The 43,339-nt window shown below is 64.1% G+C and carries 38 protein-coding genes and 5 pseudogenes; 20 read left to right on the forward strand and 23 right to left on the reverse strand.

Going from position 1 to position 43,339, the window contains the following annotated elements; genetic code table 11:
• Positions 1 to 19: 19 nt before the first annotated feature.
• On the reverse strand, positions 20 to 1,339 hold the full coding sequence (locus QM841_RS12710; RefSeq protein WP_502943255.1) for an MFS transporter: 1,320 nt from the start codon (positions 1,337 to 1,339) through the stop codon (positions 20 to 22).
• Positions 1,340 to 1,608: 269 nt separating this feature from the next.
• Here QM841_RS12710 and QM841_RS12715 point away from each other — a divergent pair, with 269 nt between their 5' ends.
• From QM841_RS12715 to QM841_RS12740, 6 genes are read left to right on the forward strand one after another with little or no spacing between them, the layout of a single operon-like run.
• A complete protein-coding gene (locus QM841_RS12715; RefSeq protein WP_283332267.1) occupies positions 1,609 to 2,796 on the forward strand; it encodes a lipid-transfer protein in 1,188 nt (395 codons plus the stop codon).
• Position 2,797: 1 nt separating this feature from the next.
• The gene (locus QM841_RS12720) at positions 2,798 to 3,253 is read left to right on the forward strand and encodes a MaoC family dehydratase N-terminal domain-containing protein (RefSeq protein WP_283332268.1); all 456 of its coding nucleotides are present in this window, start codon (positions 2,798 to 2,800) and stop codon (positions 3,251 to 3,253) included.
• The gene (locus QM841_RS12725) at positions 3,250 to 3,630 is read left to right on the forward strand and encodes a MaoC/PaaZ C-terminal domain-containing protein (protein ID WP_283332269.1); all 381 of its coding nucleotides are present in this window, start codon (positions 3,250 to 3,252) and stop codon (positions 3,628 to 3,630) included. The genes QM841_RS12720 and QM841_RS12725 overlap by 4 nt, the downstream gene beginning before the upstream one ends.
• 33 nt (positions 3,631 to 3,663) lie before the next feature.
• A complete protein-coding gene (locus QM841_RS12730) occupies positions 3,664 to 4,467 on the forward strand; it encodes an SDR family NAD(P)-dependent oxidoreductase (RefSeq protein WP_182624317.1) in 804 nt (267 codons plus the stop codon).
• Positions 4,468 to 4,491: 24 nt separating this feature from the next.
• Positions 4,492 to 6,039, forward strand: a complete 1,548-nt coding sequence (locus QM841_RS12735) for an acyl-CoA synthetase (RefSeq protein WP_283332270.1) — start codon at positions 4,492 to 4,494, stop codon at positions 6,037 to 6,039.
• 15 nt (positions 6,040 to 6,054) lie between these two features.
• Entirely contained in the window at positions 6,055 to 7,251 is a 1,197-nt protein-coding gene (locus tag QM841_RS12740; RefSeq protein WP_283332271.1) for a TetR/AcrR family transcriptional regulator, read from the forward strand.
• On the opposite strand, the gene QM841_RS12745 is transcribed toward QM841_RS12740, so the two are convergent.
• The 4 genes and pseudogenes from QM841_RS12745 to QM841_RS12760 form a co-directional block, all read right to left on the reverse strand.
• Positions 7,252 to 8,859 carry an SLC13 family permease gene (locus tag QM841_RS12745; RefSeq protein WP_283332272.1) on the reverse strand — a complete coding sequence of 536 codons (1,608 nt, stop codon included), beginning with the start codon at positions 8,857 to 8,859 and terminating at the stop codon, positions 7,252 to 7,254.
• Between the two features lie 102 nt (positions 8,860 to 8,961).
• Positions 8,962 to 9,852, reverse strand: coding sequence for a universal stress protein (locus tag QM841_RS12750; RefSeq protein ID WP_280779732.1), 891 nt, complete (start codon positions 9,850 to 9,852; stop codon positions 8,962 to 8,964).
• Positions 9,849 to 11,672, reverse strand: coding sequence for an amino acid permease (locus tag QM841_RS12755; protein ID WP_283332273.1), 1,824 nt, complete (start codon positions 11,670 to 11,672; stop codon positions 9,849 to 9,851). The genes QM841_RS12750 and QM841_RS12755 overlap by 4 nt, the downstream gene beginning before the upstream one ends.
• 438 nt (positions 11,673 to 12,110) lie before the next feature.
• Positions 12,111 to 12,289, reverse strand: a pseudogene (locus tag QM841_RS12760) (response regulator transcription factor); the annotation flags it as partial.
• Between QM841_RS12760 and QM841_RS12765 the strand changes: the two are divergent.
• Positions 12,288 to 12,596 (forward strand): annotated as a pseudogene (locus QM841_RS12765) (MFS transporter); the annotation flags it as partial. The pseudogenes QM841_RS12760 and QM841_RS12765 overlap by 2 nt on opposite strands.
• On the opposite strand, the gene QM841_RS12770 reads toward QM841_RS12765, so the two are convergent.
• From QM841_RS12770 to QM841_RS12785, 4 genes are read right to left on the reverse strand one after another with little or no spacing between them, the layout of a single operon-like run.
• Positions 12,593 to 13,789, reverse strand: a complete 1,197-nt coding sequence (locus QM841_RS12770) for an acetyl-CoA C-acetyltransferase (RefSeq protein WP_283332274.1) — start codon at positions 13,787 to 13,789, stop codon at positions 12,593 to 12,595. The pseudogene QM841_RS12765 and the gene QM841_RS12770 sit on opposite strands and share 4 nt — an antisense overlap.
• 13 nt (positions 13,790 to 13,802) lie before the next feature.
• Entirely contained in the window at positions 13,803 to 14,255 is a 453-nt protein-coding gene (locus tag QM841_RS12775; RefSeq protein ID WP_283332275.1) for a MaoC family dehydratase, read from the reverse strand.
• Between the two features lie 45 nt (positions 14,256 to 14,300).
• Positions 14,301 to 15,524: an acetyl-CoA C-acetyltransferase gene (locus QM841_RS12780; RefSeq protein ID WP_283332276.1), complete on the reverse strand. Its 1,224-nt coding sequence runs from the start codon at positions 15,522 to 15,524 to the stop codon at positions 14,301 to 14,303.
• 4 nt (positions 15,525 to 15,528) lie between these two features.
• The gene (locus QM841_RS12785) at positions 15,529 to 16,698 is read right to left on the reverse strand and encodes an acyl-CoA dehydrogenase family protein (protein WP_283332277.1); all 1,170 of its coding nucleotides are present in this window, start codon (positions 16,696 to 16,698) and stop codon (positions 15,529 to 15,531) included.
• 231 nt (positions 16,699 to 16,929) lie between these two features.
• On the opposite strand from QM841_RS12785, the gene QM841_RS12790 reads away from it, so the two are divergent.
• Genes QM841_RS12790 through QM841_RS12805 form a run of 4 tightly spaced genes read left to right on the forward strand, consistent with a single transcriptional unit; the run spans position 16,930 to position 20,162 of the window.
• Positions 16,930 to 17,280 (forward strand): AMP-binding enzyme, encoded by a 351-nt coding sequence (locus QM841_RS12790; protein WP_054245945.1) that lies wholly within the window; start codon positions 16,930 to 16,932, stop codon positions 17,278 to 17,280.
• A gap of 22 nt (positions 17,281 to 17,302) precedes the next feature.
• Positions 17,303 to 18,493, forward strand: coding sequence for an acyl-CoA dehydrogenase family protein (locus tag QM841_RS12795; protein ID WP_133985452.1), 1,191 nt, complete (start codon positions 17,303 to 17,305; stop codon positions 18,491 to 18,493).
• Between the two features lie 14 nt (positions 18,494 to 18,507).
• The gene (gene fabG, locus QM841_RS12800; protein ID WP_283332278.1) at positions 18,508 to 19,251 is read left to right on the forward strand and encodes a 3-oxoacyl-ACP reductase FabG; all 744 of its coding nucleotides are present in this window, start codon (positions 18,508 to 18,510) and stop codon (positions 19,249 to 19,251) included.
• Positions 19,252 to 19,292: 41 nt separating this feature from the next.
• The gene (locus tag QM841_RS12805) at positions 19,293 to 20,162 is read left to right on the forward strand and encodes a LysR family transcriptional regulator (RefSeq protein WP_005250384.1); all 870 of its coding nucleotides are present in this window, start codon (positions 19,293 to 19,295) and stop codon (positions 20,160 to 20,162) included.
• Here the strand turns inward: QM841_RS12805 and QM841_RS12810 are convergent.
• Complete coding sequence (locus QM841_RS12810; RefSeq protein ID WP_283332279.1) at positions 20,102 to 20,995, reverse strand: LysR family transcriptional regulator; 894 nt, start codon at positions 20,993 to 20,995, stop codon at positions 20,102 to 20,104. The two genes, QM841_RS12805 and QM841_RS12810, sit on opposite strands and share 61 nt — an antisense overlap.
• 161 nt (positions 20,996 to 21,156) lie before the next feature.
• Here QM841_RS12810 and QM841_RS12815 point away from each other — a divergent pair.
• A pseudogene (locus QM841_RS12815) lies at positions 21,157 to 21,379 on the forward strand (GntR family transcriptional regulator); the annotation flags it as partial.
• Between the two features lie 165 nt (positions 21,380 to 21,544).
• Here the strand turns inward: QM841_RS12815 and QM841_RS12820 are convergent.
• Positions 21,545 to 22,255 (reverse strand): TetR/AcrR family transcriptional regulator, encoded by a 711-nt coding sequence (locus QM841_RS12820; RefSeq protein ID WP_283332280.1) that lies wholly within the window; start codon positions 22,253 to 22,255, stop codon positions 21,545 to 21,547.
• Between the two features lie 146 nt (positions 22,256 to 22,401).
• On the opposite strand from QM841_RS12820, the gene QM841_RS12825 reads away from it, so the two are divergent.
• Together QM841_RS12825 and QM841_RS12830 are read left to right on the forward strand one after the other, a co-directional pair.
• Complete coding sequence (locus QM841_RS12825; RefSeq protein WP_283332281.1) at positions 22,402 to 23,793, forward strand: APC family permease; 1,392 nt, start codon at positions 22,402 to 22,404, stop codon at positions 23,791 to 23,793.
• Positions 23,790 to 24,935 carry a serine hydrolase domain-containing protein gene (locus QM841_RS12830; RefSeq protein ID WP_283332282.1) on the forward strand — a complete coding sequence of 382 codons (1,146 nt, stop codon included), beginning with the start codon at positions 23,790 to 23,792 and terminating at the stop codon, positions 24,933 to 24,935. The genes QM841_RS12825 and QM841_RS12830 overlap by 4 nt, the downstream gene beginning before the upstream one ends.
• A 140-nt stretch (positions 24,936 to 25,075) precedes the next feature.
• Here QM841_RS12830 and QM841_RS43395 read toward each other — a convergent pair.
• The 3 genes and pseudogenes from QM841_RS43395 to QM841_RS43175 all read right to left on the reverse strand — a co-directional run.
• Positions 25,076 to 25,531, reverse strand: a pseudogene (locus QM841_RS43395) (amidohydrolase family protein); the annotation flags it as partial.
• Positions 25,532 to 25,608: 77 nt separating this feature from the next.
• Complete coding sequence (locus QM841_RS12835; protein WP_283332283.1) at positions 25,609 to 26,007, reverse strand: hypothetical protein; 399 nt, start codon at positions 26,005 to 26,007, stop codon at positions 25,609 to 25,611.
• 32 nt (positions 26,008 to 26,039) lie between these two features.
• A pseudogene (locus QM841_RS43175) lies at positions 26,040 to 26,684 on the reverse strand (carboxymuconolactone decarboxylase family protein).
• Between QM841_RS43175 and QM841_RS12845 the strand changes: the two are divergent.
• Together QM841_RS12845 and QM841_RS12850 are read left to right on the forward strand one after the other, a co-directional pair.
• Positions 26,644 to 26,853: a hypothetical protein gene (locus tag QM841_RS12845; protein WP_283332284.1), complete on the forward strand. Its 210-nt coding sequence runs from the start codon at positions 26,644 to 26,646 to the stop codon at positions 26,851 to 26,853. The pseudogene QM841_RS43175 and the gene QM841_RS12845 sit on opposite strands and share 41 nt — an antisense overlap.
• A 159-nt stretch (positions 26,854 to 27,012) precedes the next feature.
• Positions 27,013 to 27,237, forward strand: coding sequence for a hypothetical protein (locus QM841_RS12850; protein ID WP_283332285.1), 225 nt, complete (start codon positions 27,013 to 27,015; stop codon positions 27,235 to 27,237).
• Positions 27,238 to 27,298: 61 nt separating this feature from the next.
• On the opposite strand, the gene QM841_RS12855 is transcribed toward QM841_RS12850, so the two are convergent.
• Both QM841_RS12855 and QM841_RS12860 read right to left on the reverse strand, forming a co-directional pair.
• On the reverse strand, positions 27,299 to 28,162 hold the full coding sequence (locus tag QM841_RS12855; protein WP_283332286.1) for a tyrosine-protein phosphatase: 864 nt from the start codon (positions 28,160 to 28,162) through the stop codon (positions 27,299 to 27,301).
• A gap of 450 nt (positions 28,163 to 28,612) precedes the next feature.
• On the reverse strand, positions 28,613 to 31,885 hold the full coding sequence (locus QM841_RS12860; protein WP_283332287.1) for a protein kinase domain-containing protein: 3,273 nt from the start codon (positions 31,883 to 31,885) through the stop codon (positions 28,613 to 28,615).
• 336 nt (positions 31,886 to 32,221) lie between these two features.
• Between QM841_RS12860 and QM841_RS12865 the strand changes: the two genes are divergently transcribed.
• On the forward strand, positions 32,222 to 33,082 hold the full coding sequence (locus QM841_RS12865; protein WP_283332288.1) for an SDR family NAD(P)-dependent oxidoreductase: 861 nt from the start codon (positions 32,222 to 32,224) through the stop codon (positions 33,080 to 33,082).
• Positions 33,079 to 33,951, forward strand: a complete 873-nt coding sequence (locus tag QM841_RS12870) for a sugar phosphate isomerase/epimerase family protein (protein WP_283332289.1) — start codon at positions 33,079 to 33,081, stop codon at positions 33,949 to 33,951. The genes QM841_RS12865 and QM841_RS12870 overlap by 4 nt, the downstream gene beginning before the upstream one ends.
• Before the next feature lie 433 nt (positions 33,952 to 34,384).
• Here the strand turns inward: QM841_RS12870 and QM841_RS12875 are convergent, their stop codons facing one another.
• The 6 genes from QM841_RS12875 to QM841_RS12900 form a co-directional block, all read right to left on the reverse strand.
• A complete protein-coding gene (locus QM841_RS12875) occupies positions 34,385 to 35,602 on the reverse strand; it encodes an acetyl-CoA C-acetyltransferase (RefSeq protein ID WP_283332290.1) in 1,218 nt (405 codons plus the stop codon).
• Between the two features lie 156 nt (positions 35,603 to 35,758).
• Complete coding sequence (locus QM841_RS12880; protein WP_283332291.1) at positions 35,759 to 36,955, reverse strand: ABC transporter substrate-binding protein; 1,197 nt, start codon at positions 36,953 to 36,955, stop codon at positions 35,759 to 35,761.
• A gap of 12 nt (positions 36,956 to 36,967) precedes the next feature.
• On the reverse strand, positions 36,968 to 37,720 hold the full coding sequence (locus QM841_RS12885; RefSeq protein WP_283332292.1) for an ABC transporter ATP-binding protein: 753 nt from the start codon (positions 37,718 to 37,720) through the stop codon (positions 36,968 to 36,970).
• Positions 37,713 to 38,489, reverse strand: a complete 777-nt coding sequence (locus tag QM841_RS12890) for an ABC transporter ATP-binding protein (RefSeq protein ID WP_105423992.1) — start codon at positions 38,487 to 38,489, stop codon at positions 37,713 to 37,715. Before QM841_RS12890 ends, QM841_RS12885 begins: the two co-directional genes overlap by 8 nt.
• A complete protein-coding gene (locus QM841_RS12895) occupies positions 38,486 to 39,415 on the reverse strand; it encodes a branched-chain amino acid ABC transporter permease (RefSeq protein WP_283332293.1) in 930 nt (309 codons plus the stop codon). The genes QM841_RS12890 and QM841_RS12895 overlap by 4 nt, the downstream gene beginning before the upstream one ends.
• A 65-nt stretch (positions 39,416 to 39,480) precedes the next feature.
• On the reverse strand, positions 39,481 to 40,353 hold the full coding sequence (locus tag QM841_RS12900; protein ID WP_283332294.1) for a branched-chain amino acid ABC transporter permease: 873 nt from the start codon (positions 40,351 to 40,353) through the stop codon (positions 39,481 to 39,483).
• A 140-nt stretch (positions 40,354 to 40,493) separates the two neighbouring features.
• Here QM841_RS12900 and QM841_RS12905 point away from each other — a divergent pair, with 140 nt between their 5' ends.
• Both QM841_RS12905 and QM841_RS12910 read left to right on the forward strand, forming a co-directional pair.
• Positions 40,494 to 41,120 (forward strand): TetR/AcrR family transcriptional regulator, encoded by a 627-nt coding sequence (locus tag QM841_RS12905; RefSeq protein WP_283332295.1) that lies wholly within the window; start codon positions 40,494 to 40,496, stop codon positions 41,118 to 41,120.
• A 104-nt stretch (positions 41,121 to 41,224) separates the two neighbouring features.
• A complete protein-coding gene (locus QM841_RS12910; RefSeq protein ID WP_283332296.1) occupies positions 41,225 to 42,736 on the forward strand; it encodes an MFS transporter in 1,512 nt (503 codons plus the stop codon).
• 260 nt (positions 42,737 to 42,996) lie between these two features.
• Here the strand turns inward: QM841_RS12910 and QM841_RS12915 are convergent, their stop codons facing one another.
• Entirely contained in the window at positions 42,997 to 43,230 is a 234-nt protein-coding gene (locus tag QM841_RS12915; protein WP_502943259.1) for a DUF3263 domain-containing protein, read from the reverse strand.
• Positions 43,231 to 43,339 lie beyond the last annotated feature (109 nt).

Raw genomic sequence — 43,339 nt, forward strand, 5'->3', positions numbered from 1 at the left:
TTTGGGGAATGCGGCCGCGTCAGCCGAGGATTCGGGCGCGGTCGCGGTCGGAGTTGACGGTGAGGAGGGCGATCACCGCGCCGATGACGGCGGCGATGCCGAAGATCTGGAAGGCCGAGGCGTAACCGCCGGCGGGGGTGGCGGCATTGTCGACGATGACGCCGGTGAGGTACGGGGCGATCAGGCCGCCGGTGGCCATCATCGCCATGAACACGCCCAGCACGCCTGCCATCTGCTGCGGCGGGCAGATCTCCGAGATCGCGGCATTGAACAGCGGGATGATGACGGTGCCGACACCGTAGCCGATCGAGACAACCATCACCGCGACGATGGGCGTCTGGATGTACGGCATGGTGATCAGTGCGACGCCGCACAGCAGCAGTGCGATTCCCGGCACGATGCCGCGCAGCACCCGGGAACTGGCGCCGCGCACCAACAGCCGGTCACTGACCGAGGTGCACAGGAACATGAAGAACAGTCCGGCGATGCTGGGGATCCCGAACATGGTGCCGGCCTGCACCCGCGAATAGCCCAGGCCGACCTCGAAGTAGGACGGCAACCACGTCAGCACGACAGTGACGAGAGCGTACATGGTGAAGACTGCGGCGAGCGCGCCGAGAAAAGTCGGTGTCCGGAGGATCCGGGACCATGGCACCTTGGGGTCGGCGGTCGGCGCAGCGGTGTCGAAGTTCGCGGCGGCCTTCTTGACGGGGCGCTTGCCGTAGGGCCCTCCTTGCCAGGTCACGAGCCACACGACGGACCAGACCACGCTGACCATGGCGAGGATGAGGAACGTGGATCGCCACCCCCAGTTCGCGACGGCCAGGGCCATCAGTGGGGCGATCAGAATCTTGGCGATCGACGCACCGGAAGCCAGGAAAGCGCCGGGCAGCCCACGCTTCTCTACGGGATGCCAGGAGTAGGCGCCGGTATGGATCAGCGCCCCCGACGGCCCCTCGAAGAATCCCAGCGCCATCCGGCTGATCAACAGCATCGTGAAGCCGGCAACGACCACCAGCGGCACCATCGACGCCGCCCAGGCCAGGCACAACAGCAGTAGCAGCCAGCGCAACGACATCCACTTGTGCAACACCCCGGCAAAGAAGCCGCCAACGGTGAATGCCAGGAAAAATGCACTGCCTACGAGCCCGATCTGGGCGGAGGTCAGACCGAACTCTGTGGCCAGCGGCTGGGCAACCAGCCCGAAGACGGCCTTGTCGGCCCAGTTGACGACGACCAACAGCACCAGAATTCCGGTGAGGCCCCAGGCCCGCACGCGGGACTCCCCTCCTACTTCGGGTGACACAACGGGGGGAACGTCCTGCTTGCTCGATGTCATTCTCATCGATCCTTTCGGGCAATGGCGACGGCTGCGCGGCGCGGAGACGCGGGGACTCGGAGCGAACTGTGACGCGAACCACCCCGGTTCGAAAAAGTAAATCATCATCCGGCATCAAAGGGCAATAGTTCACTGAAAGACGTCGAACACTTCTCGCGATCACGCCTTTGAGCTAGGAAATCAGCTGCAAGACGGCGGGGAGAGCGTGGTGGACAGAATCCGCCCGGTCGTGTTAAGTAAATATTGATTCGATCAGAGAGGGGTCAGATATGACTCGCAAGGTCCACGTCGCCGGAGTCGGGATGATCCCGTTCACCAAGCCCGGCAAGAGCGAGAACTACAACGTCATGGGCGAGACGGCTGCCCGCGCAGCATTGCGTGATGCCGGGATCGAGTACTCCCTCGTTCAGCAGGCCTACGCGGGGTACGTGTACGGCGACTCCACGGCCGGTCAGGCCGCTCTGTACGGACTCGGGCTGACCGGAATCCCCGTCTTCAACGTCAACAACAACTGCGCCACCGGCTCGTCGGCGCTGTACCTGGCCCGCCAGGCCGTCGCCAGTGGTGCCGTCGAGTGCGCTCTGGCCGTCGGGTTCGAGCAGATGAAACCCGGTGCGCTCAAGCGGGTCTGGGACGACCGCCCGGCGCCGATGTTCCGATTCGACGACCTGATGACGGAGATTCAGGGCGTCGACGAGACGTCCCCGCACGCGGCCCAGCTGTTCGGCGGCGCGGGCGTTTCCCACATGCAGAAGTACGGCACGAAGCCGGAGACGTTCGCGAAGATCTCGGTCAAGGCCCGCAAGCACGCGGCCAACAACCCCAATGCCGTCTTCCGCGACCTGCTCACGGAGGAGCAGGTGCTCGAGTCGCCGCACATCTTCGGCCCCTTGACCAGATACCAGTGCTGCCCACCGACCTGCGGCGCCGCAGCGGCAGTGGTGTGCAGCGAAGAGTTCGCCCGCAAGCACGGGCTGGCGGCGGACGTGGTGATCGAGGCGCAGGCCCTCACGACCGACACCGCCAGCACGTTCGAGGACCGGGACATGATGAAGGTGGTCGGCTACGACATGACCGCAGCGGCCGCCGCCCAGGTCTACGAGGCCGCGGGCATCGGCCCCGAGGACGTACAGGTCGTCGAACTGCACGACTGCTTCTCCGCCAACGAGCTCATCACCTACGAGGGACTGGGTCTGACCCCCGAGGGCACCGCCGAGAAGTTCATCCTCGACGGCGACAACACCTACGGCGGCCGGGTGGTCACCAACCCGTCGGGTGGTCTGCTCTCCAAGGGGCACCCGCTCGGCGCCACCGGACTGGCCCAGTGCGCCGAACTCGTGTGGCAACTTCGCGGTCAGGCGGGGGCGCGTCAGGTGGAGGGCGCGCGGATCGCCCTACAGCACAACTTGGGGCTCGGCGGCGCGTGTGTGGTCAGCATCTTCAAGAAGGTGGGCTGACGTGGCACTCGATCCGGCCGTCATCGGCAAGGTGATCCCCGGTCACGAAGTCGTCGTCGAGCGCGGACGTCTGCGCTTCTTCGCGCAGGCCATCGGCGAGACCAACTCGATCTACTTCGACACCGAGGCCGCCAAGGCGGCCGGGCACCGCGATGTACTCGTGCCGCCGACCTTCCTGTTCTGCCTGGACATGGAGAAGCCGGACCCGTTCGCCCTCATCCGCGAACTCGGGATCGACATGCGGTACGTGCTGCACGGCGAGCAGGCGTTCAAATACCACTCGCCGGCCTACGCCGGCGACACGCTGGCCTACAACGGCACCGTCACCGACGTGTACTCGAAGAAGAACGGAGCGTTGGACTTCCTCGTCCGAACGGTCGACGTCACCCGCGACGGTGAGCCGATCGCCCGCCTCACCAACACCCTCGTCGTCCGGAACCCGAAGGCGGAAAAATGAAAACAGGCGACTCCCTCCCGGAATTGCAGCTCGCCGGCATCAGACGCACCACGCTCGCGCTCTACGCCGGCGCCTCCGGTGACCACAATCCGATGCACATCGATCTCGACGTCGCGCGCTCCGGTGGCATGGACGACGTGTTCGCCCACGGCATGCTGTCGATGGCCTACCTCGGCCGACTGCTGACCAATTACGTTCCCCAGGAACGACTCTGCTCCTACGGTGTACGATTCGCCGCCATCACCCCGCTGCACGCGAAGCCGACGTGCACCGGAACCGTGACCAAGGTCGAGGACGGCCTGGCCCATCTGGACCTCACCGTCACCCTGGCCGACGGAACGGTCACCCTCCGCGGCGACGCCGTCGTCGCCGCCTGACCTTCGCCACACCACCGAAAGGAAGTCCCGCTCATGGGCAAGCTCGACAACAGGACAGCCATCGTCACCGGATCCGGCCGCGGCATCGGCCGTGCCATCGCCATGAAGTTTGCGGCCGAGGGCGCCAGCGTCGTCGTCAACGACCTCGACCCGGGCCCGGCCAAGGAGACGGTCGAGGAGATTGTCGCAGCCGGCGGTAAGGCCGTCGCCAGTATCGGTTCCGTCACCGAGGAAGGCTTCGCGGACCGCTTCGTCGCCACCGCCGTCGACACCTTCGGCGGCCTCGACATCATCGTCAACAATGCCGGCTTCACCTGGGACAACGTCATCCAGAAGATGACCGACGAGCAGTGGGACACCATCCTGGATCTGCACCTGAAGGCACCGTTCCAGATCCTGCGCGCGGCGCAGCCGTACATCAAGGCGAACCCGACCGACTACCACCGCAAGGTCGTCAACATCTCCTCCAACGCCGGTGTCGTCGGCAACGCCGGCCAGTCCAACTACGCCGCCGCCAAGGCCGGCATCATCGGACTGACCAAGACCCTCGCCCGCGAGTGGGGCCGCTACCGGGTGAATGTCAACGCGGTCGCCTACGGCCTGATCAACACCCGCCTGACGGAGGCGTCGGCGGACGGCAACGCCACCATCGACGTCGAAGGCCGGGAGATCAAGGTCGGCGTCAACCCGCAGCTGCTCGCTGCAGCCGAGCGGTCCATCCCGCTGGGCCGGGCCGGCCGTCCCGACGAGGCAGCGGGCGCAGTGTTCGCCCTGTGCCTGCCCGAGACCGACTACGTCAGCGGCCAGTGCCTGGTTTGCGACGGCGGCAGCCGCTAACCATCCCCGACAGGAGGGGTCCCCATGTACTTGACTCAGTCACTGCATCGCGCGGTGCAGCAACGCCCGAACCAGCCCATGACCGTGTGCGGGGACCGCATCCACACCAGCAGCGAGACCGGAGACAGGGTCGCCCGCCTCGCGGGCGCTCTGCTCGGTCTCGGTGTGGGGGTCGGCGACCGCGTCGGCATGCTGTCGCTCAATTCCGACCGGTACCACGAGTACTTCTTCGCCACCTGGTGGATAGGCGGCGTGGTCAACCCGCTCAACACTCGCTGGAGCGCCGCCGAGATCGCGTTCGCCCTCGAAGACTCACAGACGGCGGTACTGCTGGTCGACGACACCTTCGTACCGCTGCTGGACGAGATTCGCACATTCTTCCCGTCGCTGCGAGCAGTGGTGCACTGCGGCGACCAACAGACGCCGGACGGGCTTCTCCGTTACGAAGACCTGGTCGCCACCGCGGAACCCGTCGAAGACCTGCGCGTGGGCGGAGACACCCTGGCAGGGATTTTCTATACCGGTGGTACCAGCGGCCGCCCCAAAGGCGTCATGCTCACCCACCTCAACCTGATGACCGCGAGCCTCGGGTCGCTGGCCGCCAACCACACCGCCGTCGCAGGCGGCCGCGCCCTGCTGTCCGCACCCATGTTCCACCTCGCTGCACTGGCCAGCTGGAACGGCCAGAACATCGCCGGTGGCATCCTGGTGATGTTGCCGTCGTTCGAACCGGCCGCGGCGCTGCGACTGATCGAAGAGCAGCGGATCAACTCGATGCTGTTGGTACCGACCATGATCCAGATGTTGCTGCGCCACCCGGAGCGCGAGATCCGCGACCTGTCCAGCATCACCGCAATTCAGTACGGCGCGTCCCCGATCTCCGAGACCCTGCTACGCCAGGCCCAGCGCGCCTTCCCGAAAGCTGATTTCGTGCAGGGTTACGGGATGACCGAGGCCGGCCCCGGACTCACCTCGCTCAGCGCCGACGACCACCACGCGGCCACCCGGCTCAATTCGGCCGGTCGGCCGATGGGTCACGTCGAGGTGCGGGTTGTCGACGACCGTGGCAACGAACTCCCCCGCGGCGACGTCGGCGAGATCATTGCCCGCGGCGGCAACATCATGACCGGTTACTGGAATCGACCGGAAGAGACCGCGGCGGCGCTGCGCGACGGCTGGCTGTACACCGGCGACGGCGGCTACATGGACGAGGACGGCTACCTGTTCGTGGTGGACCGACTGAAGGACATGATCATTTCCGGGGGAGAGAACGTGTACTCGACCGAAGTCGAGAATGCTCTCGCCTCTCATCCCGATGTGGTGCAGTGTGCGGTGATCGGTGTTCCCGACGATCGGTTCGGCGAGCGGGTGCACGCGTTTCTGGTGATGAAACCTGGCACGTCACTGACCTGCGACGACGTGCGAGCCCACTCCAAGAAACTGATCGCCGGGTACAAGTCGCCACGGAGCATCACGATCGTGGAGCAGATGCCGGTCTCGCCGGCTGGCAAGATACTCAAGAGAGAACTCCGCCGGCGGTTCTCCGACCTGGCCGACCGCACCGCGCACTGACACCCCGAGGCTGCAATGACGATCGACACATCGGACGACACACCTGCTGTCGAGCCGTCCGCCAAGAAGACACCGCGGCCGCGCAACCGTAAAGCGCAGATCATCACGGTGGCCCGAGAGCAATTCGGGCGACGCGGCTACCACGGGGTGAACATGGAGGACATCGCCTCCGCGGTGGGAATCACCGCGGGGGCGCTGTACCGCCATTTCCCGAACAAGCAGGACCTTCTGGCACAGGCGATACTCAATGCCGTCTCGTCGATCACGGCCACCCTCGACGACGTCGACCCCGAGGACTCGGCCTCGAACTGTCTGGCCCTGTTCCGCTACTGCCTCGACAACGAATTCCGCGCGGTCCTCTTCGACCAGGAAGCCCGCCACCTCGCTCCCGAACGCCGGGCCGAGGTGCGGACGGCCGTTCAGTCGGTCCCGGCACGCATCGCCGACGCCCTCCGCTCCGAACGCCCCGACCTCACCACTGCGGACGCCGACTTGCTGGCCTGGGCCATGTCGAGCGTCGCCCTCAGTCCCGCCCGGCACCGAACGACCTTGCCGCGCAAACGCTTGGAGAGCCTGCTGCTGGAGCTGTGCGAACGGCTGCGGAGCGCTCCGATCCGGCACGCCGAGGAGATACCTGCCGAGGAGGCATACGTCTCCGGCTTCGCTCACGCTTCCCGTCGTGAAACCCTGTTGACCGCCGCCATCTCCCTGTTCAGGCGGCGCGGCTACCAGTCGGTGACGATGGACGACATCGGCGCCGCCGCGGGGATGGCGAGTTCGAGCATCTACACCTACTTCTCCGGCAAGGCCGAGGTGCTCCAGGCGATCCTCGTCCGAGGCACCGAGTCCCTGCGGATGGGGTTGGTCCAGGCGCTTGCCGGTGCGCGCTCCCGCGAGGACGCGCTCGCTCTGGTGGTGCACTCGTACGCCTCGGCCGTGTCGGCACCCGACAGTGCCATCGGCATCCTCATCGAGGAGTCGACGAATTTACCCGAAGAGGCACAGTCGCAGTCACGCACGGCTCAACGCGAGTACATCGACGAGTGGGTACATCTCCTCGGCACCGACACCCACGAAACCCGGACTACGGTGCTCGCCGCGATCGGGTTGGTCAACGACCTTTCGCGGTTGCGGCACCTGCACACCCGACCGCGGTACCGAGACGAAATCGAGGAACTGGCCCTTCGGGTACTGGGAGTCCGTACCGGCTGATCACCCACCGCCGAGGCCGACCACTCCGATCATCAAGGGCAGGAAGACGATGATCAGAATTGCACCGACGATGTCGAAGGTGATTCCGCTTCGGATCATCGTGGTGATCCGGACTGCTCCGGAGCCGTAGACCACGGCGTTCTGCGGCGTCGAGACCGGCAGCATGAAGCCGAACGATGCGGCGAACGTGGCCGCGAGCGCAGGCACGAAGGGGTTGACCCCGGCCGCCAACGCCACCGGGATCACGATCGGCACCACGACCGCCGCCGACGCCGTGTTACTCGTCGTCTCCGACACGGCGATGGCCAGCAGCACCGCGAAGACGGTGATGGCGACGACGCTCGTCAGGCCCAGCGAGTCCGCGACGGAGGTGCCGATCGTCTCGGCGAGTCCGGTGTCGGCGAGCAGTGCGCCGAAGATGATGCCGCTGCCGAACAGCACGATCGTGCCCCAGTCGATCTTCGCTGCGTCCCGCCAGGTCAGCGTGAACTCCCGATTCTCCCAATCGGTCGGCAGAAGGTAGAGCAACGCCGCCCCGAAGACCGCGACCATGCCCTCGTCGAGTCGGTCGCTGATCGTGCCGTAGAGGTCCGAGTCGTTGCCGGCGATCACCGCGACGACACCGGGCAGAATCCACAGCGTCACCGTGACTCCGAACGCGATGAGGGTGTTCTTCTCGGCACGCGACAGCGGACCCATTTCCGCGCGCTGTTCCGCCAGGTAATCGGCGACGCCCTCGATCCGCCGAATCTCCGGCTTGTTGAGGCGCAGCAGGATGATGGCGAGCGCGATGAACATCAGCAGGCAGATCGGGATGGCCATCACCATCCACTGCCCGAAGCTGATCCGCTCCCCCGTGGCCTCTTCGATGAGCCCGCGTCCGATGAGGTTGGGTGGGCTCCCGACCGGGGTCAGCAGGCCGCCCACGCTTGCGCTGTACGCGAGCATCAGCATGATCGCGGCACCCACCCGGAGACGCAACGGGTCGAAGTCCGCTGCGACGACGCCGCGGCGCTGCATGAGTTTCGCGATGACGCCGAGGATGCCCAGGGCGGTGGGCAGCAGCATGGCCACGGTCGCGGTGTTGGATACGAACGCCGAGAGCCCGCACGTGATCGCGCCGAACGCGACGATCACTCCGGTGGTGGACTGGCCGACACGCGGCAGGGTCAGGATCCGAAACGCGAACCGCCGTGCGACGCCGTGTTTGAGCATCGCCTGGGCGAGGATGAACGCTCCGATGAACGTGAAGATCGTCGACGACCCGAACGCGGCGAGGACCTCGTCGGCCGGCGCCACGCCAAGAAACACCACGATCGCCACCCCGAGCAGCCCGCCGATCGGGATCGGCACCGCCTCGGTCACCCACAGCACGATGACGCCGAGCAGCACGCCGGCCAACGTCTGCTGGTTGGGCGGTATGTCGATCGGCAGGGCGAGGAACGCGATCGTGATCAGTGGTGCGAGAAACAGCCCTATCGTGCGGCGGCCCTTCTCGAATCGCTCCTCGGCGGGTGAGAGATGCTGTTCGCCGAGGCTGCGATAGGTGGTGTGCCCGAGCAACGCCTTGTCGACGTCGGTGCGGTGACCCTCGTTCTCGGCTGTCATGGTCCCTCCCCTGCGACACGGATTGGTACGGAAGTAGTACCCATGAACGAGCGGGATAGTCGTTTCACGGCATGTTTTCTCCCGGATGGGCACGAACGACGCCTAGGCCGTCACCTTGTTTCTGGGAACGATCAGCACGGGCACCGGAGCGTGACGCAGGATCTTCGAGGCGGCCGAGCCGAGGAATACGTGGGCCGCGGGTCCGGCCGCGCCCGAACCCAGCGCCAGCATGTCGCCGGCTTCCCAGGAGACGGCCTCCACCGCTTCGCGCCAGTCGTGGCCGCTGCCGACCACGACGTCCACGTCGGGAACCGGAATTCGGGCGCGAACTGCGTTGAGCTGCTTGATGATATCGGCGCGCGTCCGGCGAGCCCATTGTTGGACGACGAGGTCCTCCGTCGATCGCTCGATCGCGCCGCCGAACATCGTCATCGGCCGCACCGTGAACGACACGATCCGCAATTGCACCGGCCACTGCCTGGCCAGCTCGGCGGTGGCAGCAACGAGGCCGTTGACATCGGCCTCGCCTCCATACGCGACGGTGATCCGGCGGATCGACTCCGGCGCCGGCGGGTAGCCGCGCGGAGCGATCGCGACGGGCACCGCCGCGGTATGGACCAGCCGTTCGGTGACGCTGCCCAGCGTCACCCTGCCCAGCAGCCCGGACGACGACGACCCGACAACCACGAGACGCGCGTCGTGGGCGGTGACGAGTTCGATCAACCCTGTTGGAATGGAATCGGATTGGTGGACGACGCGGGGAATGTCCGGGCCCCCGGGCAGCTGGCCGACCACCCTGTCCAGCGCGTGCGAAGCCTGCTCGGTGACGTAGCCCAGATATTCGCGTTCGATGGGGTCGTCCTTCGCCGGCCACGGCCGTTCCACGATCGCCGCGGCCACAACCTTGTCGCCGGTCCAGCGTGATATCTGCACCGCCAGGTTGAGGGGTGCGGTCCCCTGACGGCTCGAGCTGAAGCCGGCGATGATCGTCATCGGGGGGCTCTCCCTGCGGCGACCGGGGTGACGACGACGTGCGTCACCGGCACACTGTGCTCGGCGCGGGCGCGGTCCACGACGTCGAAGCGGTGCCACACCGACTCTTCGGGTGGCAGTGTCGAGATGACGATCTGATCCGGACGGAACGAGTCGACGGCGGCGGCCAGCGCCCGCAGCGGCCGGTAGTCGCCCAACTCGCCGTCGGCTTCGAGGTTCTCCGCGCGGAGTGTCGCCAGCGTGTCGTCCAACCGCCGCTGTGCGACCTCTCGGGTCGCTTCCGCGACGTCGAGTGGACCGTGGGTGGCGGCGGTTCCGGTCTCGATCGGGCTGGCAGGCACGACCACGAAGTAGGTGGCATCCCGATCCGCGTCGATGCGACGAAGCTCGTCGAGCATTTCCTTGGACTGGACGGTCTGGTTCGCGAGCACCAGGACGCGGTGCGGTCGTGTGGTCGCCGCGACCCCTTCCACGACGGGCCGCCGGCCCACGAACCACTTGTTGGCGAGGAACAACACGATGACGACGGCCCATGACAACAGGCTCAGCACCAGTTGCGACCGCACATCGTCTTGCAGATACATCTGCACCAGGATCGCCACGATCGCGCCCGCGGTGATGATCGACAACACCGGGAACAGCCACATCTTGACCCGAAGCTCCGAGTCCGGGGTGCGGTACCGCAGGACGATCTGGGAGACGGCAATGAGCAGGTAGACGAACAGGATGACCGCACCGCTGGAGTTCAGCAGGAAGACGAAGACGGTGTCCGGTGAGACTGCCGCGGCGATGACGCACAGAAAACCGACGACCGAGGACGCGAGTATCGCGGTAGCAGGAACCCCGCGCCGGGTCACCCTGACCAGCTGCGCGGGCGCCTCCCGGCGCGCAGCGAGCACGAACAACATGCGTGAGGCGGTGTACATGCCCGAGTTGAGACAGCTCAGCACCGCCGTCAACACCACGGCGTTCATGATGTGGTCGGCGTACGGGATCCCCATTTCGGTGAACGCGGCGACGAACGGGGACGCGGCCGCATCCTCGTCGTTCCACGGCAGGATCGTCGCCAGCAGGAACGTGGAGCCGACGAAGAACACGGCGATCCGCACGATCACCGAGTTCGCGGCCTTGGTCACCGCCCGCTCCGGGTCCGCCGATTCCGCAGCGGCGATCGTCGCGATTTCGGCGCCGACCATGGAGAAGATCACCGTGACCACACCGACGGTGATGGCCATGGCGCCGAACGGCAGGAACCCGTCATGGCTCCACAGGTTCGAGAAGTCGAGCGATTTGTTCGGCCACACCCCGAGAACGAACAGTGTGCCCAGCCCGATGAACACCACGATCGCGGCCACCTTGATCCCGGCGAACCAGAATTCGAACTCACCGAACGACGACACCGAGAACAGATTCGTCGCCGTCATCAGAATCATCAGAACCAATGCCGACAACCACAACGGGATGTCGATCCAGTACTGGATGATCGTCGCGCCGGCGATCGCCTCGAAGCCGACGACGATCACCCAGAAGTACCAGTACAACCAGCCGACGGAGAAGCCGGCCCAGTTGCCCAACGCGGCGCGGGCATAATCGGCGAACGATCCGGTCGACGGGTTGGCCACCGCCATCTCGGCCAGCATCCGCATGACCATGATGATCAGGACCCCGGCAAGCGCATAGGTAATGAACGCCCCCGGCCCGGTGTCGCCGATGACGACACCCGAGCCGACGAACAGGCCTGCGCCGATCACCCCGCCGATCGCAATCATCGTCAGCTGCCGCTGGCTCAGCGCCTTCTTCAAAGTGGGTGTTGCACTCATTGCATCCCTCCGATACTCGACGCACCGGCTACTCGCTCTCTTGGCGAGACCGGCTGTCGGATTCCGTGGGATGTACTCGGCTGGGCACGCGATCAGAGGGAATGAGCCGCAGGGCTTGAATCTCAATCGTAAGCCGCACCGTCCGTCCGGCGAGCGAGATTCGGACAGGTGGATCGTGTGCGCGCTGCGCGCAAGCGCACCGGGCCTTCCGCAGCGGACGGCAGGAACGCGGCCAGACCGTCACGGGCGAACGAGGACCTCCAGCGCCTTGCGGTCGTCCATCGCCCGCTTCCTTGGAGACTCCCTGCAGGACCTGGTGACACCACCAGACTTTCCGTAGCGGCATCGGCAAGGCGGCCGTCGTCGTTGCCGGAGCCCGCTCGAACCAATTTCGAGCGGTAATCGGATGGTGTAAATTGTTCCCGCTCTCCCGTGCGCCTAATCGTGCGCCCGCTCCACGACCCAGGCCGCGACCTGGGTCCGGGAGGTGAAGCCCAGTTTGGCCAGGATGTGCTCCACATGGCCATGCGCGGTGCGGGGTGAGATCACCAGGCGGTCGGCGATGCCTGATTGGTCAGGCCTTCGGCGATCAGATCGGCGACTTGACGTTCCCTCTTGGCCTACGAGGCAATGCCTGCCCTGATCGCCCGCAGCGTCGCCGACACCGAACTCGGCAGCGCCGTGAGCTTCAACCAGGTGCTGCGCACCGTCGGCGGTTCGTTCGGCAGCGCCCTCGCAGGTGCGGTGCTCGCCGCGAACCTGGCACCGGACCTACTTCCCACCGAAAACGGAATCCGGCTCGCTCTCGCAGTGGGTGCCATCGGGTGCGCGGTCGTCTTCGTCGCACTCCTCGTCAATCACGTGATGTCGCGTCCGCCGACCCCGATGTCGGAGCCGGCGGACGCGCGCATCAGTCGGAGTTAGGCACCTTCGACGATGGCGGCCATTCCCTGCCCTCCACCGATGCACATCGTGAGAAGCGCCTTGCCGCCGCCCCGTCGCCGCAATTCATGCAGCGCGGTGGTCGTCATTCGCGCTCCGGTCGCGCCGATCGGGTGTCCGAGCGAGATCCCGGACCCGTTGACGTTGAGGCGGTCCCGATCCTCGAAACCCCACTCCTTCAGGACGCCGAGCACCTGGCACGCGAAAGCCTCGTTCAGCTCGATCAGCGTGAAGTCGTCGAAGCTCGCGCCCGTCCTCTGGAACAGCTTCGACGCCGCCGCGACCGGTCCGAGGCCCATCAGTGCGGGTTCGCACCCGGCTGCGGCCCACCCGGTGAGGACGCCCAACGGCTCGAGCCCGAGTTCGTCGAGTTGATCCTCGGCGACGACGAGCATCGACGACGCCGCATCGTTCTGCTGACTCGCGTTGCCCGCGGTGACGACGCCGTCTTTGAGAGCACTCCGCAGGCGTGCCAGGGTCTCGGGCGTGGTTTCGGGGCGGATGCCCTCGTCCCGGGAGACGACGGAGACGTTGCCCTTCCGGTCGGTGATCTTCACCTCGATCACCTCGTCGTCGAACTTGCCTACCTCCCAGGCTGCGTGGGCCTTCGCGTGGCTCTCGGCTGCGAACGCGTCCGACTCCTCACGGCCGATTCCGCACCGTGCCGCGACGTTCTCGGCGGTCTCGATCATTCCGCTGATCTTCCCGAACCGCCATTCCGGCTGGGAGCGTTCCCGCCCGCGGTCGAGGCGGTCGTAGAGGTTCAGCGATCCGGCGCGGGTGCCCCAGCGGGCACCGGTGGTGTAGTGCTCGATGTTGCTCATCGACTCGACGCCGCCGGCGAGCACGACGTCGGCCGCGCCGGTCTGCACCATCATCGACGCGGTCACGAGGGCCTGCAGGCCCGTGCCGCAGCGGCGGTCGGTCTGCAGTCCGGCGACGCGGATCGGCAGTCCCGCCTCGAGGGCCGCCCACCGTCCGATGCACGGGGCCTCAGAGTTGGCGTACGACTGGCCCATCACGACGTCTTCGATGAGGATCGGGTCGATCCCAGACCGTGCCACGGTCTCTTTGATCACGTTGGCGGCCAACGTCTCTGCCGGGACGTCGCGCAGTGCTCCGCCGAAACGGCCGACCGCGGTGCGGACGGGGGCGACCAGTGCTGCTCTACGCATGTTGTTCCTCGTTTCAGGAGACCAGGACGCGGACGGTCTCGGCGACGCACGCCGGCTTGTCCTCACCCTGGATCTCGATGGTGTATTTGACGACCAGTTGCGCGCCCTGGTTGGTGCGCTCGAACGACACGATCTCACCGCCGGCCCGCACCTTCGCCCCGACCTTCACCGGCTGGGGGAAGCGAACCTTGTTGAGGCCGTAGTTGATCACCAGCTTCACGCCGTCGATGCGCATGAGTTCGGCGCCAAGTTTCGGCAGCAACGACAGCGTGAGGTAACCGTGGGCGATGGGGGCCCCGAACGGGCCCTGGGCGGCACGCTCGGGATCGACGTGGATCCACTGGTGGTCTTCGGTGGCATCGGCGAACCCGTTCACGCGTTCCTGCGTGATCTCGAGCCAGTCGCTGTGGCCGAGATGTTCGCCGACTGCGGTTTCGACGTCGTCGATTCCCTGGAATACGCGCATGACACTCTTTTCGGGTCGGCCCGGTACCGGGCGGAAGTGGAACGGCTAGATGTTGACGTTCTCGAACACGGCCGCGATGCCCTGCCCACCGCCGATGCACATCGTCTCGATGCCGTAGCGGGCCTGGCGGCGGTCCAGTTCACGAAGCAGATTGGCCAGGATACGACCACCGGTGGCGCCGACGGGGTGGCCGAGGGAGATGCCGGATCCGTTGACGTTGAACCGGTCTCGCATGTCGGACTCGTCGAACTTCCACTCCCGCGCGCACGCCAGCACCTGCGCTGCGAACGCCTCGTTGATCTCGAGGAGATCGATGTCGTTGAGGGTGAGCTTCGCCCGGGTGAGGGCCTTGTCGACGGCGGGGACCGGGCCGATGCCCATGCGGTTCGGCTCTACTCCGGCGACGCCCCAGCTGACGAGCCGGGCGAACGGGCGCAGGCCAAGACGTTCCGCGTTCTCGGGGGTGGTCACGATCGCGGCGGCGGCCGCGTCGTTCTGACCACAGGCGTTGCCGGCGGTCACGGTCGCCTCCGGGTCGACGCGTGACCGGATGGGCCGCAACGCCGACAACGACTCGGCCGTGACATCGCGGCGCGGGTGCTCGTCGGTGGTGACGACGACGTCGGGCTTACCGCGTTTGCCCGGCACCGTCACCGGGATCGTCTCGGGGTCGAACAGGCCACCGTCCTGGGCGCGGATCGCACGCGCGTGGGATTCGGCGGCGTACGCGTCCTGCTCCTCGCGGCTGATCGAGTACTCGCGGCGCAGGTTCTCCGCGGTTTCGATCATGCCGCCCTCGACGGGGAAGTTGACGCCGCCGGAGTTGGTGCGGGGCTTGGCCAAGCGATCGTGGAATTCCACCGACGCACCCTTGACGCCCCAGCGCATTCCGGTGCTGTAGAACTCGGTCTGGCTCATCGACTCGGCGCCGCCCGCGATCACCAGATCGCTCATTCCGGTCTGCACCTGCATGGCCGCGTAGATCACGGCCTGCAGCCCGGAGCCACAGCGGCGGTCGAGCTGGATGCCGGGCACGGTGACGTCGAGGCCGGCGTCGAGCGCAGCGATCCGGCCGATGGCCGCAGCCTCGCCGTTGGCGTAGCCCTGACCGAAGATGACGTCGTCGATGTCGTCGGACGTGATCGACGTCCGTTCGATCAGGCCCTTCAACACCGTCGATGCGAGGGTGGTGACGGGGATGTCGCGGTACATGCCGCCGAATCCCCCGACTGGGGTGCGGACGGGTTCACAGATCACTGCTTCGTACATGGGCTCAGAGCGCTTTCTTCGCTTCGCGGACGAGGCCGCCGCCGATGATCAGACGCTGGATCTCGCTGGTGCCCTCGTACAGGCGCAGCAGGCGGACCTCACGGTAGATCCGTTCCACCGGAACGTCTCTCATGTATCCGGTGCCGCCGTGGACCTGCACCGCGAGGTCGGCGACCTTGCCGGCCATCTCCGTGCAGTACAGCTTCGCCACGGACGGGGAGATACGACGATCCTCACCGCTGACGTACTTCTGCGCCGCGTCCCGCACCAGCGCGCGGCCCGCGGACACCCCCACCTGCTGGTCGGCGAGCATCGCCTGCACCAACTGGAAGTCACCGATCGGGGTGCCGCCCTGCTTCGTGACCGCCGCGAAGGCGACGGACTCGTCCAGCGCCCGCTGAGCGCTACCGACGGCGAGGGCGGCGATGTGCACGCGACCACGAGCGAGCGACGTCATGGCGGCACGGTAACCGGCCTCCTCACTGCCGCCGACCAGGGCCGATTCGGGGACGCTCACGTCGTCGAACGCGACCTCCGCGGTCCAGGCACCCTCCTGGCCCATCTTCTTGTCCTTCGGCCCGACCACGACGCCGGCGGTGTCGGCGGGGACGAGGAACACCGCGATGCCGGTGCCGGTCTCGTCGGCGGGACGGGTGCGGGCGAAGACCACGAACAGATCGGCCAACGGCGCGTTGGTGATGAACCGCTTGGTGCCGTTGATCGTCCACTTGCCGTCCTTCAGGACGGCGCGGGTGGTCAGGCCCGCCGGGTTCGACCCGGCCTCCGGCTCGGTCAGCGCGAACGACGCGACCACGTCACCGGACGCGATGCGCTCGAGCCATTCCGACTTCTGTTCGTCCGTACCGAAATTCACCAGCACCTGGCCCGCGATCCCGTTGTTGGTGCCGAACATCGACCGCAACGCCAGGCTCGTGTACCCGAACTCCATGGCCAGTTCCACGTCCTGCGTGAGGTCGAGTCCGAGCCCGCCCCACTGCTGCGGGATGGCGTACCCGAACAGACCCATCTCCGCCGCCTTGCGGCGAATGTCGTCCGGAATCAGGTCCTTTTCCGCGATTTCATTTTCCCTGGGAATTACTTCCTTCTGAATAAAGGTTCTCGTCTGCGCGAGAATGTCCTTGAAGTCTTCGTCACTCACTTCGCGTTCAGCCATGAAGGTGAATATCCAGCAACCCGGCCTCGCTGTCAAGCGAGTGCCACGAACGAGAACGCGCAGCGCAGACGGCATTTACGACCCATAGGAAGAGGGAAACTGTCGGTTTCCTACAGCGTCTTTGACCACGGCGGTCCGAGGCACTTCAATAGGTGTCAGTGTCCGGAGGAATTGTCCGGGCATATTCACGAACAATGAAATTTCCCGGCGAGATGGAACTCGATATTCGACATGGTTGGCAGACCCGAGGACGCACTCCTCTACAAGGGCTACACCGTCGATCCGCACGAATTGGAACAGCTGTTGCTGTCACGACGAGGCATTCTCGACGTCGTGGTGGTCGGCCGCTCCGTTCTCGGGGTCGGGGAGATGCCCGTCGCATTCGTGGTGGCAGAAACCACGGCGCGCATCACCGCCGAGGAACTGATCGAGTTCGTGGCGGCCACGGTGCCGCCGTACAAGAAGGTGCGTGAGGTGGTCTTCGTCGACGAGTTGCCCCTGTCCCCACGGGGTGCGGTCCTGCGGTCCGCATTGCGCGACCGCCTGAACGACGTGCACGCCGAGCAGAGTACGGAGAAATGATGAACACGGGACAGGTGGAACAATGACACGACTGGCGCAGACCGCCGGGCTCACGGACACCCAGGGCGAGATCGTCTCGGCAGTGCGAGAGTTCGTGGACAAGGCGATCATTCCGCAGGCGCAGGAGCTCGAACATTCCGACACGTACCCGACGGCCATCGTCGAGCAGATGAAGGAGATGGGCCTGTTCGGGCTCACGATCCCCGAGGAGTACGGCGGCATCGGGGAATCCCTCCTCACCTACGCACTGTGCGTCGAGGAGATCGCGCGGGGATGGATGAGCGTGTCCGGGGTGATCAACACCCATTTCATCGTCGCGCACATGATCGCGAGTCACGGCACACCCGAACAGAAGGCCCACTACCTGCCACGCATGGCGACGGGTGAACTGCGCGGCGCGTTCTCGATGTCCGAGCCCGAACTGGGTTCCGACGTCGCCGCCATCCGGACCAAGGCGGCCCGGGCAGCGGACGGCAACTACGTGATCGACGGCCAGAAGATGTGGCTGACCAACGGCGGGTCGTCGACGCTGGTGGCGGTGCTGGTCCGCACCGAGGAGGGTGCGGCGAAGCCCCACGACAACCTCACCGCGTTCCTCATCGAGAAGCCCGCCGGGTTCGGCGAGGTGCTACCCGGGCTCACGATCCCCGGGAAGATCGACAAGATGGGCTACAAGGGCATCGACACCACCGAGATGGTGTTCAGCGGCTACCAGGCCGCGGCAGACACGATCCTCGGCGGCGACCCGGGCCGCGGCTTCCGGCAGATGATGGACGGCGTCGAGGTCGGCCGCGTCAACGTCGCCGCCCGCGCGTGCGGGATCGCCCAGCGCGCATTCGAACTCGGCGTGAAATATGCGAAGACGCGGGAGACGTTCGGTTCGCCGATCGCCGAACACCAGGCGATCGCCTTCCGGATCGCGGAGATGGCGACCAAGGTCGAGGCAGCACACCTGATGATGGTGAATGCGGCGCGGCTCAAGGACTCCGGGGAACGCAACGACGTCGCGGCCGGGATGGCCAAGTACCTCGCGAGCGAGTTCTGCTCCGAGGTGACGCAGGACAGCTTCCGGATCCACGGCGGCTACGGCTATTCCAAGGAATACGAGATCGAACGCCTCATGCGGGAGGCACCGTTCCTCCTCATCGGCGAGGGCACCAGCGACATTCAGAAGCAGATCATCAGCCGCGGGCTGCTGCGTTCGTACAACTGAGGAAGGAAGAATCAATGGCACTTCTCGAGGGACGGGTCGCCGTCGTCACGGGCGCGGCCCAGGGCATCGGTTTCGAGATGGCCCGGAAGTTCGCGAGTGAGGGCGCGTCGGTCGTCCTCGGCGACATGCACGCCGAGAACGTCAAGGCCGCCGCCGGAAAGCTGGAGGCCGACGGCTTCCAGGCCGTCGCCGTCGCCTGCGACGTCACCGATCCGGATCAGATGCAGAACCTCGGAAAGACGGCGATCGACGCGTTCGGCGCGATGGACGTGTGGGTCAACAACGCCGGCATCACCCGCGACGCGACGCTGCGCAAGATGTCGCTCGCCGATTTCCGCTCCGTCATCGACGTGCACCTGCAGGGCGCGTGGCTGGGCACCCAGATCGCGTCGATCGCGATGCGGGAGGCCGGCAAGGGTTCGATCGTGAACATCTCGTCGATCTCGGGCAAGGTCGGCATGGTCGGGCAGACCAACTACAGCGCCGCGAAGGCCGGCATGGTGGGCCTGACCAAGGCGGCCGCGAAGGAGGTCGCCCACCTCGGGGTGCGGGTCAACGCGATCCAGCCCGGCGTGGTGAACACCGACATGATCCGCGCCCTGCGCGCCGACATCATCGAGGCGAAGCTCAAGGAGGTCCCGATGGGCCGCGGTGCCGAGCCCGAGGAGATCGCGAACGTCGCACTGTTCCTCGCGTCCGATCTGTCCAGCTACATGACGGGCACCGTTCTCGAAGTCACCGGCGGACGTCACATCTGACATCCGGCGGATCGACGGGTCGTACGCAGTAGTCTGCACTGGTGGAGTCGCGTCACGTCGAGTACTTTCTCGCCACCGTCGACAACGACGGCCTGGCGCTCGCGGCCGAGGCCCTGGGCGTCACCAAGCCGTCGTTGTCGAAGGGGCTGCGCAATCTCGAGCGTGACCTCGGTGTCGAACTGTTCCACCGCGTGGGCCGCGGCCTGGTGCTCAGTGCGGCGGGAAAGGCATTCGTCGGTCCGGCGCGGAAGATCGTGCGAGACCTGGTGGCCGCCGAGAGCTCGCTGGTCGACGTCTCGGGACTGCCGCGCGGCCGACTCGACATCTGCGCGTCCGCGCACGTCGCGGAAGGCCCCGTCACGGAACTGATCGGGTCCTTCCGCAAGCAGTATCCCGGCGTGGTCGTCCGGCTCGCCGACCTGCGGCCGGTCGACGTCATCGCCTCGCTGATCCGCGACGGACACTGCGAGATCGCCTTCAGTCATTTCCCCTTCGCTGCAGCTGGATTGACGACGCGCGTCCTCGGAATCCACGAGTACTGGCTGGTGGTTCCGCACGACGCCGAGATCGACTGGCGAGATCCGTTCCCCCTCGATGACCTTCCGAACATTCCCGTGGTGGGGTTGCCCAAGGAGTCGTCGTCGCGCACCGTCATCGAGAAGGCACTGCAGGCCGCTGGGAGCCGGACGATCATGTCGGCCGTCGTCGAGCAGCGGGAAGCCGTCGGCGCGTTCGTCGTCGAGGGCGTGGGAATGTCGTTCATGGAACGCACCCTCGCGGAACGGGCCGCGGTCGGCGGCGCCCGGATCTGTACCCTCGACCCGCCGATCACCGTCCCGTACGGGGTGATCTACGACGAAGCCCGGCTGTCTCCGGCCGGACGCGCGTTCCTCGATACGCTCGCGCCCTGAGCCTCGTCGAGCGCGGCGATGAACGCCGCCGCCGCGGGCGGAAGCGGATCCGGTCGATGGACGAGACCGATGGTGCGCACCTCCGGCGGTGCGAGCGAGCGCACCACGACCCCCGGCAGTTCCTGCTCGGCGACGCGCCGCGGCAGCAGGGTCGCCCCCGCACCCTGGACAACCAGTTCCCACATCGACTGACGATGCGCACACTCGACGGCGATGTTGTTCACCGGCAGTCGTGGCCGCGACCCGATCTCGACGATCATGGGAATGTCGGCAAGCAGGTCGACGGGCACCGGATCGGGTAGCTCGATCGCCAGATCCGCGTGGAGCGCGAGCACGATTTCCTGTTCCCCCACCATCCGGAACTCGAGCCCCTGGTGGTCGACGAGCAGTTCGGTGAGCCCGAGGTCGCACTCACCCGACCGGACCGCGCGGCCCACACCGTCGGGAACGTCCGCCGACACCGTGGCCAGGACCACGCGCGGGTACTGTCGATGAAACCGGCCGCCGATCCGCGGAAGCGGATCGGCGGCAAGAGAATTGAGAACTGCGATCGTCAGCGTGCCGGACCGCAGTTCGGCGACGTCGTGCACGACGGCCCGCGCCCGCTCCACATCGGCGAGGACCTGCCGCGCCGCATGCGCGAACGACGTGCCCGCCGGGGTGATCCGCAGCTTCCGCCCTCCACGATCGAACAGTTCGACACCCAGATCGCGTTCGAGAGTCCGGATCGCCTGCGACAGCGAAGGCTGCGCGATGAACAGTGCCCGCGCGGCCTCGGTGATGCTGCCGTGATCGGCCACGGCGACGAGGTACTCGGCGTCCCGGATGTCCACCAGTCGAGTCTAGCGACCACGAAGTGCGCCGAGGCCACGCCGGCCGACGAGATGCGCAACCAAATTCAAGGCCTGCGACCGCCTCATTTCACAAGCTCGCAACCACATTAGAGGCCGATGGTATATCAATCAGTCTCATATCCGGGAAGGTGCGACCGCCGATGCCGCTGCATGACAGATCAAGGCGACAGCAACTTCCGGAGGAAGTTGCCTCGTATGTGCGCGAGATGATCATTTCCGGCGACGTGCGTGGGCGATTTCCTCCGCATCGAGCGGATTGCCGAAGCCGTGGGAGTCAGCACGAGGCCTGTCCGCGAGGGGCTTCTTACACTCCGGAGCGAAGGCTTCGTCGAGTTGGTCCCCCGTCGAGGCCTCGTCGTGGCGCTGGCAGAGAAAGCCGTCCGATACGAACTGGTCTGCTCGGTAACTGCACCCACAGATGCCGTCGACGTTCTCGCGGTCGTACACGGCTTCCGCGTCCCCGTCGCTCACTACCCCGTCGGTGTTGTGGCGGAACGAACGGTGTCGTTCGAGCCCGCTCGCGATTCGCTAGGCCGACTCGGCGCTCTCGCGCTCGGCGGCCGCCAGCACGGCCTCGACGACCAGATCGTAGATCGTCCGACGATCGATGCCGGTCAGCTCCGCGATGTGGGCGCGGGCCGTCGGATACTCGCCGTCGGGTAGATGCGCGTAGATGCGCGTCCATGACGCGGCGTCCTTCGCCTGGATCTCGGGGTCCAGGGTGGCAAGTACGGCGACCTGCCCGGCGAGCCCGAGCGTGGCGTCGGCAAATGCCCGGTAGTACCGGACCGTGGCTTCGCGAGACAGGCCCGACCGCGCGAACGTCTCGAGGATCAGCTCGACCATTCGGCGCTCTGCCGGACCGCCCGTCGTACGGGCGAACGTCAGCGCCGCGATGGCAGGTGAACGGACCGCGGTCGCCCAGATCCGATCGGCGATGCGGCGCAACGTGTCCTGCCAGTGCTCGCCTTCGGGCACCTCCCCGATTTCCTCGAGCTCGACCGCGGTCGCATGGTCGTAGACGGCCAGCAGCAACTCGTCCTTGTCGCGGAACAGCCTGTACAGAGTCGTCGCATCGACCTTCAGTTCCTCGCCGAGGCGACGCATCGTCAGCCCTGCGGCGCCGTCACGCTGAGCGAGTTCGAACGCAGCCTTCACCGCGGCTTCCTGCTGCAGCCCCTTGCGTTCACGCCGCGTCGTCCGCGCCGGCGTTGTGGCGCGAGCGGTGTCCTTCGCCATCGTGCTCCCCTCGATCCCTCGATCGATCCACCGTAGCAATACAGCACCCGCGCATCCTGCTGCCCACAAAGTTGTCAACAGCGTTGACAACACCGTCGCAGCGGAGTTTAGTGGTCGTCGCCACAGCACTACTTCAAGGAGTTCGCATGACGGAATCGCGGGTCGCGACAGCGACTGACGAACCACAGTTGACGCCGCGACTGACACTGCCGTCAGTAGTGGCATTCGGGTTGTCCTACATGGCTCCGAGCCTGGTCATGATCATTTTCGGCGTCATCGCAGTCGTCAGTGCCGGCACCGCGCCCACGGCGTTCCTGGTCGCGACCGGGGCGATGCTGCTCACCGCACTGAGCTACGCACGGCTGGCGCGCATCTACCCGGTCTCGGGTTCGGCGTACTTCTACGCCCGCCGCAACCTCGGCTCGGCGGCCGGGTTCCTGGTCGGATGGGCGATCCTGTTGGACTACCTGTTCCTGCCGATGGTCGCGTGGCTGGCGCAGTCGATCCTGCTCAACGCACAGTTCCCGGCGGTTCCCATCTGGCTGTGGATGTTGATCAACGCCGGCTTGACGACGGCGATCAATGTCATCGGGATCGCGCTCGCCGATCGTCTCAACCGGCTGCTGCTCGCCGTCTCCACCTTCTTGGTACTGCTCTTCTTCGCGTACTGCATCAAGTTCCTCGCCGGCAATCCGGTCGCCTCCTACGGCGAACCGTTCTGGAACTCCGACAGCACGGTCGCCGGCATCTCCGCGGCAGCGGCGATCGCGGCGTACTCGTTTCTCGGTTTCGACGCGGTGACCACACTCGCCGAAGAGACCAAGGACGCCGCGCGAAACATCCCCCGGGCCATCATCTGGATCGTCTCGATCGGCGGCGTCATCTTCTTCGTCGTGGCATATGTCATGCAGCTCGTCCACCCCGGCGACATCTTCGACGACGCGCAGGCCGCGTCGTACGCGATGTCGGTGCAGGTCGGTGGTCAGTTCTTCGCCGATTGGACCAACCTCGCGGGAATCATCGCAGGATCGGCATCCTGCCTGGCCGTCCAGCTCAGCTCGAGCCGTCTACTGTTCATCATGGGCCGCGACGGCGTGCTTCCCCGCCGATTGTTCGGAAAGCTCAACGGCCGTACCCGGACTCCGGTGTTCTGTGTGCTCGTCACGGGCAGCATGTGCTTCCTCGGTATGAACATGCCGCTCGAAACCGCGACGGGATTCATCAACTTCGGCGCGTTCACGGCCTTCACCGCGGTCAACCTCTGCGTCATCGTGTACTACCTGCGGAACTACGCCACACGGCAGTTGAGTGCCGTCCACTTCGTGGTCATGCCGCTCGTCGGCGCCGCCGTGACGCTGTACATGATCACCCAGCTCAGCGAGCATGCACTGATCTCCGGAATCTCCTGGTTGGCAATCGGAATCGTCTACCTCGTCTGGCTCACACGCGGCTTCCGCCGGCCGACACCTGAAATGAGCTTCACCCACGAGCAGGCGGTCATCGTCGCCGCCGGACAGAGCAGCGAGGCCGTGAAATGATCGATACCAAGTCGTTTGTCAGCCTTGCGGATTGGCAGAGCCCACCGACCAACCGGTACACCTTCGGCCGAATGCGGCAAGTCGTGCCGACGGCACGGGTCGCTGCCGGATCGGCGCCACTGCCACTCACCGACGGCGACCCGCTCGATCTCGATCTCCCCGTCGGCACCGAAACGCTCCGTTCGATACTCGACCGCACCTACACCGACGGATTCATGGTCCTCCACAACGGCACCGTGCGCGCCGAGTTGTATCCCGGAGACCTCGAACCCGGCCGGACGCACATGCTGTTCTCGGTCAGCAAGTCAATCGTCGGAACCGTCGCGGCAAACTTGATCGCAGCCGGTCTGCTGGACCCCGAAGCCGCCCTCACAGAGTACATTCCGGAGCTTGCGAACTCCGGCTACGCGGGCGCCACTGTGCGCCATATCCTCGACATGCGTTCCGGCATCCGATTCTCCGAAGAATACGTGGAGCCCGGCGCCGAGGTGCGGTTCCTCGATCAGGCTGTGGGCTGGATTCCGCGCGTCGACGATTGGGTACCGCCGTCGCTCTACCAGTTCCTTCCGATGCTGAGGGCGGCTCGCCCCCACGGCGGCCCTTTCGAATACCGATCGTGCGAAACGGATGTACTCGGCTGGGTGTGCGAACGCGCCGCCGCCGACCGTATGCCGGCGCTGCTGTCGCGGCTCGTGTGGTCGAAGTTCGCCGCCGACGACATGGACGCCGGGGTGGACCGTGCCGGAGCCGTTTTCGCGGACGGCGGCCTCGCCGCGACACTCCGGGACGTTGCGCGATTCGGTGAGATGCTCCGCCGCGGCGGACGCATCGGCGCCGAACAGGTCGTGCCGCTGCACTGGATCGACGATTCCCTACGTGGCGCGCCCGATTCGTGTGAGGCATATTCCCAATCGCCGACCGGAACGCCGTTCCCGGGCGGAATGTACCGAAATCAGTTCTGGATTCCCCACCCCAATCGGCGTGTGCTGTTGTGTCTGGGCATCTACGGTCAGTCCATCTACATCGACGTCGACCGGGGCGTCGTCGTCGTGAAACTGTCGTCCTGCCCGACACCGGTGAACGACGAACTGGACAACGCCGGATTCGCCGCGGCCGAGGCCGTCGCCGCGGCGTTGGCCTGAACGGTCACAGCATCAGGGCGTGCGGAGGCCCCCGGTCCACGGCCGCGGGGGCCGCGCACGTCCGCCTGTCCAACGGACGGGATTCGGTAAACACGCCTCGCCGTACGACTGAACAGTGCCGTCCTCTCCGAGGCAGAGCAGGCTTCCGTAACGGACTTCAGCGCGTTCCACAGGGGAACGAATCCGCACGATCGAGCATCCGGCGGAAAATTACTCTCCATCATGCAGCGGTCAGCACCAAACGCCTCCACCGCGGTTTCGACGTATGGGCGCCAGATCTCTGCCAGTTCATCCGAACCGGCCTTGGTCTCCCGACTTTCGAGGCCGAAACCCCAGAAGGGCAGGCCTAGACCACCGATCTTGCAGACGACGTTGGGACGTCGAGCAAGATCATGCAGGGAGTCTCGCCAGCTTCGAAAGATTGCGTTGCTCTCCTCAGCGTTCGTTTCCATGGCTATCGCCAACCCCAGATGGTTCAGGATCATCGTCGTCTCTGGAACGGAGTCCGCCAATCTGCTCAACTCTGGGAGCTGATGGTGGAGGACGGCGGCGTCGAAAGTGAGTTCTCGTTTCCCGAGCTCGCGCAGTCCTGACACGAGTCCTGGGCGGCGGATGAGTCCACTCGGGGGACGGTGCGTGATGTACCGGTACGGCGCCTCCGACGGGTGGTCGATCAGTATCTGTCGTACCCCACGGAAGCGTTCGGGTGCGGTCGAGAGCGCGAGATCGAGAAACTCTCCCGCGGGCTCGCCGACGTGAGGTCTGCGTAGCCCACGATCGCGGCCGAGACCCGGCAGGGTCCGTAACCGCCGCTGTCACTCATCGCGGCCACGCCGTTGGCGAACTCGACCTCACCAATCGCGCGTAACTGGGCCGGACCGTAGGTGCGTGCCATCGCCTGGGTTTCGACGTACACCGAGGCGACTATGTTGTGCCCCGCCGAGGCGTCCGCCAGATAGTCCTCGAACATGAAGCGCCCGGCCGGGCGGTCGAAGAGGTGGTGGTGCGAGTCGACGATCTCGAGGTCGGGATCGAGAATTGGTTCACTCGTCCTGCCGTTGTGTTCGGTCATAGTGGTTCCCTTTCCTGCTGCGCAGACCTAGGTCAGCTCGTCGGGATCGCTCCATCGTTCTCTTGTTCGAGGACCGCCCCGAGCGTCGCTATCGCCGTCACAGCATTGGGCCAACCCGCGTAGATCGCGAGATGGGTGATGATTTCGACGAGTTCCTCTTGCTGTACGCCGTTGCCCTATGCCCGCGAAAAATGCCCCGGCAGTTGGTTTTCCCGGCAGAGCGCGACCAGCGCAGCCACGGTTATCAGACTGCGATCGCGTGGGGACAACGCAGGTCGCTCCCAGACGTCACCGAACAGCACATCGTCTGTCAACGATGCGAGCTTCGGCGCGAGAGTGCCGAACATCCTTTGCGCACGGCTGACAGTTGAATCTTCGGTATCCCCGGACATCGGTCTCCTTCGAGTATGGGACGGAACCGCACTTCGCGAGCACGCACTGCGTACATATCGTGCTTGGCCATGCTCCGCACTAGAGGTACGCGCAGTTCGGACGTCGCGGCGGTCGCCTTCGCACCGCACGTTCGACAAGTCGGCGCGTGCACCGACGTCGCCCGGCACGGAGAAACTCCATCTGCACCGTACCTTGTGTTGCGTTATATATTGAGTGCTCGCGCGGGCCAAGGGGTACGGCGCGATGATGGGCATCGGGCGTGCTGGAGCGATCCTGTCGCCCATCGTCGCGGGCTACGCGCTCAGCGTGATGACGCCGCGCGCGATGAACCTGGCGGTCATCGTGCCCCTCCTGCTCGCGGCCCTCGTGGCAGTCGCTCTCATGCGCGTCACCCGCGCCGTCGAAGCCGACGCATCGCACGCGGAGGCTCACCCTCTCGCAGTTGCGGAGTAGGAGGCCGCGCTGTTCTTCACCGATGAAGGCGGCCACGTCCACCACAATCTCCTGAAGCTGGAGGTCGAATTGGTTCCGAGCCAAGTCGTCACGTCGATCGAACGCGGGGTGGTGCGGGGGCACAACAGCTACCATTCGGGCAAGGTGAGCGAATGGCGCGTGGACAGCGTCGTCCTCGTGACCCAACGCCTCTCCCGCTCAACGCTTTATGACGAGCTGACCCGGAATCCCGAATCGCTCGAAGAGAACGGCATCACCCGTGTTCTCCGCATCGGCGACTGTCTCGAGCCCCGGGTGACCGCGGAATCCGTCTTCGACGGCCACCGGCTTGCACGCGAGATCGACACCAGCGACCCCGCGGTTCCTCTTTGGATACGAAGCTAGTCGAGAGCGGATTGACTGCTTCGTAGATCAGGTTCGCGGGTTCGCTTCCGTGGTTGTGGTGCTACGCGACCACGAGCTTGCTGCGCAAGGCCGCGAGAGTTCCATCCGACAGCCCAAGCCCGTCCGCAACATAGTTGTCGAACGAGCCGTAGATCTTCTCGATCTCGTCAAGACCGGCCTTGAGGTACTCCGGCCGGACACTCGACAGCGCGCGCATCGCATCACCCCTGGCAGGGCCGCCAGATTCAGTTGCGCGGGCTGCGTTCGAATCAGTCGTTCTTGCCAGGTACTCGTTCGACAGCAGGTAGTCGCGCATGACAGTGCCACGATCGACGCCAGCAATGGTCAGGATAGTGGCGGCGATCCACCCTGTCCGATCCTTACCCGAAGTGCAGTTGAAGATCACTGGCCCATCAGTGAGAGCTATGTCGGTGATAGCGGCACCGAGCTGCGCACGTACCTCCGGCACATTGACCAACTTTTGATAGGCGTCGACCATCAGGCGATTGACACTGGTGACCGACGAGATATCGAGTCCACCCCCTGCCGCGGCATTGCTGTCCGCGGCGTCGCCGTACACGTTGTACCGCAAATACTTCGCACCCTCAGGCACCCGGTCCGGCTTCGCCGAAACCTCACCACTGGACCGGAGGTCAAAGACCGCGCGCACACCCAAAGTATTCAGTACCGCCAAATCGCCGCCGTCAGCAACCAGCGCGTTTGAGCGGTAAATTAGCCCAGCGCGGATCGTGCCCCCATCCACAGTCCTGTAACCGCCCTCTCTGCCAGCGATGTCACGGAAGTTTTCGACTGAACTCAACCGAGGGGTAACCGGTGCAGCCGTGTTCACTGTCGCCGCCGTCGTTGTCACGGTGGAGTTCGCGGACGTATCCGCCTTGCTGCAGCCGGCAAGTAGTGCGGCCACGAGAGCAGCGGAAGAAACTGCGACACGGAAAAGTGGGTGCAAGACGGACTCCAATCCGTACGCGATCAGAAGTGACGTTAAGCACCGTACAGTGGATCATGTGATTTGTACAACCGATCGTGCCATATGATCCGCTTTTCTCTTACCACTCCCCCGCGAAAACCGAGCCTTCCCAACAGGATCGATTCAGGCAGACCATCTCGACTGGGAGATGATGACCTCATCTGCACGAACTGCTGACATATCGCCAGATCCGTTGTTGCCAGATTTATACACGCCCGCCCCTAGTCGCGGCGTTCACGTAGTTACCTATACCGCAGACCATGTCGCCTGCGGGAGCGATCGAGACACTTGCGAGTTTCCCACCGAACCATGATGGTCCGATCGCCCCAACCTTTGCGGCAAGGCTTTAGGTGCAGCACCCCAGGCCTACGCGGCTTGCCGTTGACCCTACTGAGCCTGTTCCACCACCCAGGCCGCAATTTGAGCGCGCGAGGTGAATCCAAGTTTGGCGAGTACGTGCTCAACATGCCCCTGGGCCGTCCGCTGTGAAATGACCAGCTTTTCGGCGATCGCCCTGTTCGTCATACCTTCGGCAACGAGTTCGGCAACTTGCTGTTCCCGCTTCGTAAGCGTGGCTACGGGAGTGGTCGAATCATGCCTAGGGGGGCGCTGCCCGAGCGCGTACGCGACAGAGGCGGCGAAGTCGAGGTTTCCGCCCTTACGCAATGCGGAGTTGAACGTTCGCTCACCCAGAGCTCGGCGGACCGCACGTTCACAGTGATCGTGATGGTGACTCAGGTTGGGAAAGATGACCGTGGAGCTTCCAACGGATTGCACTAGCGCTTCTGCGGCGGCCATGAGTGTTGCCGCTCGACTGGGGTCATGGTTACTACAGGCAATCCACGCAAGCGTTTCGAGGCATGTTGCCGCAGTGAGGGGGTCATCTACTCTATGGGCGATTTGCAAACTTTCTTCGAGAACCATAGTGGCTCTTGCATTCTCTCCCTGCCGCCACACCGCCACGCCTAGTGCCCATAGCGCGTAGGACCTGTAGACGGATTCACCATGCGATTTGGTGGTCGCGAGAACTCGTTCATAGCATTCGATCGCACGGTGAGTGTCACCGCGCATTTCGTGTGCCCATCCGAGGGTATAGGTAGCGCCGACCTGCAGCGCGAGCTCGACCTGGTCACCGAACACCGCTACTGCCTGCTCCAGAAACAAGCACGCACGGTCAAGGTCTTCGTTGAATAGCGCGAGCAGTCCTTCGGCATGTGCGATGAGTGCGCGTGCCATGGGATCTGTTAGCTCGTCTGCCATTGCCTGCCCCTCTTCGACAAGCGCGTGGCTTGCAGACAGGTCGCCTTGCACTTCAGCGAGCACGCTGTTTGCATAGAGTGCCTTGACTCGCTCCGCGGTCGGTTCTCCGGTCTGGTGTGCGAGTATCCGGCCCAGCCAGTATCGGCCTTCATTGAAGAGGCCGCCCGATGACCAGAACATGAAGAGGGCGGTGGCGATGCTGAGTCCTACGTCGGGGTCACCTGCGTCCGACAGGCTGAATTCCATTGCTGCGCGCAGATTGGGGCGTTCTCGGCCAAGTCTGGAGATCCAGCCGACTTGTCGTGGACTGATCCAGTCCGCTTCTGCGTCGATTGCCAACTGACGGTACCAAGCACAATGTTGGGCCGATAGTGCTTCGTATTCCTCTGCAGCGTACAGTTTCTCGCGTCCGTAGTCGCGTATCGTTTCGAGTAATCGAAATCTGACCACCGAGGCAAGGGTCTCAGATATAACAATCGACTTGTCGACCAGCGAGGCGATGGTATCGATGAACTCACCGGATTCGACGGTTTTTCCGCATATCTGTTCTGCTGCATCAAGTTCGAATGAGCCAGCGAAGATCGACAGTCGCGCCCATACCGCTTGTTCGCGGGGTGAGCAGAGTTCATAGCTCCAATCAACGCATAGTCGTAGCGTCTGCTGGCGCGTCGGCACGTCTCTGCCCGATCTCGACAGTATCTCGTACTTGTCTGTCAGGCGCTCCAGCACTTGGTCGACAGACATCGCACGCAGGCGCGCAGCGGCCAGCTCGAGGGGTAGGGGTAATCCGTCGAGGCGCTGACAGATTTTGGCGACCGATATCCGATTGTCTTCGGTCAATTCGAAAGTGGAGTCGGCTGCTGCTGCCCGCTCTGCGAACAAGGTCACCGCATCGTAGCTGGGCAGGCCACGCAGCGACGGGTCGCGCTGTGCGTCGGGAACCGTGAGAGGAGGGACACGGAGCACAGCTTCACCACTGATGTCGAGGATCTCCCGGCTGGTTGCGAGGACGTGAAGTCCCGGGCATGCGCGCAAAAGTGTCTCGACGAGGGCAGCTGCGGCATCCACGACTTGCTCACAGTTGTCGAGAATGAGTAGCAGTCTTCGTGCGGCGACGAACTCGACCAGTAGGTCTTCTATCGAGCGTGTGGGCTGGTCCCTCAGTCCGAGCGCGCTGGCCACCACGTCGGCGAGCAACGACTCATCTCGCAGTTCCCCGAGTTCGACCAGCCAGACGCCGTCTGCAAATGCGCGCCGCGCCTCCGCGGCCGCTCGCAGTGCCAGCCGGGTCTTGCCTACTCCCCCGATCCCAGTCAATGTGACCAGGCGCGCCGTCGAGAGCAGCTTCTTTACTTCGGCCAGTTCATTGCGCCGACCGACGAAGCTGGTTAGCTCCAGTGGCAAATTCCCGTTCGCGTTTCGTGACGGGGTCCGAGGGTGTGGCTTTCTGCTGTCGCCGGCGTCACGATCGGCGGGCATCTTGCTGTTCTTGACGGCCTGGGGATTCGCCTGCAGGGCCATGTCGTCGATCGGGTAGCCGAGTTGATGCTGTAGCTCTCGGATCTCTTCGCCGAGGGCCGCAGCTGACCGCGGGCGGTCCGTCGGGTCACTAGCCATTGCACGTTCGATGACTGCGCATATGGCGTCCGGAATGCCGTGCTCGCGAAGGTCTGGAACAGGCTGGGTTGTGATCCTGAGAAACTGCGCGACGACTTGTTCCCCGCTGTGGCGTTCGAACGCGGCGTGCCCGGTGATTGCGCAGAAGAGGGTCGCTCCGAGACTGTAGATGTCCGAGGCGAGGCTGGGCGGATCCCCGCGTAACACTTCCGGCGCAGTAAAGGCGGGCGACCCCGTGACTGTTCCGGTTCCCGTTTCGAAGCCCCCCGAGATACGAGCGATTCCGAAGTCCGTCAGCGCTGGCTCAGCGTAGTCGGTGAGCAGGATGTTGGCCGGTTTCACGTCGCGATGAAGGATCTCGAGGCGATGGGCAGTCTCCAGTGCGCCCGCCATCTTCACGCCGAGACGAAGTGCTTCCGCAAAGTCGAGAGGGCCGTGACTGCGGATTGCGGCTTCCAGTGACTCCTGCGGGTGGTAGGGCATGACGATATACGGACGGCCGCTGGCGGTGGTGCCGACTTGGAGGATGCTGACGATGTTGGGATGACCTGTCAGTCGACCCATAGCGCGCTGTTCCCGGAAGAATCGGGCACGGTTTTCGTCGTCGAGGTCGGCTGTCAGGACTTTTACGGCCACCGACCGGTCAAGAGCGGGCTGGCCACACCGGTACACAAGCCCGAAACCGCCGCGTCCGATCTCCTGTGCATTCTGAAATCCGACGGCCTCGAGCTCCGACGTGATGTTCAGGGTCACGTCGCGTTGTGTCTCGCGCGGATCATTCATACGCTTCACCTCTAACGCTGCAAACCTACGATATCGCGTCGTAGAGCGCCCCTCCCAAACTGTCGAGGTTATCTTTCGCACCAATGGCGATGTGCATCCGATTTGATCGATCCCCACGTTCGGCGCGGCCGCCGAACGGGACGGCCCGGGCGATGGCGTCTCTGCGACTGGCGACCTGCCGAATCCGGCTAGCTGGATTCGCGATTCTCCGCCTAGGCAGAATCTCGATCTTCAGTCAGCTACCGGCCTGCTGTGGGCACCTTCATTTGCCGGCACAGCCCGGAATGTCAATGCTACTCTGACAAACAAGCAAGCGTTTGGTCAGAAGGGTGGATCGTGCAGACTATTTTGATAACAGGGGCAAGCAGTGGGTTCGGGGCGCATGTAGCCGCCAAGCTGGCGGCGCGTGGGTGGCGGGTGATCGCGTCGATGCGCGACACGACGAAGACGACACAACTTGACGAGCTCATGGGAGGCGCTGGCACGAACACGGAACTCCTCGAGATTATTCGCCTGGATGTCGCCTGCGACGAGTCCCGCGCCTCGGCCGTGGACTACGTACTCGACTCAACTCCACATGGCTTGACAGCCGTTCTCCATTGCGCGGGCTACACAACCGCGGGCTTCTTCGAACACCTCGCCCCGCAGACGATTCGAGATCTATTGGAAGCCAACTTTATTGGTGCAGTCGACGTTACACAGAGACTCCTTCCAGCAATGCGCTCACAGGGACACGGAACCATCGCAGTTGTCTCCTCGAACGCTGTCAACATTGCCCATCCGATGTACTCCATCTATGCCGCAGCAAAGTGGGCGCTAGAGGGCTGGGCTGAAGCCATCGACATTGAACTGGCACCGTTCGGCCTCGACGTGAAGATTCTGCAGCCGGGCAATCACGACACCCCATTTGGGCGCAATGTACAGCCAGTGTTGCCGAAGGACAGCCCATACGCGCCGCTAGCAGCAACGGCCCTGCCAAGGATGAGCAAACTCGGAAGTAGAGCTCGGCCGACGGAGAAGGCTGCGGTTGAAATCTGCGACGCATTGGAATCGGATTCGCGTCAACTGAGAGTTCGACTCGGCAACGACGACAAAGTCATGGCAGCACTATCACGTTGGGCGCCATACACTGTCAGGCGCCGTATCGTCGAGCGAATTACTGGAATCGATAAGATGACGCTATTTCCTGCCCGATGATTCTTTGGGGAGGCACCCTTTCCCCGGCACCGGTCGAGCACCGTCTGTTCGCCGCGGCGCGCGCAGGCTTCCACGCGATGTCGGTAGCACCGATGGATTTCGGGCCTCCGGACCGTATGCTGCAGCGGGCGGACTCCGTTGCGAAGTTAGCGAACAGACTCAACATATTCGTTGCCTGCGTTGATCCGGTGACGTCGTGGCTGCCGCCCCCCGTACAGGCGGGATCAATCCCCACAGCGAACTCGGCGCAGCGGTGTTACGGGGATCTCTTCGGCCGGTATTCGGTGAGCAAATGCCTCAGGCTGGCGGAAAGGCTGGGTTCAACAACAATCTCCGCCATTGAACCGTACGGAGTCGGCTTCGGCCATCAGATTGTCGTCGACTCGTTTTCCGCACTGTGCGAGAGTGCCGCTGACCGTGGCCTTACCATCCAGCTAGAGCCGATGCCATTCAGTTCGATCTTCGACCTCGCAACGGCACACCGCATAGTTGCGGACTCCTCTGCAAAGAACGCAGGAATAGTGTTCGACAGCTGGCACTTCGACCGTAGTGGAGGTACTCCAGACCAGCTGGGTGCGCTGCCCCGGGGAATCGTCACATCGATACAGCTCAATGACGGTCGCAGGTCCGAAGCCGAGGACTTGTGGGAGGAGGCGTCGACGGAACGCCTACTACCCGGTGAGGGGTCGTTTGGTATCGCAGAGTCGATCGACGCACTGGCCGGAAGGCTCGCTGATTCGACTTTGATCGGGCCAGAAGTAGTCTCTGCTGGTCACCGCCTCTCGCCGGTCAACTACGTGGCACAGATTGCCTACGATGCATGCCTTCCGTACGCACAGCGAGCGGGACTCGATATAGGTCCGGTCTAATCTGCCGCGAGCCAGCCTATTTGTGGGCAGAGCGGATCGCCGAATGTGTGAGATGCGTCGTCGGCAGGCCGGGGGTGCGTCTGGCGACGATGAGTGAGTCGGGCTCATGCAGATTCGAACCAGTGCGCCCGGTAGGGACCCGGGTGGCGCTGGAACGAAACATGTTCGCGTTTGCGGGTCCCGATCAGGATCTGATGTGCGCGGGATTATCCGCGAGCGAGGGCTCGCGGCTTCCGGGTCGTGCCGACCGTTCGGGATGCTCGAGCCGGTCCGAAATGCACATCGGCCGGCGTGTGCGTCCGCAACAGCCGTCTTCCTTCGTCGTTCTCGTCGATGTCGTGGACCCGCACACGTCTGCTACAACCACGGCGCAACCCCCCGTGAGTGGTTAACGAGTCTCTGCACTCGTCAACCACTCACGGGCCCGGAGGGCCTAGCTCAGGCGCTCCAGGACCATTGCCATTCCCTGCCCGCCGCCGACGCACATGGTCTCGACGCCGAACGTCTTGTCCTCCTCACGCAGGTTGTTGAGCAGGGTGTTGGTGATGCGGGCACCGGTCATACCGAACGGGTGGCCGAGGGCGATGGCACCACCGGAGATGTTCAGCTTGTCCTCGTCGATCTTCAGCTCACGGGCCGATCCGAGGACCTGGACCGCGAACGCCTCGTTGATCTCGAACAGGTCGATGTCCGAGACACTCTTACCGGCCAGCGCGAGCGCCTTCTTGACGGCCTCGATCGGGCCGAGACCCATGATCTCGGGGGACAGTCCGGACACCCCGGTGGACACGATGCGGGCCAGCGGCGTCAGGCCGAGGGCCTTGGCCTTGGTGTCGGACATGATGACGAGCGCGGCGGCGCCGTCGTTGAGGGGGCACGCGTTGCCGGCGGTGACGGTGCCGTCCGGCCGGAACACCGGCTTGAGCTGACTGACGGCCTCGTAGGTGGTGCCGGCGCGCGGGCCGTCGTCGGCGGACACGACGGTGCCGTCGGGAAGGGTGACCGGGGTGATCTCCCGCTCGAAGAAGCCGTTCTTGATCGCTTCCTCCGCACGGTTATGGGACCGGACACCCCAGCGGTCCTGCTCCTCACGGCTTATGCCGGTGGCCGAGGCGACGTTCTCGGCGGTCTGACCCATCGCGATGTAGACGTCGGGCAGCATGCCGTCCCCACGCGGGTCGGTCCAGGCGACGCCGCCCTCGGCGAGCTTGCCGGTCCGCGCCTGGGCGTCGGCGAACTTCGGGTTCTTCGTGTTCGGCAGGCCGTCGGCGTTGCCGGTGACGAAGCTGGACACCGACTCGACGCCGGCGGAGACGAACACGTCGCCCTCGCCGGCCTTGATCGCGTGCAGTGCCATGCGGGTGGTCTGCAGCGAGGAGGAACAGTAGCGGTTGACGGTGACGCCGGGCAGGAAGTCGTAGCCCAGTTCCACCGCGACGACGCGGGCGATGTTGAACCCCGACTGGCCGGCGGGCTGGCCGCAGCCGAGGAGCAGGTCGTCGATCTCGGTGGGATCGAGTTCGGGGATCTTCGCCAGAGCCGCGGCCACCATCTGCGTCGTCAGATCATCCGGGCGGATGGTCTTGAGTGAGCCCTTCATGGCCCGACCGATCGGTGAGCGTACTGCGGAGACGATTACTGCCTCGGGCATCAATAACTCCTTTGTCAACTACAGGATCAGAACTCAGTCGGACTACCGCGGACGTTTTGACTCGACGAGCGTGTGGCGTGTTTGCGCTGAGCAGCCCGGTCCGCTGCAAGTGCGCAGGATTAGCTCAGCGCCATGCCCAAATGGTCGAACGCCGGATCAACGTTCACTGGTGGGGGCCACCTCGTAGCGGTCGATGATCGATCCGTCACCGGCAAACGCTTCGGCGACCATCTGGTGGCCAAGGAACTGGGCGTCATCGGACTTGTACACACTCGCGCAGGCACCTTGGTCCCACTCGATACTTCGCAAACTCTCGGCGATGGCTTCGTGGTTGGAGACCGTTCCCGCCTCCTCCATTGCTGCGGCGAGTAGGCGAACGGCGTCGTACACCTGGGTTGCGGACGCTGTGGGGGTCATGCCGTACCTGGCCTGGTACTCGGACGCGAACGTCCGTCCGATTGCGCTGTCTCCAATCGATGGCGCACATGGTGTGACCGCGTTCAGCGGGCGTCGTGCGGTGTCGTCCACGAGGTTGCCGGCTACGACGAGCGGACCGGAGTTACCAGAAATTACGGGGGTCTGAATTCCGTTCTGGTTCATTTGATTGAGTTGCAGTGCCAGGACATTGGGAAAGGTCCACGAGAGGATGACATCCGAGTCACGCATATCGAGGATTGTTCCTGTGAGGTCTGTGGCTGTCGGCGGCACGTAGCGGACGGTGCCGAGTTCCAGGCCCGCCGCTTCAATGGCATCGATCGAGTTCGTTGTCGAGACGCGGCCGAATGTTTCGTCTGTGGCGACGATTCCGATTCGCTTTCCGCCGAGTTTGCGGGCAAGGACAACTGCGTTGGTAGCTCGCGCCGTGTCATCGGGATTAATGGAAAATAGCCATTCGCTTCCCGACTCCGCCCCGCGAGCAAGTTTGCCGTCGCTGCTGATGTGAACCATGGGGATTGCAGCCGCATCGACATCACGTGTGAGGGCCTCCAGTGATCCGCCGCCGGGAAACCCGATAATGGCACTGGGGTTCTCGTCGACTGCCTTGAGGTAGGCAGTGCGGGCAGCTTGCGGGTCCGTGACGGATGCGGGAATCCGTTCATATTTCAGAGGTTTTCCCAGTACGCCGCCCGATGCGTTGACGTTGTCGACTGCCAACTGGGCGCCGTTGTTGTAGTCGTTGAGCGCGTTCGGTGAGTCTCCCTTGATCTCGATGAGTCCCACGATGGAGGCCTGATCCGAGCTTCCGGCGTCCGAGGTGTCGGCGCCGCACGAGGCCAAAGCCATCGTCACAGCAACCGCGGGGGTGAGGATCCAACTGTATAGGGCGATTTGGCGGACTCTATCTGTATTCATTGGCAGATCTTCCTACTTCTCGGTCATCGGCGGCAGTCGGTCCTCACCAACATCGCCGACGTCAATGTCTGTTTGTCCTAGATAGCTGGCGAGAACAGCTTTTCGATCAGTCAGCGCGCTGGACTCACCGTTCATCACGACGCGACCTTCGGCTAGGACGTACCCTCGCCGCGCCAATGCCAAGGCATCGGAGGTGTTCTGCTCGACAACCAGAATCGTGGTCCGGCCGGCAATCTCGCTCAATGCCCGGTAGACGGTCGCTACAACCGACGGCGCCAGGCCCAAGGATGGTTCGTCGAGAAGAAGCAGGCGAGGAGCGGCCACGAGGGCGCGTCCTAATGCGACCATTTGTTGTTCGCCCCCCGACAGTGCAAAACCTTGCCGCTTCCGCATGCGGGTCAACGCGGGAAAGAGGTCATAGACGTCGTCGTAGCTGTACAGCGCCGGTCTACTCCCCCGTGCATGGGCACCGATCTGCAGGTTCTCGTGCACGGAAAGCGTGGGGAAGACGTGTCGCCCCTCCGGTACGTGGATCAGTCCGACGCGGCTGAGGAACGCCGGCGGCCGATTATCAATCGTCTCACCATCGAATTCGATTGTTCCCTCGTACGGAACCAGTTGAGAGATGCTGCGCAGCAACGAGGATTTTCCTGCACCGTTTGGTCCGAGCAGGCAAACCACTTCGTTCTCCGCGATGCTCATGTCGACACCGCGGATGGCGTGGGTGGCCGTGTAATGAACATTGAGGTTCGAGATTTCAAGCATCTGGCGCCGCTCCAAGATACGCGTCGATGACCCTGCTGTCGGCCCATACTTCAGCTGGACTGCCCTGTGCGATAAGCCGGCCGATCTCGAGTACCAGCACTCGGTCACAGAGGGCGTCGATGAAGTCGATCTTGTGGTCGACGACGATGATGGTCGTACCCTCCTGCCTGATCTGCATCAGAAGATCGCGCAGAATCAGAGTCTCTGCGTCGTTGAGCCCGGCGCTCGGTTCGTCGAGCATGAGCACACGGGGACCGGCAGCAAGTGCGCGCGCCAATTCCAGTAGTCGCTGCTCACCGTAGGTGAGCTCGCGCGCGGCTCGATCCTCGGATCCAGCCAGCCCGACACGGCCAAGATGGTGAAGGGCATCGTTCATACGACTTGTTTCGGCGCGCCACATCCGTGACCGGAGGAACCATGCCGCAAAGAGAGTCCGACCGTTGGCGTCGTCGGCTCCGAGCATCACGTTATCCAGACAGCTCAGTTCCGGGCACAGCTGCGGAGATTGGAACACCCGTATCAACTTCGCGCGCCGGGGTTGTACCGGGCGCCCAAGGGTGATCTCGTTACCTGCGACACTCAGGCGACCGCCAGCTCGGACCACCCCGCTGAGAGCATTCAACAGGGTGGTCTTGCCACTGCCGTTCGGCCCAACCAGGCCTACGATCTCGTTCTGGGCAACCTCGAACGACACATCGTCGACGGCGACCACGCCGCCGAAGCGAACGGACAGATTACGAACACTCAGCTCCGTGGCTTTCGCAGTCATGATTCGGTCGATCTGCTGATGGTGCGCACACGGTGAGACTTGAGGGAGTCGAAGATTCCGATGAGCCCGCTCGGGAAGACTAGGATGACGACCAGTAGCAGGGCTCCGTAGAGGATGGACATGTACTGCTGAAGTCCGGCGAGCAACTCTGGGACGGCCACGTAAAAGGCCGCACCGATGAGGACCCCCCAATGTGACGCCAGTCCCCCGAGGATGACCATGAGGAACAGCCCGATTCCGAGGTTCAGGCCGAACGAATCGACTCCGATGAATCCTTGCCAGTGCGTAATCAATGCTCCTGCGAGTCCACCCACGGCAGAGCCGGCAACGAAGGTCGTCATACGCAGCGCATCAACGGGAACACCAAGGGTTTTCGAAACCGTGGGCATCTCACGAACTGCTGTGAGATCACGGGTAACCGGGGATCGTTTGAGCCACACAGCGAGGAGAAGGAGCAGCGCCAACACTGCCGCAAGCAGCCAGAACACTTGGCCGTCGGTTCTCAGTTCCTGCCCGAAGACGACCGGGTAGCCGATTCCGGTGATGTTCCCATTAGTACCGGTGAACGTCGATGTCTTGCCGAACAGCACTACCCCGATCTCGGTGACGGCCAGTGTGCCGAGCGCGAAGTAGAAATGCTCGGCGCGCCAGAGAACTGCCCCCACCGCGAAGGCGGCCACCGCTGTCACGACCATCGCGCCCAGCACGCACCCGAGAAAACCAACGCCATTACGGTCGAAGAAGGCGGTGGTGTATCCACCCAGTGCCATCATGAATGTCTGGGAGAATGCGAACCTTCCCCCCAGCGCGAAGATCCAGTAGAAACCCAGTGCAGCAATCGAGTACACGAGCCACAAGTTCACAAGATTGGTCGAACTCCCCGTTGTGACAGCTTGCGACACAGACAGTACCAGCAGTATCACCACGGCAAGAGTTGTGTACTGGCCTCGCTGACGCACGCTGCTTGCCCTTCGCATCAATCGATCTGTCGTCACAAGCGCACCACCGTTCGACCGAGAAGGCCCTGAGGCCGCAGGCCGAGAATGGCAAGCATCGCAACGTACGGCAGGATCGACGCGTAGTCCTGAAGGACATAGCCGCCGACGAGATACTGGATCGTCCCGATGAGCAACGACCCGAGGAGCACGCCCCACAAGTTGCCGAAGCCGCCGAGAACAGCGGCCGCGAACGCCGCCAGCATGATCGTGAACCCGAAATTCAGGTCGAGACTCGACAGGGGCGCGACCAATATCCCGGCCAGCGCTGCAAGCCCCGCAGACAAGCCCCACGCGACAAGGCTGATCCGGCCGGTGCGGACTCCATACATTTCCGCGGTCTCAGGGTCGCTCGCCAGGGCCCTCAGCTGACGACCGAAACTGCTGTAACCGAATATGTACATTACTGCAGCGATGCACAGCAGCGCCACGACGAGTATGAGAATCCGTTGTCCGGCAATAGGTGCCCCCAACACCGTTACGACCTGGCCGTCCGCCGGGGAGGGTAGTCGCTGCGGCGTGCTGCCCTGCCACAGTGAGATGAACGCACGGATCACCAGGGCTGCAGCCAAGGTGGCGATCAGGACGGTGAGATGTGGTCGGCGTCGCAGAGGGGCATACGCCAGTCGCTCGAGGCCCATGCCGATGAGGAACATGATGCCAACCGCGAGCACGTATCCGACGACCGGAGTTGAGTCGAGGTCGGTAATGAACCAGAGCGCAATGTAGCCGCTCAAGGTGATCAGGTCCCCGTGAGCGAAGTTGACTACCCCGGTTGCCTTGTACAGGACCAGAAATCCCAGTGCGGCCAAAGCAAGGACCGCGCCGTATGCGGCGGCGCTGAATGACAGCGCGACGAGAGTATCCACCCCACTCCTTACTTGAACAAGTGCTTGGTCAGGAAATGTATGCGCTCACATGCTCACTGTCAACGCATCACCTACCGGGCACCCCGTCCATCCAGTCTCGTCGACTTGCACTAATTGGCAGTGACTGCCAAAATTCGTTCGTGCCTTCAACCGGACAGCGCGCCCGAAACGCGATGAGAACGCGGGAAGTTCTTGCCCAGACCGCTGTCGAACTTTTCCTCGAGGACGGGTTCGATGCGGTCACGGTCGAGCAGGTCGCCGCAGCTGCAAATGTGTCGCCCCGCACCACCTATCGCTACTTCCACACGAAGGAAGGACTGGCATTGGCGCTTCTCACGGACCTGGACAACCACTTCCTCCAGAGCGTCCAAGCCCGGCCCCACGACGAAGCGCCTCTGGAGAGTCTTCGGCATGCGTTGGCCGAAGCCTGGGCATGGCTGGAATCGTCCGGCCAATCCGAGACTTATCTTGCACTGCAGGCTTTCGTCGAGTCCCACCCAGGACTGATGGCCGCGAACCTCCAGCGCGGCTACAGCCAAGAAGAACTCCTGGTCGCAACCCTAGAAACGAGGCCGGTCTTCCGGTCCAGCGGCGACCTCGGGCCGCGATTGGTCGTTGCAGCCTTCGCCGGCGCCTCGCGAGTCGCGGTCACGACGTGGCGCCGGACCGCCGGCACCGTCCCAATGTTGATCAACACCCTCGACACGTGCATCGCCTCGCTGCTGCCGGCACTGCAGTCTGCGGGCGAGCCCCCACACGTGCGCTAACCAACCACCCTCAGAAGGAAACGCCCCGCGTGACTACCACGGGAAGTAAGCTCCCATCGCCAGCCGTCTCCGAGCTGTCTGCGCGATCGAATCCATGGATCGCCATGGTTGCCATCGCACTCGGAGTCCTCATCGTCTCACTCGACGGCACCATTACCGCGGTCGCGAACCCCATTCTGGCACTCGACCTGGGTGCCAGCCTGTCTGGCCTACAGTGGATCACCAACATCTACCTACTGGCGATGGCAGCAACTCTGGTCCTCTCCGGAAAGCTCGGCGATCGTTTCGGCCGACGCACCGTCTTCCTGACCGGCATTGTGGGATTCGGAATCGCATCCGCGGGCATTGCGGTGTCACAAAGCGTCGGAATGGTGATCACGTCACGGCTGGGGCAGGGACTCTTCGGCGCCTTGATCGTCACCAACGCGCTCGCCCTCCTCCGCACCCTTTTCCCCGCGGAATCTCTACCGAAAGCTTTAGCGTTGTTTGCGTCGTTGATCGGCGCGTCCTCCGCTGCAGGCCCTCTCATTGGTGGCTTGCTCATCGAGCACACAAGTTGGCGGTGGGCCTTTCTCATCAATGTTCCCATCGCGGTGGTCTCTCTCGCTGTCGGGTTGAGGGTGCTTCCCACTCGGAACTCGACAGGCGCCGACTCCACTCCCTTCGACCTGGCGGGTACCGCGCTACTCGCGGCGGCGTTGCTTCCGATCACTTATGGCCTGATCCAGGCACCGGAGATCGGCTGGACCAACTGGCTGGTCATCGGACTATTGCTTGCGGGCATCTTCTCGGGAGTCGCATTCGTCTTGGCCGAACGTCGAGCTGTCGATCCGCTTATCCCGATGCGGTTGTTCGCCGATCGCTCGATATCCCTCGGTGTCCTGCTGACCGTCATCTCGTTCTTCTCCCTGGTGGGTTCACTATTCTTCGTGCTCCTGTTTCTGCAGCAGATCAACGGAGACTCACCGATGGCCGCCGGCCTGCATATCTTGCCGATGAGCATCGCGAATGTCGTCGCGTCGAGCAGCTGCGGTTGGGTCATCAAGAACTATGGTCCCCGCCCTCCACTATTTGTGGGAATGCTGTTCAGTGCAATAGGGTTTGCGCTCTTCACCGGCGTTGAACCGCGTACTGGGTACCTCGCACTTGCCATTCCCTTCACCGTCCTCGGGCTCGGAGTCGGACTGGTCATGACTTCATCTGTGCAGGCCATCCTCGGCAACGCCGACGTCACTGATGCCGGCCCCGCAGCCGGGGTGCACCAAACATCGCTCCAAATCGGCGGCATCCTAGGAACGGCCGTCCTCGGCGCAGTGATGGCATCCGCAGTCGGGGCCAAATTCGGACCCGCCATGGGCGACAATGGCATTCCATCCACGATCTCCGAAGAACTGTCGGGCGAAGCCGTGCGTTCGGTGGCGCAAGGCGCCACTCCCCTGCCAACACACGTCACTCCCGAGATACTCGCAGCCCTGCACAACGCGACGGAGACGACATTTATGCACGGCATGCACACAACCATGTGGGTCGGTGCGATCATCTCGCTGCTTGGAGCTGCAATTTCGGTCGGCGTCAGACGCGGTCGGGTGGTCGAGGGTTCAACAACGGTGCACTGACCACAGCTTTAGCACGATCCACTGCGTCGCGGGAATCGATCGCCAAAGGTGTGTGCCGCTAGGTTCACCAGGGCACCACCACAGAGGTCATTCTGTCTGTCAGAGCGTTGAGAGTAGCGCAACAGATGAAGGGGCGTTAGACGGAAAGGCCGTGCGGTTGCCGCCGGGACTGCACGGCCTTCCAGCCCCTCTCGCTTCACTCGGCTCCCTACGTGGTAGTCCACGCAGGCCTACCTGGGTGCCGTGAGCAGGTCTTCTCGTCAGCGTGCGCGGTGTGCGTAGTTCGCAATAAATTCACGCAGCCGGATGCGGACGTGGGGCTCCAGGTGACGTGCCGCCAATCCGTCGAGAATCTTGCCGAGTCTGGCCACGTAGCATGCGGGCGTCATCCCGAACTCGACCAGGAGATCCCCGCTGTTTCCTCCCCCGTAGGGGAGCCATTGACGGGCGTATTCGAGGATCCGGGCGTCTTCGATGATGGAATCGTTCATTATCGGGAGGCCTCCCTGACTGTCGAAATGAGCTTTGAACGAATTGCTTTCGCCTGTGCGTAGAGTCGGCCGGCGCGGTAGGAGGAGCGGACGAGGGGTCCGGCCATCACGC

It is taken from the genome of Rhodococcus sp. IEGM 1307, assembly GCF_030056915.1.
Lineage (GTDB): Bacteria > Actinomycetota > Actinomycetes > Mycobacteriales > Mycobacteriaceae > Rhodococcus_F > Rhodococcus_F opacus_D.

Bases quoted from the DNA above. Each gene is read 5' to 3' on its own strand.
- QM841_RS12835 (WP_283332283.1), bottom strand. From the start codon at position 26,007: ATGACCGAACACAACGGCAGGACGAGTGAACCAATTCTCGATCCCGAC.
- QM841_RS12860 (WP_283332287.1), bottom strand. From the start codon at position 31,885: ATGAATGATCCGCGCGAGACACAACGCGACGTGACCCTGAACATCACG.
- QM841_RS12830 (WP_283332282.1), top strand. From the start codon at position 23,790: ATGATCGATACCAAGTCGTTTGTCAGCCTTGCGGATTGGCAGAGCCCA.
- QM841_RS12780 (WP_283332276.1), bottom strand. From the start codon at position 15,524: ATGTACGAAGCAGTGATCTGTGAACCCGTCCGCACCCCAGTCGGGGGA.
- QM841_RS12715 (WP_283332267.1), top strand. From the start codon at position 1,609: ATGACTCGCAAGGTCCACGTCGCCGGAGTCGGGATGATCCCGTTCACC.
- QM841_RS12890 (WP_105423992.1), bottom strand. From the start codon at position 38,489: ATGACTGCGAAAGCCACGGAGCTGAGTGTTCGTAATCTGTCCGTTCGC.
- fabG (WP_283332278.1), top strand. From the start codon at position 18,508: ATGGCACTTCTCGAGGGACGGGTCGCCGTCGTCACGGGCGCGGCCCAG.
- QM841_RS12790 (WP_054245945.1), top strand. From the start codon at position 16,930: ATGGTTGGCAGACCCGAGGACGCACTCCTCTACAAGGGCTACACCGTC.
- QM841_RS12740 (WP_283332271.1), top strand. From the start codon at position 6,055: ATGACGATCGACACATCGGACGACACACCTGCTGTCGAGCCGTCCGCC.
- QM841_RS12770 (WP_283332274.1), bottom strand. From the start codon at position 13,789: ATGCGTAGAGCAGCACTGGTCGCCCCCGTCCGCACCGCGGTCGGCCGT.
- QM841_RS12870 (WP_283332289.1), top strand. From the start codon at position 33,079: ATGATTCTTTGGGGAGGCACCCTTTCCCCGGCACCGGTCGAGCACCGT.
- QM841_RS12745 (WP_283332272.1), bottom strand. From the start codon at position 8,859: ATGACAGCCGAGAACGAGGGTCACCGCACCGACGTCGACAAGGCGTTG.
- QM841_RS12725 (WP_283332269.1), top strand. From the start codon at position 3,250: ATGAAAACAGGCGACTCCCTCCCGGAATTGCAGCTCGCCGGCATCAGA.
- QM841_RS12710 (WP_502943255.1), bottom strand. From the start codon at position 1,339: ATGACATCGAGCAAGCAGGACGTTCCCCCCGTTGTGTCACCCGAAGTA.
- QM841_RS12825 (WP_283332281.1), top strand. From the start codon at position 22,402: ATGACGGAATCGCGGGTCGCGACAGCGACTGACGAACCACAGTTGACG.
- QM841_RS12910 (WP_283332296.1), top strand. From the start codon at position 41,225: ATGGTTGCCATCGCACTCGGAGTCCTCATCGTCTCACTCGACGGCACC.
- QM841_RS12785 (WP_283332277.1), bottom strand. From the start codon at position 16,698: ATGGCTGAACGCGAAGTGAGTGACGAAGACTTCAAGGACATTCTCGCG.
- QM841_RS12750 (WP_280779732.1), bottom strand. From the start codon at position 9,852: ATGACGATCATCGCCGGCTTCAGCTCGAGCCGTCAGGGGACCGCACCC.
- QM841_RS12880 (WP_283332291.1), bottom strand. From the start codon at position 36,955: ATGAATACAGATAGAGTCCGCCAAATCGCCCTATACAGTTGGATCCTC.
- QM841_RS12775 (WP_283332275.1), bottom strand. From the start codon at position 14,255: ATGCGCGTATTCCAGGGAATCGACGACGTCGAAACCGCAGTCGGCGAA.
- QM841_RS12875 (WP_283332290.1), bottom strand. From the start codon at position 35,602: ATGCCCGAGGCAGTAATCGTCTCCGCAGTACGCTCACCGATCGGTCGG.
- QM841_RS12795 (WP_133985452.1), top strand. From the start codon at position 17,303: ATGACACGACTGGCGCAGACCGCCGGGCTCACGGACACCCAGGGCGAG.
- QM841_RS12885 (WP_283332292.1), bottom strand. From the start codon at position 37,720: ATGCTTGAAATCTCGAACCTCAATGTTCATTACACGGCCACCCACGCC.
- QM841_RS12730 (WP_182624317.1), top strand. From the start codon at position 3,664: ATGGGCAAGCTCGACAACAGGACAGCCATCGTCACCGGATCCGGCCGC.
- QM841_RS12755 (WP_283332273.1), bottom strand. From the start codon at position 11,672: ATGAGTGCAACACCCACTTTGAAGAAGGCGCTGAGCCAGCGGCAGCTG.
- QM841_RS12845 (WP_283332284.1), top strand. From the start codon at position 26,644: ATGATGGGCATCGGGCGTGCTGGAGCGATCCTGTCGCCCATCGTCGCG.
- QM841_RS12820 (WP_283332280.1), bottom strand. From the start codon at position 22,255: ATGGCGAAGGACACCGCTCGCGCCACAACGCCGGCGCGGACGACGCGG.
- QM841_RS12735 (WP_283332270.1), top strand. From the start codon at position 4,492: ATGTACTTGACTCAGTCACTGCATCGCGCGGTGCAGCAACGCCCGAAC.